Source organism: Streptomyces sp. NBC_00236, from assembly GCF_036195045.1.
Classification (GTDB): Bacteria; Actinomycetota; Actinomycetes; order Streptomycetales; family Streptomycetaceae; genus Streptomyces.
Genome location: NZ_CP108100.1, coordinates 1,028,104 through 1,085,377, shown reverse-complemented (window position 1 = coordinate 1,085,377; position 57,274 = coordinate 1,028,104). Strand labels below are relative to the sequence as shown.

At 71.8% G+C, this 57,274-nt stretch carries 47 protein-coding genes, 2 pseudogenes and 1 riboswitch (2 of these 50 running past the window's edge); of the genes and pseudogenes, 37 read left to right on the top strand and 12 right to left on the bottom strand.

Translation table 11 applies throughout. The features are described 5' to 3' along the window. Both OG446_RS04715 and OG446_RS04710 read right to left on the bottom strand, forming a co-directional pair. A protein-coding gene (locus OG446_RS04715; RefSeq protein WP_328892845.1) for a uracil-xanthine permease family protein crosses the window boundary here: on the bottom strand, positions 1-670 show its start. It extends 725 nt beyond the left edge of the window; the window shows 670 of its 1,395 coding nt (coding positions 1-670); its start codon is at positions 668-670; the stop codon falls past the left edge of the window. 127 nt (positions 671-797) lie between these two features. Then, positions 798-2,030, bottom strand: coding sequence for an MFS transporter (locus tag OG446_RS04710; RefSeq protein WP_328892844.1), 1,233 nt, complete (start codon positions 2,028-2,030; stop codon positions 798-800). Between the two features lie 150 nt (positions 2,031-2,180). On the opposite strand from OG446_RS04710, the gene OG446_RS04705 reads away from it, so the two are divergent. Beyond that, positions 2,181-3,359 carry an ROK family transcriptional regulator gene (locus tag OG446_RS04705; protein WP_328892843.1) on the top strand — a complete coding sequence of 393 codons (1,179 nt, stop codon included), beginning with the start codon at positions 2,181-2,183 and terminating at the stop codon, positions 3,357-3,359. A 447-nt stretch (positions 3,360-3,806) separates the two neighbouring features. Here OG446_RS04705 and OG446_RS04700 read toward each other — a convergent pair whose 3' ends face one another. Next, positions 3,807-6,149, bottom strand: a complete 2,343-nt coding sequence (locus OG446_RS04700; RefSeq protein ID WP_328892842.1) for a chitinase C-terminal domain-containing protein — start codon at positions 6,147-6,149, stop codon at positions 3,807-3,809. Positions 6,150-6,412: 263 nt separating this feature from the next. Further along, a riboswitch (FMN riboswitch) is annotated at positions 6,413-6,543 on the top strand. A gap of 157 nt (positions 6,544-6,700) precedes the next feature. On the opposite strand from OG446_RS04700, the gene ribD reads away from it, so the two are divergent. The 10 genes from ribD (at position 6,701) to OG446_RS04650 (ending at position 15,218) form a co-directional block, all read left to right on the top strand. Next, positions 6,701-7,801, top strand: coding sequence for a bifunctional diaminohydroxyphosphoribosylaminopyrimidine deaminase/5-amino-6-(5-phosphoribosylamino)uracil reductase RibD (ribD, locus tag OG446_RS04695; protein WP_328892841.1), 1,101 nt, complete (start codon positions 6,701-6,703; stop codon positions 7,799-7,801). Then, complete coding sequence (locus tag OG446_RS04690; RefSeq protein WP_328892840.1) at positions 7,802-8,419, top strand: riboflavin synthase; 618 nt, start codon at positions 7,802-7,804, stop codon at positions 8,417-8,419. Next, positions 8,416-9,060: a nicotinamide mononucleotide transporter family protein gene (locus OG446_RS04685; protein WP_328892839.1), complete on the top strand. Its 645-nt coding sequence runs from the start codon at positions 8,416-8,418 to the stop codon at positions 9,058-9,060. Before OG446_RS04690 ends, OG446_RS04685 begins: the two co-directional genes overlap by 4 nt. Beyond that, the gene (locus OG446_RS04680; protein WP_328892838.1) at positions 9,057-10,355 is read left to right on the top strand and encodes a bifunctional 3,4-dihydroxy-2-butanone-4-phosphate synthase/GTP cyclohydrolase II; all 1,299 of its coding nucleotides are present in this window, start codon (positions 9,057-9,059) and stop codon (positions 10,353-10,355) included. The genes OG446_RS04685 and OG446_RS04680 overlap by 4 nt, the downstream gene beginning before the upstream one ends. A 37-nt stretch (positions 10,356-10,392) precedes the next feature. Continuing rightward, positions 10,393-10,878 carry a 6,7-dimethyl-8-ribityllumazine synthase gene (gene ribH, locus OG446_RS04675; protein WP_328892837.1) on the top strand — a complete coding sequence of 162 codons (486 nt, stop codon included), beginning with the start codon at positions 10,393-10,395 and terminating at the stop codon, positions 10,876-10,878. A gap of 35 nt (positions 10,879-10,913) precedes the next feature. After that, positions 10,914-11,186: a phosphoribosyl-ATP diphosphatase gene (locus OG446_RS04670; RefSeq protein ID WP_018524273.1), complete on the top strand. Its 273-nt coding sequence runs from the start codon at positions 10,914-10,916 to the stop codon at positions 11,184-11,186. Between the two features lie 59 nt (positions 11,187-11,245). Then, complete coding sequence (gene hisG / locus OG446_RS04665; RefSeq protein ID WP_148016351.1) at positions 11,246-12,094, top strand: ATP phosphoribosyltransferase; 849 nt, start codon at positions 11,246-11,248, stop codon at positions 12,092-12,094. Positions 12,095-12,116: 22 nt separating this feature from the next. Continuing rightward, complete coding sequence (locus OG446_RS04660; RefSeq protein ID WP_328892836.1) at positions 12,117-12,569, top strand: PH domain-containing protein; 453 nt, start codon at positions 12,117-12,119, stop codon at positions 12,567-12,569. 184 nt (positions 12,570-12,753) lie between these two features. After that, positions 12,754-14,124, top strand: coding sequence for a hemolysin family protein (locus OG446_RS04655; RefSeq protein WP_328892835.1), 1,371 nt, complete (start codon positions 12,754-12,756; stop codon positions 14,122-14,124). Beyond that, positions 14,121-15,218 (top strand): hemolysin family protein, encoded by a 1,098-nt coding sequence (locus OG446_RS04650; protein WP_328892834.1) that lies wholly within the window; start codon positions 14,121-14,123, stop codon positions 15,216-15,218. Before OG446_RS04655 ends, OG446_RS04650 begins: the two co-directional genes overlap by 4 nt. A 165-nt stretch (positions 15,219-15,383) precedes the next feature. Here the strand turns inward: OG446_RS04650 and OG446_RS04645 are convergent, their stop codons facing one another. Both OG446_RS04645 and OG446_RS04640 read right to left on the bottom strand, forming a co-directional pair. Then, positions 15,384-17,300 carry an AAA family ATPase gene (locus tag OG446_RS04645; RefSeq protein ID WP_328892833.1) on the bottom strand — a complete coding sequence of 639 codons (1,917 nt, stop codon included), beginning with the start codon at positions 17,298-17,300 and terminating at the stop codon, positions 15,384-15,386. Between the two features lie 428 nt (positions 17,301-17,728). Beyond that, positions 17,729-18,289: pseudogene (locus OG446_RS04640) on the bottom strand (uridine kinase family protein); the annotation flags it as partial. Positions 18,290-18,470: 181 nt separating this feature from the next. On the opposite strand from OG446_RS04640, the gene OG446_RS04635 reads away from it, so the two are divergent. Next, positions 18,471-19,838, top strand: coding sequence for a peptidase C39 family protein (locus OG446_RS04635; protein WP_328892832.1), 1,368 nt, complete (start codon positions 18,471-18,473; stop codon positions 19,836-19,838). A 238-nt stretch (positions 19,839-20,076) separates the two neighbouring features. Here the strand turns inward: OG446_RS04635 and OG446_RS04630 are convergent, their stop codons facing one another. Further along, positions 20,077-23,397 (bottom strand): CHAT domain-containing protein, encoded by a 3,321-nt coding sequence (locus OG446_RS04630; protein ID WP_328892831.1) that lies wholly within the window; start codon positions 23,395-23,397, stop codon positions 20,077-20,079. A 289-nt stretch (positions 23,398-23,686) separates the two neighbouring features. Here OG446_RS04630 and OG446_RS04625 point away from each other — a divergent pair, with 289 nt between their 5' ends. From OG446_RS04625 to OG446_RS04550, 16 genes and pseudogenes are all read left to right on the top strand, one after another. After that, positions 23,687-24,313, top strand: a complete 627-nt coding sequence (locus OG446_RS04625) for a hypothetical protein (protein ID WP_328892830.1) — start codon at positions 23,687-23,689, stop codon at positions 24,311-24,313. 51 nt (positions 24,314-24,364) lie between these two features. After that, entirely contained in the window at positions 24,365-27,733 is a 3,369-nt protein-coding gene (locus OG446_RS04620; RefSeq protein WP_328892829.1) for a CHAT domain-containing protein, read from the top strand. Then, complete coding sequence (locus OG446_RS04615; RefSeq protein ID WP_328892828.1) at positions 27,730-28,410, top strand: hypothetical protein; 681 nt, start codon at positions 27,730-27,732, stop codon at positions 28,408-28,410. The genes OG446_RS04620 and OG446_RS04615 overlap by 4 nt, the downstream gene beginning before the upstream one ends. Beyond that, the gene (locus OG446_RS04610; RefSeq protein WP_328892827.1) at positions 28,410-29,093 is read left to right on the top strand and encodes an RES family NAD+ phosphorylase; all 684 of its coding nucleotides are present in this window, start codon (positions 28,410-28,412) and stop codon (positions 29,091-29,093) included. Before OG446_RS04615 ends, OG446_RS04610 begins: the two co-directional genes overlap by 1 nt. A gap of 62 nt (positions 29,094-29,155) precedes the next feature. Further along, positions 29,156-30,277 carry a hypothetical protein gene (locus tag OG446_RS04605; RefSeq protein WP_328892826.1) on the top strand — a complete coding sequence of 374 codons (1,122 nt, stop codon included), beginning with the start codon at positions 29,156-29,158 and terminating at the stop codon, positions 30,275-30,277. 172 nt (positions 30,278-30,449) lie between these two features. Continuing rightward, the gene (locus OG446_RS04600; RefSeq protein ID WP_328892825.1) at positions 30,450-30,680 is read left to right on the top strand and encodes a hypothetical protein; all 231 of its coding nucleotides are present in this window, start codon (positions 30,450-30,452) and stop codon (positions 30,678-30,680) included. After that, complete coding sequence (locus OG446_RS04595; RefSeq protein WP_328892824.1) at positions 30,673-31,443, top strand: vWA domain-containing protein; 771 nt, start codon at positions 30,673-30,675, stop codon at positions 31,441-31,443. The genes OG446_RS04600 and OG446_RS04595 overlap by 8 nt, the downstream gene beginning before the upstream one ends. After that, entirely contained in the window at positions 31,440-32,243 is an 804-nt protein-coding gene (locus OG446_RS04590) for a protein phosphatase 2C domain-containing protein (RefSeq protein WP_328892823.1), read from the top strand. Before OG446_RS04595 ends, OG446_RS04590 begins: the two co-directional genes overlap by 4 nt. Positions 32,244-32,245: 2 nt before the next feature. Continuing rightward, the gene (locus OG446_RS04585; protein ID WP_328898190.1) at positions 32,246-33,373 is read left to right on the top strand and encodes a hypothetical protein; all 1,128 of its coding nucleotides are present in this window, start codon (positions 32,246-32,248) and stop codon (positions 33,371-33,373) included. Further along, the gene (locus tag OG446_RS04580; protein WP_328892822.1) at positions 33,361-34,008 is read left to right on the top strand and encodes a 4Fe-4S single cluster domain-containing protein; all 648 of its coding nucleotides are present in this window, start codon (positions 33,361-33,363) and stop codon (positions 34,006-34,008) included. Before OG446_RS04585 ends, OG446_RS04580 begins: the two co-directional genes overlap by 13 nt. Then, positions 34,005-35,444 (top strand): hypothetical protein, encoded by a 1,440-nt coding sequence (locus OG446_RS04575; RefSeq protein ID WP_328892821.1) that lies wholly within the window; start codon positions 34,005-34,007, stop codon positions 35,442-35,444. The genes OG446_RS04580 and OG446_RS04575 overlap by 4 nt, the downstream gene beginning before the upstream one ends. Next, a complete protein-coding gene (locus OG446_RS04570) occupies positions 35,441-37,573 on the top strand; it encodes an AAA family ATPase (RefSeq protein WP_328892820.1) in 2,133 nt (710 codons plus the stop codon). The genes OG446_RS04575 and OG446_RS04570 overlap by 4 nt, the downstream gene beginning before the upstream one ends. Next, positions 37,570-39,537: an Hsp70 family protein gene (locus OG446_RS04565; RefSeq protein WP_328892819.1), complete on the top strand. Its 1,968-nt coding sequence runs from the start codon at positions 37,570-37,572 to the stop codon at positions 39,535-39,537. Before OG446_RS04570 ends, OG446_RS04565 begins: the two co-directional genes overlap by 4 nt. Next, entirely contained in the window at positions 39,537-40,727 is a 1,191-nt protein-coding gene (locus tag OG446_RS04560) for a TRAFAC clade GTPase domain-containing protein (RefSeq protein WP_328892818.1), read from the top strand. The genes OG446_RS04565 and OG446_RS04560 overlap by 1 nt, the downstream gene beginning before the upstream one ends. Continuing rightward, positions 40,724-43,042 carry a GTPase-associated protein 1-related protein gene (locus OG446_RS04555; protein WP_328892817.1) on the top strand — a complete coding sequence of 773 codons (2,319 nt, stop codon included), beginning with the start codon at positions 40,724-40,726 and terminating at the stop codon, positions 43,040-43,042. The genes OG446_RS04560 and OG446_RS04555 overlap by 4 nt, the downstream gene beginning before the upstream one ends. A 72-nt stretch (positions 43,043-43,114) precedes the next feature. Next, positions 43,115-44,118: pseudogene (locus OG446_RS04550) on the top strand (IS5 family transposase). A gap of 19 nt (positions 44,119-44,137) precedes the next feature. Here OG446_RS04550 and OG446_RS04545 read toward each other — a convergent pair. Continuing rightward, complete coding sequence (locus tag OG446_RS04545) at positions 44,138-44,677, bottom strand: hypothetical protein (RefSeq protein WP_328892816.1); 540 nt, start codon at positions 44,675-44,677, stop codon at positions 44,138-44,140. Positions 44,678-45,042: 365 nt separating this feature from the next. On the opposite strand from OG446_RS04545, the gene OG446_RS04540 reads away from it, so the two are divergent. Continuing rightward, positions 45,043-46,593, top strand: coding sequence for a TRAFAC clade GTPase domain-containing protein (locus tag OG446_RS04540; protein ID WP_328892815.1), 1,551 nt, complete (start codon positions 45,043-45,045; stop codon positions 46,591-46,593). Between the two features lie 144 nt (positions 46,594-46,737). Here the strand turns inward: OG446_RS04540 and OG446_RS04535 are convergent, their stop codons facing one another. Next, on the bottom strand, positions 46,738-47,433 hold the full coding sequence (locus OG446_RS04535) for a permease prefix domain 1-containing protein (protein ID WP_328892814.1): 696 nt from the start codon (positions 47,431-47,433) through the stop codon (positions 46,738-46,740). Further along, complete coding sequence (locus tag OG446_RS04530) at positions 47,430-47,771, bottom strand: PadR family transcriptional regulator (protein ID WP_328892813.1); 342 nt, start codon at positions 47,769-47,771, stop codon at positions 47,430-47,432. The genes OG446_RS04535 and OG446_RS04530 overlap by 4 nt, the downstream gene beginning before the upstream one ends. An 82-nt stretch (positions 47,772-47,853) precedes the next feature. Between OG446_RS04530 and OG446_RS04525 the strand changes: the two genes are divergently transcribed. The 3 genes from OG446_RS04525 to OG446_RS04515 all read left to right on the top strand — a co-directional run bounded on the left by OG446_RS04525 (position 47,854) and on the right by OG446_RS04515 (position 48,977). After that, on the top strand, positions 47,854-48,330 hold the full coding sequence (locus OG446_RS04525) for a hypothetical protein (RefSeq protein WP_328892812.1): 477 nt from the start codon (positions 47,854-47,856) through the stop codon (positions 48,328-48,330). Beyond that, the gene (locus OG446_RS04520; protein ID WP_328892811.1) at positions 48,330-48,608 is read left to right on the top strand and encodes a DUF3817 domain-containing protein; all 279 of its coding nucleotides are present in this window, start codon (positions 48,330-48,332) and stop codon (positions 48,606-48,608) included. Before OG446_RS04525 ends, OG446_RS04520 begins: the two co-directional genes overlap by 1 nt. 216 nt (positions 48,609-48,824) lie before the next feature. Next, entirely contained in the window at positions 48,825-48,977 is a 153-nt protein-coding gene (locus tag OG446_RS04515; RefSeq protein ID WP_328892810.1) for an SCO1431 family membrane protein, read from the top strand. 76 nt (positions 48,978-49,053) lie between these two features. Here the strand turns inward: OG446_RS04515 and OG446_RS04510 are convergent, their stop codons facing one another. After that, entirely contained in the window at positions 49,054-50,328 is a 1,275-nt protein-coding gene (locus tag OG446_RS04510) for a glycoside hydrolase family 18 protein (protein ID WP_328892809.1), read from the bottom strand. A 381-nt stretch (positions 50,329-50,709) separates the two neighbouring features. Here OG446_RS04510 and OG446_RS04505 point away from each other — a divergent pair, with 381 nt between their 5' ends. Beyond that, entirely contained in the window at positions 50,710-51,882 is a 1,173-nt protein-coding gene (locus tag OG446_RS04505) for an acyl-CoA dehydrogenase family protein (RefSeq protein WP_219571225.1), read from the top strand. Between the two features lie 482 nt (positions 51,883-52,364). Here the strand turns inward: OG446_RS04505 and OG446_RS04500 are convergent, their stop codons facing one another. Next, positions 52,365-52,766: a hypothetical protein gene (locus OG446_RS04500; RefSeq protein ID WP_328892808.1), complete on the bottom strand. Its 402-nt coding sequence runs from the start codon at positions 52,764-52,766 to the stop codon at positions 52,365-52,367. A 202-nt stretch (positions 52,767-52,968) separates the two neighbouring features. Here OG446_RS04500 and OG446_RS04495 point away from each other — a divergent pair, with 202 nt between their 5' ends. From OG446_RS04495 to fxsA, 4 genes are all read left to right on the top strand, one after another. After that, positions 52,969-53,409 carry an Lrp/AsnC family transcriptional regulator gene (locus OG446_RS04495; protein ID WP_328892807.1) on the top strand — a complete coding sequence of 147 codons (441 nt, stop codon included), beginning with the start codon at positions 52,969-52,971 and terminating at the stop codon, positions 53,407-53,409. Positions 53,410-53,490: 81 nt separating this feature from the next. Next, positions 53,491-55,131 carry an amidohydrolase gene (locus tag OG446_RS04490; protein WP_328892806.1) on the top strand — a complete coding sequence of 547 codons (1,641 nt, stop codon included), beginning with the start codon at positions 53,491-53,493 and terminating at the stop codon, positions 55,129-55,131. Between the two features lie 527 nt (positions 55,132-55,658). Beyond that, entirely contained in the window at positions 55,659-56,426 is a 768-nt protein-coding gene (locus OG446_RS04485; RefSeq protein WP_328892805.1) for a polyprenol monophosphomannose synthase, read from the top strand. 69 nt (positions 56,427-56,495) lie between these two features. After that, positions 56,496-57,071, top strand: coding sequence for an FxsA family membrane protein (gene fxsA, locus OG446_RS04480; RefSeq protein WP_328892804.1), 576 nt, complete (start codon positions 56,496-56,498; stop codon positions 57,069-57,071). 200 nt (positions 57,072-57,271) lie between these two features. Here the strand turns inward: fxsA and OG446_RS04475 are convergent, their stop codons facing one another. After that, positions 57,272-57,274, bottom strand: partial view of an RNA polymerase-binding protein RbpA gene (locus tag OG446_RS04475; protein ID WP_003959706.1) — the 3' end only. The gene runs 372 nt beyond the window's last position; only the last 3 of its 375 coding nucleotides appear in the window; its start codon lies beyond the right edge, outside the window; its stop codon occupies positions 57,272-57,274.

Below are 57,274 nucleotides of genomic sequence, written 5' to 3'. Positions count from 1 at the left end.
CCTCCGCACCGCCGGCCGGCGAGTGGATCTTCCCGAAGACCCGGTCCAGGACCCAGGACAGCACATAGCCGAAGACGAGACCGAGGAAGATCGCGATACGCGAGAAGAACCCGCGCAGACAGACCACGGCCAGTCCGGTGAACAGCATGACCAGCAGCGCGGTCCACTGATCCTGCGGCCAGTACGTCGACGCGGTCACCGGCGCCAGGTTGAACCCGATCAGCATGACGACCGCGCCCGTCACCACGGGAGGCATGGCCGCGTGGATGATCCGCGCGCCGAACCGCTGCACCGCGAGACCGGCGAGGAAGAGCACCGCGCCGACCACGAGCACGGCGCCGGTGACGACGGCACTGCTGCCGCCACTGGCCCGGATCGTCGCGGCGACACCGACGAAGGAGAGCGAACAGCCCAGATAGCTGGGCACCTGCCCGCGCGTTGCCAGCAGGAAGATGGCCGTCGCGACACCCGACATCATGATCGCCAGGTTCGGGTCCAGCCCCATGAGCACCGGCGCGACGAACGACGCGCCGAACATCGCGACCACGTGCTGGGCGCCGAGCCCGAAGGTCCGGGGCCAGCTGAGCCGCTCGTCGGGGCGGACGACCGCGCCCGGTGCGGGCGTCTTCCCGTCGCCGTGCAAGGTCCAGCGCACGCCGAGGCCGCCCATGGTTGCTCCCTGTGTGTAGATGCGGAGTCCGGTGCCTCGTCGGGCACGGCGCCACCGCGGAACAGATCAGCGCCATGTTAGTGCCGCGACGGCGCTCTCTCTCAGCCGGGGACCGGCCCGCCGCACGTCAGGGGCGCGACTCGGCCGCCGCCCGGCTCGCGGCGCCGGCGTCCGAGGACGCCACGGTCTTGCGGTCGCCGGCCCGCAGCACCCCGGCGCCGAGCACCAGCCCGAACGCCAGCACCGACACCACACCGAACGAGACGACCAGCGAGGTGGCCTCGGCCAGGGAGCCGATGGCCGACGGGGCGATGAGCCCCGAGGTGTACGTGATCGTGGCGACGCCGGCGATCGCCTGGCTCGGGTTCGGACCGCTGCGCCCTGCCGCCGCGAAGGCGAGCGGCACGACCACGGCGATGCCGAGCCCCATCAGCCCGAAGCCGGACATCGCCAGGACCGCGTTCGGGGCGGTGACCACCATGATCCCGCCGGCCGTCGCGAGAACGCCGCCGGTCCGCACGGTCCGCACCGCACCGAAGCGGTCGACGATCCGGTCGCCGGCGATCCGGGCGATGGCCATGGTCAGGGCGAACGCGGTCGTCGACGCGGCCGCGAGCCCGGCCGAACTGTCCAGCACGTCACGCAGGTAGACCGCCGACCAGTCCAGGCTGGCGCCCTCGGCGAACACCGCGCAGAAGCCGACCGCGCCGATGATCAGCGCCGACTTCGGCGGCAGGGCGAAGCGCGGCGGCGGCTCCTCGTCCGGTTCGCTGCGCAGGTCCAGCACCCGCTGACACGCGACGAGGCCCAGGACGGTGAGGACGAGCGCGACGAGTGTGTGGTGCAGCCGTGCGTCGGCCCCCAGATGGGCGGCCACCGTGCCCGCCGCCGAACCGATGAGGGCGCCGACGCTCCACATCCCGTGCAGCCCGGACATGATCGACTTGTCGAGTCGGTTCTCCACCTCGACACCGAGCGCGTTCATCGCCACGTCCGACATTCCGGCGGACGCCCCGTACACGAAGAGCGCCGCGCACAGCGTCAGCAGGTTCGGGGCCAGGGCGGGCAGGATCAGGGCCAGGGTCCACAGCGCCAGCAGCCCGCGCAGCGCGGTCCTGGCGCCGAACCGGTGGCTGACCGTACCGGCGAGCGGCATCGCGAGCGAGGCGCCGATCGCGGGGAAGGCGAGGGCGATGCCGAGCTGCCCGGCACTGACCCCGGCGTGGTCCTGGATCCAGGGCACGCGGGTGGCGAAGCTGCCGGTCACCGCGCCGTGCACGGTGAAGACCGCGGCGATGGCGTACCTGGCCCGCCGCACCTCCTGTGTGCCGAAGCCCGTAGCCGTCGAATCCGTAGTCATACCGCTCTGCCCTCCCCGGGGAATGTCCGCGTGGTTCGAGACGCTCCCCGGCGTCCTTCTCCACGATGCGGGCAGTAAACTATCAGGAACCCTGCCTGATAAATAGACCGCCCGGTCCCGCCCGCGGCATTGATCTGGAAGGATCCCGGCATGCCCGCATCACCGAGCACCGCCCGGGCCATCAACGACCGGCTCGCCCTGCGCCTCCTCCAGCAGGACGGCCCGCTGACGGCCACCCAGTTGAAGACTCTGACCGGGCTGTCCCGGCCCACCGTCGCCGACCTGGTCGAACGGTTGCAGGGCGCGGGACTCATCAAGGTGGTCGGCGAGACCGGGGCCGAGCGCCGTGGCCCCAACGCCCGGCTCTACGGCATCGTCGCCGACCGCGCCCATCTCGCAGGCCTCGACGTACGCACGGACAGCGTCGCCGTCGTCGTCGCCGACCTGCTGGGTGCGACCCTCGCCGAAGCGACCCTGCCCATCGGCAGCGACACCGCCGTCGCCGACGCCGTCGAACAGGCCGTCGCCCTCCTGGAACGCACGGCGCGCGCAGCCGGAACGGCGCCCCTGCACAGCGTCGGCATCGGCGCCCCGGGGCTCATCGACCCGGTCACCGGGGAATTGCGGGACACCACGGGGTTGCCCGCCTGGCACCGCAGACTGGTGCGGGCGCTCCAGCAGCGTCTGCCGGCGACCGTTCTCGTCGAGAACGAGACCAATCTCGCCGCCGTCGCCGAACACCGGGTCGGAGCGGCCCGGGACCGCGACACGTTCGTCCTGCTCTGGCTGGGCCACGGTGTGGGCGCGGCCGTCATGCTGGACGGGAAGCTGCGCCGAGGCGCCTCGGGCGGTGCGGGCGAGATCGGCTTCCTGCCGGTACCCGGCACGATAGGGACCCCGTCCGCGGTCAACTGCGACGGAGGCTTCCACTCCCTGGTGGGCTCGGCGCCGCTCGTCGAACTGGCCACGGCCCACGGCATCACCGCACCGGGGGGAGGCCAGGAGCCCGGCGGAGCGGTCGCCGTGCGCGCGGCCCTGGCGGGGGAGGGCGACAGCGAGACCTTCCTGGACACCCTCGCCGACCGGCTTGCCCTCGGGGTCGCCGCCGTCGCCTCGGTCCTCGACCCGGGCTGCGTCCTGCTCTCGGGCGAGGTCGGCCATGCGGGCGGCGACGCGCTGGCCGCCCGGGTCGAGGAACGGCTGGCCAAGCTGTCCCCGCTGCGCACCGAGGTCAGGGCCGGCCTGCTGGGCGGCACCGCGGTCCTGCGGGGCGCGGTGCTTTGCGCCCGTGAGGCGGCGCAGGACGCGTTGTTCACCCCGGTGGGGTGAGGGCTTTTGTCCTCAATCGCCGGACGGGCTTGAGTTGTGCGGCTTGCCCCGCCCCGGTGCGCCGTTGCCCGGCACGTGGGGTCCGGTGCCCCTCCGGGGCGTCTCCTCAAACGACGAACGTTTCCAGTCCCACGCAGCGGACCCCGGTATTTGTTCGTCGTCCTGCGGGGACTCCCCTGCACGGCCCCGGACCGGCCGTCCTGCGTCTGCGGCAGTCGTATCGTCGGTGTGCAGACGCACGGCGGCCGGGTGGGGGCGTGCAGGGGAGTCCCCGCAGAAAATGGCGTACGACCCGGGTACTTGTCCGTTGTCGGGTGCACACGCCATTTTTGAGGAGTCTCCCCGGAGGGACCCCACCCCCACCCACCGGACAGGGGCGCACCCCGCGGCGGGGCCGCACACAAGCCTGTCCGGCGATTGAGGACGGAACCCCCGCCCCGGAAGACGTCAGCAGGCGCCGAGGTCCTGCCACACCCCCCACTCGCCGGTGGATCCGGGCGTCTCACCCTTCGTCCACCACTTGGCCTTCCACTGGTGCGAACCGTGGCTCACCGTCGCCCCCGCGCCGTACTCGGCCGAAGCGCTCCAGGCCGCCGCGGCGCACGCGCCCCCGGTCGGGTCCGGGCTCGGCCCGGTCGTGCCGGTCGGGTCCGGCGACGGCGTGCTGCCGCCCGGCTCGACGACGGTCGTACCGCGCGCCAGATCGGCGGCGAGTGCGTAGGACTTCCCGCCGAAGGTCACCGTCCAGTTCGACGGCGTGGACGTCGGCAGGTAGTAGACGAAGTCCACCTGCACCGACGCGCCGGGCGCCAGCGTCTGCCAGGAGGGCAGCTTCAGCGAGACGCGGTTGTAGTCGCCCTTCAGCCCGCCGATGTTGTTCGCGGCGGTGTGGTCGCTGCGCACGATCGTGGTGCCGAACCCGGACTGGTCCTTGGCGTTGGCGGGTGCCGACGTCGCGTAGTCGAACTGGAACTCCGTACCGCCGGGCAGCGTCGCCTTCGTGTTGTTGGTGATCTTCAGCTTGGGGCTGATCGGGTAGTTGGAGTCGCCCAGCGGGAACTGGTCGAAGGACACGTCGATGTCCAGAGCCTGCGTGGGCAGGTCGATGGTGGAGCGCTTCGCCCCGTACGGCGCCGCCGACTTGAAGGTGTCGTACATCGTCGAGGTGAGGGTGGAGCCGGGCTCGTACTGGCCCTTCGCGGCGTTCCAGTCGAAGTCGCCCGCGAGTTCCCAGATCATCGTGCCGCCGATGCCCTTGTCGGCCACGTAGTCCGCCTTGGCCTTCACCGACTGCTCGTCCTCGGTGGAGAGGAAGACCTTCTTCTCGGCGTTCCACAGCCACGGCGCGACGAGCGTCGAGTCGTAGTTGCGGGCGTAGGTGCCGGTCAGTTTCGTGTCCGCGGGGAATCCGTAGTCCGTGACGTAGTCGCCGACGACGCCCTTCTCCAGGTTCTTCGCGTGCCACATCGGGTTGGAGCCGGCCGGTGCCTCCTTGCCCGCGGTGTCCTGGTCGTGCCAGAGGTTGTCGATGCCGACGGCACCGTCCCCGCACTTGGTCAGCCCCGCGCCGGCCGGGCAGTCGGTGGAGGCCGCCCTGCCCCACAGACCGTTGGTGCCGCCCTGCACGTTCTTGAAGCCGCGGGTGTAGTACGGCAGCCCGATGTTGATGCGCCCGGACGGCATCGAACCGCGGAAGTAGTGGTAGGCCCAGTCGGTGTTGAGGTAGCCGGTCCCGCCGTACTGCGAGGTGGAGTAGACGCTCGCCTGGGCGAGTTCGGCGTCCTTGCCGTCGTCGAACAGGGCGGCGTTCGGGCCGACGTACTCGTTCCAGGCGCCGTGCAGGTCGTACGACATGATGTTGACGTAGTCCAGGTACTTCTGGACCTGGAAGGTCTCCATGCCGCGCAGCAGATAGCCGGACGAGGGGGCGGCGACGCTGAGCAGGTAGTGCTTGCCGTCGGCGGCGGACGCGCGGTCGAGCTTCTCGCGCAGCGTCTTCATCAGCGCGGCGTAGCCCTTGACGAGACCGGCCCGGCGGGCGTTGGACAGGGTCCAGTCCAGCGGGTTGCCGGCGTCCTTCATCGTGGTCGGGTACTCGTAGTCGATGTCGACGCCGTTGAAGCCGTACTTCTTGATGAAGTCGACCGTCGAGTCGGCGAAGGTGTTGATCCCGGTCTGGTTGACCGAGCCGTCGGCGTTGGTCGCCATCGAGTAGAAGCCGCCGGAATCGACCCGCTTGCCGCTGTCGTCGAAGTAGCCGCCGGTCTCGGCCCAGCCGCCCACCGACACCATCGTCTTCACGTTCGGGTACTGCTTCTTGAACTTGTTGAGCAGGTTGAAATGGCCCTTGTAGGGGAGGTTCGGGTCCATTTCGGCACCGGTGACTCCCGGCCACGTCATACCGGTCGAGGCGTTGGCGGGCCCGTCGCCGCCGACCGAGATCTTGTGGGCGCCGTCGACGTGGGCGAACGCGTAGTTGAGGTGGGTGACCTTGTCCCACGGGATGTCGGAGGCGAGGTAGGCGGGCTTGCCGTCCTTACCGGTCCGCCAATTGGTGAAGTAGCCGATGACCCGCCGCGGGTGGTCGGCGCCCATCTTCTCGCGACCCTCGGAGTCGTATACGGAGCAGTACGGGACGGCCACGCCCGGAGTCTCGTAGAGCCCGTCGGGGCGGCAGGACTCCTGGTCGGCGGCTTGTGAGGGGGTTGCGGCGAGCGAGCCGATCAGCAGGGCGGCGACACTGGCGCCGGCTGCGAGCAAGGTGGCTCTCGCGCGAGTGGGGGACAGCACGTTCGGTTCCTCCTGGGGAGGTCGGCAGAACACAACTGACAAGGGGGTGGGTCGTGTTGGTTCCCGGGTGTGCGCACACCCGGAACCGCTCCTCGGAGGTGACGCAGAGATTAAGAGGACTAGACCAGTGCGTCAATAGGTCTGGACCAATAGGGTGCGAGTGTCCGAAAAGAGCCCTTGTCACGCCCTGTCTGTGAGCCACTCCACAGCGTTCGCCCGTATGGGTCACGGCCACTCGTGGCACACTGATCGTGTACCAGCAGCAGCGCACTCCGGGGTCGGTGCAATTCCGAACCGGCGGTTATAGTCCGCGACCCGTCCGCATCCAGCGGCCGGTTGACCAGGTGGGATTCCTGGACCGACGGTTAAAGTCCGGATGGGAGGCAGTGCGCGGCGGGCCGTTTCGCGGGTACGCCGCCGTCGGCGGATGGGTTTCGGGCAACCGATCCATCCGTTTTTCGGGCATTCGGCGTCCTCCTGTGCGACGTACCGCTTCATCTGTCGTCATCGACAGGCCCCGGAGTCCGTGCCCGAAGAGGCAGGAGGACCCGGTGGACACCGCAGCCGACACCACCGCCATGCGCCGAGCCGTCACGCTCGCCGCCCGCGGCCTCGGCTCCACCAGCCCCAATCCGGTCGTCGGATGCGTCGTCCTCGACGCGACGGGACACCCCGTCGGTGAGGGCTTCCACCAGCGCGCCGGCGGGCCGCACGCCGAGGTCCACGCCCTGCGCGCGGCCGGCGAGAAGGCCCGCGGCGGCACCGCCTACGTCACCCTCGAACCCTGTAACCACACCGGCCGCACCGGCCCCTGTGCCCAGGCGCTCGTCGAGGCCGGGATCGCCCGTGTCGTGTACGCGGTCGGCGACCCGAACCCGCAGGCCACCGGTGGTGCGGACACCCTGCGCGCCGCCGGGATCAGGGCCGAGCAGGGCCTGCTCGCCGAGGAGGCCGAAGCGGTCAACGCCGCCTGGCTGACCTCGGTGCGCCTGGGCCGCCCGCACGTCACCTGGAAGTACGCGGCGACCCTGGACGGCCGGATCGCGGCCGCCGACGCGACCAGCCGCTGGATCACCTCCGCGGAGTCCCGCGCCGACGTCCATCGCCTGCGCGCCGAGGCGGACGCGGTCGTGGTCGGGTCCGGCACCGCCCGCACCGACGACCCCCAGCTCGGGGTGCGGGGCATCGACGGTGCCGTCCAGCCCCTGCGGGTGGTCGTCGACACCGCCGCCACCGCCGTACGTCCCGGTGCCCGGGTCCTCGATCCCACCGCACCCACCGTGATCGCGGTAGCCGACGACGCCGACGCGCGCCATCTCCCCGCCGAGTCCGTCCTGCGGCTGCCCCGCGCGGCGGACGGCCCCGGGCTGGACCTTCCCGCACTGCTCGCCGCCCTTCACGGGCGCGGCGTCCGCTCCGTACTCCTCGAAGGCGGCCCGACCCTGGCCGGGGCCTTCGTCGCGGCGGGACTGGTCGACAGGGTCGTCGGCTATCTCGCCCCCGTGCTCCTCGGCGCCGGCCCCGCGGCCCTCGCCGACGCCGGAATCTCCACCATCGCCGAGGCGTTGCGCCTCGATGTGACCGAGACCGAACACATCGGCCCCGATCTGCGCATCACCGCCGTCCCCGGCCCCGCCCGGAAGGAAATCTGAGTGTTCACCGGAATTGTCGAAGAACTGGGTGAGGTCACCGCCGTCGAGAAGCTCGACGACGCCTCCCGATTCCGCCTGCGCGGTCCCGTCGTCACGGAGGGCGCCAAGCACGGTGACTCGATCGCCGTCAACGGTGTCTGCCTGACCGTCGTGGACCTCGGCGAGCACGAGTTCACCGCCGATGTGATGGCCGAGACGCTGAACCGCTCCAGCCTCGGCGCACTGGCCACGGGCTCCCGGGTCAACCTGGAGCGCCCCATGGCGCTCGGCGGCCGGCTCGGCGGGCACATCGTCCAGGGCCACGTCGACGGGACGGGCCGCATCGTCGAGCGCAGGGTCTCCGAGAACTGGGAGATCGTGAAGATCTCCCTCCCCGCCGACCTCACCCGGTACGTGGTGGAGAAGGGGTCGATCACCGTCGACGGTGTCAGCCTGACCGTCGTGGACGCCGGACCCGACTACTTCACCATCAGCCTCATCCCCACCACGCTCGCCCTGACCACGCTCGGCATCAAGGAGCCCGGCGACCCGGTCAACCTCGAGGTGGACGTCATCGCGAAGTACGTCGAGCGGCTGCTCGGCAACTCCGCGCAGGAGCCCGGGGGGACGGCGAAGTGAGCGCCCTGCACTGGCTGAACTCGGAGGCGTTCACCGTCTTCGACCAGCACATCATCTGGTCGGACATGATCGGCAACACGATCGGTCTGATCGCCCTGACCCTGGGCTGGCTCCGCTCGATCTGGACCTGGCCCGCCCAGCTCCTGTCCGGCGTCGTGCTGGTCGCCGCCAACGTCTCCGTCCACCAGGCCGGCAGCGTCGGCAAGCAGGTCATCGTCATCGCCGTCGCGGTGTGGGGCTGGCAGCAGTGGACCCGGGGCCGGCAGCAGGCCCAGGACGGCTCCATCGCCGTACGGTTCGCCACCTGGCGCGAGCGCGGCTACCTGCTCGGCGGCGCCGCCCTCGGCACCCTCGCGGTCGGCGGCCTGTTCACCGCGTTCCCCTCGCTCTCGTGGAGCCCGTGGGCGGACGCGTACATATTCGCCGGCACGCTCGTGGCGATGCTCGCCCAGGCGCGCGGCATGGTCGAGTTCTGGTTCGCCTGGCTCCTCGTCGACCTGGTCGGCGTCCCGCTCAACTTCCACAGCGGGCTCGCCTTCTCCGGTCTCATCTACGTCGTCTACGGGGCCCTCGTCCTGTGGGGCATGCGCGACTGGTGGCTGCGTACGCGGACACCCGCTCTGGAAGGAGCCACGGCATGACTGCCCAGCCCACCTGGTTGCACCGGGAACACGACGCACCCGTCGAGGACCTCTCCCTCGACCCCGTCGCGCAGGCCATCCGTGACATCGCCGCCGGCCGGCCCGTCGTGGTCGTCGACGACGAGGACCGGGAGAACGAGGGCGACCTCGTCATCGCGGCCGAGAAGGCCACGCCCGAGATCGTCGCCTTCATGATGAGCGAGTGCCGCGGACTCATCTGCGCGCCCATGGAGAACGACGAACTGGAACGGCTCGAACTGCCGCAGATGGTCGCGCACAACACCGAGTCGATGAAGACCGCCTTCACCGTCTCCGTGGACGCCTCGGCCGCACACGGCGTGAGCACCGGCATCTCCGCCGCCGACCGGGCCGCCACCCTCCGGCTGCTCGCCGGCGGCACGGCAGAACCGGGCGACTTCGTGCGCCCCGGCCACATCTTCCCGCTGCGCGCCCGCTCCGGCGGGGTCCTCGTGCGCAACGGCCACACCGAGGCCGCCGTCGACCTCGCCCGGCTGGCCGGCCTGCGGCCCGCCGGGGCCATCGTCGAGATCGCCGGGGAGGACGGCGTCATGCTGCGCCTGCCCCAGCTGGTCCCGTTCGCCCGCAAGCACGGACTGACGATCATCTCCATCGAGGACCTGATCGCCTACCGGCGGACCTCCGAGCCCACCGTCCGCCGCGAGGCCGAGGTGCGGCTGCCGACCGACTTCGGCGCGTTCACCGCGTACGGCTACCGCTCCACCGTGGACGGCGTCGAGCACGTGGCCCTGGTCCACGGCGACATCGGGACCGGCGAGGACGTCCTCGTCCGGGTCCACTCCGAGTGCCTGACCGGCGACATCTTCCGGTCCCAGCGCTGCGACTGCGGTCCCCAGCTGCAGGCATCGATGCGGCGCATCACGGAGGAGGGCCGCGGCATCGTCGTCTATCTGCGCGGCCACGAGGGCCGCGGCATCGGACTGCTGTCCAAGCTGCGCGCGTACGAACTCCAGGAGCGCGGCGTCGACACCCTCGACGCCAATCTGGAGCTCGGCCTGCCCGCCGACGCCCGGGACTACGCGGCCGGCGCCCAGATCCTCAAGGACCTCGGCGTCCACAGCCTGCGCCTCATGACGAACAACCCGGAGAAGACCGCCGCCGTCCTGCGGCACGGCCTGACCGTCACCGGCCGGGAGCCGATGCCCGTCCAGGCGGGCGAGCACAACCTGCGCTACCTGCGCACCAAGCGCGACCGCATGGGTCACGACCTGCCCTGGCTCGACGCCGCCACCGCGTCGACCTGCGGCAACCAGTAGCACACCAGCACATATCCGAGAGCGAAGTAGGAGAGACATGAGCGGCAAGGGCGCACCCGAACTGTCCGTACGCAACTGCGGTGACCTGCGCGTCGCCGTCGTCGCGGCGCAGTGGCACGAGAAGGTCATGGACGGACTCGTCGACGGTGCACTGCGCGCGCTGCACGAGCTGGGCATCGACGAACCGACCCTGCTGCGGGTCCCCGGCAGCTTCGAGCTCCCGGTCGTCGCGAAGGTGCTGGCCGGCCGCGGTTACGACGCGATCGTCGCCCTCGGCGTGATCATCCGCGGCGGCACCCCGCACTTCGAATACGTGTCCCACGGTGTCACCCTCGGCCTCACCCAGGTCGCCGTGGACACCGGCGTCCCCGTCGGCTTCGGTGTCCTCACGTGCGACACGGAGGAGCAGGCACTCGACCGGGCCGGCCTGGAAGGGTCCAACGAGGACAAGGGGCACGAAGCGGTCACCGCCGCCGTGGCCACCGCCACCACACTGCGCTCGGTCAGCGAACCCTGGCGCTGAGTGCGGGTCCGGGACCCCGTATTCTTAAGGACATCATGGCGAACAAAACCTTCGAAGAGCTCTTCGCCGAGCTGCAGCTCAAGGCCGCCAACGGCGACCCCTCCACCTCCCGTACCGCCGAACTGGTGGACAAGGGCGTGCATGCCATCGGCAAGAAGGTCGTCGAGGAGGCCGCCGAAGTCTGGATGGCCGCCGAGCACGAGAGCAAGGACGCGGCCGCCGAGGAGATCTCGCAACTGCTGTACCACGTCCAGGTGATGATGGTCGCGCGCGGAATCTCCCTCGACGACGTCTACGCCCACCTCTGAGCACGACCTCCGCATCCGCCCGACGTTCCCGACCTCTTTCGCAAAGGAAACCCGACCTCATGCTGCGCATCGCCGTCCCCAACAAGGGTGCTATCTCCGGGCCTGCGATGGCGATGCTCCATGAGGCGGGCTACAAGCAGCGCAAGGAGTCCAAGGAACTCGTCCTCGTCGACCCCGAGAACCAGGTCGAGTTCTTCTACCTGCGCCCGCGCGACATCGCGATCTACGTCAGCTCGGGCCGCCTCGACATCGGCATCACGGGCCGCGACCTGCTGCTGGACTCCGGCGCCGATGCCGAGGAGATCCTCCAGCTCGGCTTCGCCCGCTCCACCTTCCGCTACGCCACCAAGCCCGGCACCGCCGCCGGGCCCCAGGACTTCGACGGCATGACGATCGCCACCTCCTACGAGGGCATCGTCGCCAAGCACCTGGCCGACACCGGGGTCAACGCCTCCGTCGTCCACCTCGACGGCGCCGTCGAGACCGCCATCGAACTCGGCGTCGCCCAGATCATCGCCGACGTCGTCGAGACCGGCACCAGCATGCGCAACGCCGGACTCGAAGTCATCGGCGAGCCGATCATGAAGTCGGAAGCGGTCGTCATCCGCCGCACCGGCGCCGACGCCGACGATCCCAAGGTCCAGCAGTTCCTGCGCCGTCTCCAGGGCGTCCTGGTGGCCCGCAGCTACGTGATGATGGACTACGACTGCCGCGTCGAGCACCTGGAGCGCGCCGTGGCCCTCACCCCGGGCCTGGAGTCGCCGACCATCTCCCCGCTGCACCACGAGGGCTGGGTCGCCGTCCGGTCGATGGTCGCCTCCAAGGAGGCCCAGCGGATCATGGACGACCTGTACGACCTCGGTGCCCGCGCCATCCTCACCACGGCCATCCACGCCTGCCGCCTCTGACGGCGGGACACGGAAGAAGACCATGCCAGCCCCCGCACTCCCCGCCCTGCCGGTCACCTTCCGGCCCACCCGGACCAGGGTCGTCCTGCTGAGCGTCGGGGCGGCGATGTTCGCCGTCATCACCGCCGTCGCCTTCACCCTGGAACAGCTCAGCGGGGGAGAGCGGGTCAGCTTCGTCTTCACCGCGCTGCTCTTCTTCGGCGTCCTGGCGCTGCTCAGCCGCCCCAGGATCGTGGCGGACGACAGCGGCGTGACCGTGGTCAATCTCACCCGTACCCGGCGGCTGTCCTGGGCGGAGATCGTCCGCGTCAACCTGCGCGCCGGCGACCCGTGGGTCTTCCTCGACCTCAGCGACGGGACCAGCATGCCCGCTCTCGGCATCCAGCCCGGAATCGCCAAGGAGCAGGCCATCCGCGACGCCCGAACGCTCCGCGCCCTCGCCGAGAACCACGGCACCGGCACGGACAACCGCTGAGCCCCCTGCCCCGTACGGCCTCTCGTTGATTACTCTGGAGGGCGGCGGCGCCCTGTGCGCCCCGCCCCGCACCAGAGGCCCCCGAGGCCCGCGGGGCTTTCCTGCGACCCAAGGAGTGACTCCCTCCAGCAATGGACGGATCGTCCGGTAGTACCTGCGCCGCCCCCTCAGCGGAGGCGGCGGTATGACCACCCCCCTGCTGCTTCTCGGTGCGGCATTCCTTCTCATCCTCGCCAACGGATTCTTCGTGGCAGCCGAATTCGGGCTCGTCACCGTGGAACGGGCGGACGCCGAGCGCGCCGCCACCGAAGGCGACCGGCGGTCCCAGACCGTCGTCGACGCCCTGCGCGAACTCTCCTTCCAGCTCTCCGGCACCCAGCTCGGCATCACGATCACCTCACTGGTGGTCGGCATGCTCGCCGAGCCGGCGCTCGCCCAGCTGCTGCACGGCCCCCTCGCTCTCACCGGTCTGCCCGACGGTGCCGTTCCCGGCATCAGCGTGGTCATCGGCATGCTGGTCGCGGCCGCCGTGCAGATGGTCATCGGCGAACTCGTCCCGAAGAACTGGGCGGTCTCCAGGCCGCTCCAGGTCGCGCGGTTCGTCGCCGGGCCCCAGCTGGGGTTCACTCGGGTCTTCCGCCCGGTGATCGGCCTGCTGAACACCGTCGCCAACCGGCTGGTACGGCTCTTCGGGGTCGAACCGACCGAGGAGCTGGCATCCGCCCGTACGCCCGGGGAGCTGGTCTCCCTCGCGCGGCACTCGGCGGAGGCCGGCACCCTCGAACAGGACACCGCGGACCTCTTCGTACGGACCCTGTCGCTCGCCGGACTCACCGCCCAGCACGTGATGACCCCGCGCGTGAAGGTCAGTGCCCTCCAGTCCTCCGCGACCGCGCAGGACGTCCTCAACCTCACCCGCGCCACCGGGCTGTCCCGCTTTCCCGTCTACCGGGAGCGCATCGACGAGGTCGTCGGCATGATCCACCTCAAGGACGCGCTGGCCGTCCCCGCCCGTGACCGCCTGCGCACCCCGGCCGGCCGGATCGCCGTGCCGCCGCTGCTGGTGCCCGAGACCCTGCCCGTCGAGCAGCTCCTCCAGCGGCTGCGCAACGAGCAGCCGATCGCTGTCGTGGTCGACGAGTACGGCGGTACCGCCGGAGTCGTCACGCTGGAGGACATCATCGAGGAGCTCGTCGGCGAGGTGCGCGACGAGCACGACGCCGAAGGCGCCGACCGCCCCGAGCTGGCCGCCGCCGCCCCCGAGGACGGGCGGCCCGCGTGGGACGCCGAAGGCAGCTGCCGGGTGCTGACCCTGCGCCGCATAGGCCTCGACGTACCCGACGGCCCCTACGAGACCGTCGCCGGACTGGTCGCCGACCTGCTGGGCCGGATCCCCGCCCCCGGCGACCGGACCGAGCTGCCCGGCTGGCGGATCGCCGTCCGTCAGGTGGGCCACTACCGGGCCGAGAAGGTCCGTTTCGTGCGCCTGGCCGAATCACCCGCACCGGCCGTCGCGCCGCGGGCGTCCCGCCGGGTCCTGGAGGCAGCGCGATGAGCCTCGTCCAGTTGCTCCTCGCCGGACTTCTCGTCCTGGCGAACGGCTTCTTCGTGGGGGCGGAGTTCGCCCTCGTCTCGGTGCGCCGCAGCCAGATCGAACCCCTTGCGGCAGCCGGGTCGAGCCGGGCCCGCCAGGTGCTGTACGGCCTGGAGAACCTGCCGCAGATGATGGCGGCCGCCCAGTTCGGCATCACCGTCTGCTCGCTGACCCTCGGCGCCGTCGCGGAACCGACGGTCGCCCGTCTGCTGGAGCCGGTCTTCCACGCGGCACACCTGCCCGAGGGCATGATCCACCCGCTCGGCTTCGTGCTGGCGCTGGTCCTCGTCGTCTTCCTCCACCTCGTCATCGGCGAGATGGTTCCGAAGAACCTGGCGATGGCGGCCCCGGAGAAGACCTCGCTGTGGCTCAGCCCCGGCCTCGTCGGCTTCGCCCGGCTCTGCCGGCCGGTCACCTCGGCACTGGGCGCCTGCGCCCGGCTGGTACTCCGGCTCTTCGGTGTCGAGCCGAAGGACGAGGTGGAGGCCGTCTTCACCAGCGAGCAGCTCAACCGGCTCGTCGAGGACTCCGGGCAGGCCGGACTCCTGGAGCCGGAGGCCCAGGAACGGCTGGAGGACGCCCTGGAGCTCGGCAGCAGGCCCGTCACCGACGTGCTCCTTCGCAGGGCGACCCTGGTGACGGTGGACCCTTCCGTCACCCCGCGCCGGATCGAGGAGCTCACCGTACGGACCGGCTACTCGCGCTTCCCCGTCTGCGCGGAGGGCGGCGGCCCCTTCATGGGCTACCTGCACGTCAAGGACGTCCTGGACCTGGAGGACGACGAGCGGGCCGTCCCGCAGCACGTGTGGCGCCCGATGGCGACCGTGCGGGCCGAACTGCCGCTGGACGACGCCCTGACCGTGATGCGCCGCGCGGCGACGCATCTGGCCCAGGTCGCCGACGCGTCGGGCCGGGTACTCGGCCTGGTCGCCATGGAGGACGTACTGGAAATGCTGGTCGGAGAGGTACGGGACCCGGCCCACCGGGTCTCCGAGCCGCGCCGCACCGGGGAGCGGCAGACCGGCTCGGACGAACTGTCCGCCCTGGTCGGCTAAGGGCTGTCCCGCCAGGAATTGCGGGACAGCCCTTGGGGCCTTCCCGGCAGAGCTTGCCGGGAAGGGCGCCGGGCCTGTTGTCGCACGTCCGCCCTTCGGGCTCCGACGGCAGTGTGACGGCAGGCCCCGGCGCCTCTCCACCGGACCGGGCCGGCAGGAACCGCCTCACACCTCGGGCGGCTCCTGCCGGCCCCGGCCCACCGGCCCCCGTCCGGACAGCACCTCGCCGTAGGCCTGCATCAGGTCCGGCAGCCGCAGCGTTGCCAGATCGTCCCGCGTCGGCAGCGTGGCGTACCCCGAGAGCCGCAGATCGCGGTAGGCGCAGCTCTTCTCGTACAGCGTGCGCAGGAAGCGGCCGTTGCCGAGTTCGTCGAGCCAGCCCTGGTCGACGACGTGGCCGCTGATGGACCGCAGCTCCTCCAGCGACTCCTCGTCCCAGGCGTCCCCGTTCTCGGCCGCCAGCACCTCACCGATGGAGGTGAGCTCCAGCGGCCGGTAGCTGGGGAAGTCCACCCGTGTGGTGAAGCGCGAGGAGAGCCCGGGGTTGGTGGACAACAGCCGGTCCATGCCCTCCGGGTAGCCGGCCAGGATGACGACGAGATGGTCCCGGTTGTCCTCCGCGCGCTTGAGAAGGACCTGCAGCGCCTCGTCGCCGTACGCGTCGCCCTTGCTGTAACCGGTGTTGGAGAGGCTGTACGCCTCGTCGACGAAGAGCACGCCGCCCAGTGCCGAGTCGATCAGCTCATTGGCCTTCACCGCCGTCTGGCCCAGGAACTCGCCCACCAGGTCCGCCCGCTGGGCCTCGACCAGATGGTCCCCGCCGAGCAGGCCCAGGGCGTAGAAGACCCGACCGAGGATCCGCGCCACCGTGGTCTTGCCGGTCCCGGACGGACCCGAGAAGACGAAATGCCGCTTCGGCGGCTGTACGGGCAGCCCCTGGCCCGCCCGCAGCCTTGCCATGTTCAGCTGTGCCGACAACGCCTTGACCTGCCGCTTCACCGGTTCCAGGCCGACCATACGCTCCAGCTCCGCCAGCGCCTCGGCGAGCAGCACGGGGTCGCTCGGCCCGGCTGGGAACGACTGCGGCGCGGGCTGACCGGGGACCGCGGTCTTCTGCCGGGCCCCGCCCGGTGGCGGTGAAACGTCGATGCCCGGCAGGTCCTGCGGCTCGATGCCCGGCCGCAGCTCCCTGCCGTCCACCAGATCGGTGCCCAGCAGCGAATCGCCGTCCGGCTGCGCCTCCGTGAACGTGCCGTCGGCGCCCAGGCCGGTCAGCGAGACGGCGGCCAGGCCGGAGGCCTCCTCGGAGCCGTCCAGCCCGTCGTAGTCCGCGATCGCGGCCAGCCGCGCCGAGGTGTCCATGAACGCCGGGTCGATCCGGTGGACCGCCCGGTATAGGGGCAGCGCGGCTGCGCTGCGGCCTGTGCCCTCGTGCGCGCGGGCCAGCCAGTAGCGCAACTCCTTGCGCTGGGGCTGTTCGCTGCGGCAGCGCATCAGCGCGGTGGACAGCAGGGGTTCGGCCTGCCCGTACATCTCCAGCCGCACCCGCGCCATCCCGCCGAAGAGCCCTGCTTCGATGCCCAGCAGCGGATCGTCGATCAGGTGCTCCGTATGGCGTACGAGCTGCTCCCAGTCCTTGACGAGGTAGGAACGGCAGGCGTGCAGGAAGCGGACCTGCGGATCGGCGTCCACCGGCGGCAGGCCCGCCAGCGCCCGGTCGAGATCCGGCACATGGCGGCCGTCCAGCCAGTGCGAGGCGTGCGCGAGCAGCAGGTCGCGCGGGCTCTCCAGCACCGGTTGCACCCACCATCCCAGCCAGTACCAGGAATTGAGCGTGCGTCGGTAGCGCCCGCGCTGATCGCCGAAGCGGTCGCGATGGCGGTACATGTGCAGCAGGGCCGACGTCGTGTCGACCCGCAGCGCATGGAGGCCGAGCCAGGCGTCCGCCATGGTGGGATCGAGGCGCACCGCAGCCCTGAACTCCTCCTCGGCCTGCGGATAGGCGCCCATCGTGTAGGCGTCCACGCCGCGCAGCCACGCGAGGTCGGCCGGGGCCTGTGCGCCCTGCGTGCCGATGTCCATCAGGTCCCCCACAAACCGTGCCCCCAGGATGTCCCGCCGCACGACAGCCCGCCGGGGCGCGCCGAATCACTGTGCCATGGACGGGAATTGACCGCACCGAGAGGCATCGTACCTGCGCAGGGAGTGTGCGACTAAGGGCGCCGCAGGCCGAAGACCGGCCGTGACCCACGGTGAGCGGAACGGGGTGGGGCGGGGCCGGAAGTCGGTAAGGGGCACAGAACGAAGCCCCCGATCACGGGGGAACAACCGGGGGCTTCGCGTCTGCGGGGGCTCCGAAAAGCCGCACATTGAGAACGTAAGACCTGTACCGCCCCCGGGTCAAGCAGAGTTGAGGCACTTCCGGTCCGATTTCCGACTGCTCAGTATGGCGGTGCGAGGTGATCACGGTGGGTGACGGAATGGTTCATTCCTGCTGCCGGAGGGACTCACTCCAGCCACTCGTACCCCACAGGCAACTGGCGTACCAGGACATCGGCCCAGGGGCGTGAGGGATCGGCCGAGAAATGAGCCGCTTCTGCCGCCGTCCAGCCGTCCCAGAAGGTGCTCAGGGCCGGCCCGTCCCGTCGCCGGCCCCGCTCCCAGGACTCCGCGGCCGGCAGGTCCATCCACAACAGATGGGCGAGGGCGGGGCGCAGGACCCGCCGGCCCGCGCCGACGCCCTCGATCAGCACCAGGGGGGCGGGGTGCAGGGTGCGCGGCGGTCCGAAGTCGCGGGCCGTCCAGTCGTACGGCGCGTAGCGGGCGGCCTCGCCGCGCGACAGCGGGCCGGTCACCTGATCCCGCAGCCTGCCGGTCCAGTCGAACAGTTCTTCGTGCGTGGCCAGATCGTCCAGATGCAGCACGGGGGCGTCGTCGAGCGCCGCCGCGAGCCGGGCGGCGAAGGTGCTCTTGCCGGATCCCGCGTGGCCGTCGACGGCGATCAGCCGGACCGGCCCGCAGGACGGTGCCAAGGTGCGCAGCCGTGCGGCGAGGCGCGAGAGGTCGTTCATGGCGCCAGCCTACGAGCCGGTGGCCGGTGCGGAGCAGTCGCAGGTCACGCCAGTGGTCCACACCAATATTGGTTCTTCGGCACGAGCCGAATCGCTGGCCGAACCGGGGGACGACCGGCAATAGTTGGCGCACTGTCGTGCACCCGCAGCGCCATTCCGCTTACGACCGGGGGTCTCGCCCATGCCCAGTCCGACCTCACGCAGAACCGTGCTCACCGCCGCGATCGCGGCCGCGGCCGGCGCCGGAGCGGCGTCGTCCGCCGCTTCCGCGTCGGCGGCGGCTCCTTCCCGTACCCGGCCCGACGCACCTTCGGCGGCCTCATCCGTGGACAACCGTTTCTGGACGACGTACACCGACTGGCGCTGCGGCTCCGGTGCCGGAACCCGTGCCGTCGCGGGCCGCCGCGCGGGCCTGGTCATCGGGCACCCGCTCGGGCGTACCGACTACACCGACCCGCACACCGGCACCACCGCGGCGTGGGAGTACGCCACCTGGACATCGCCGGTCCACCGCTCCACCGTCCCGGCCACCGAGGTGATCGCGTCCTGGAACGCCGACACGCCCGCCGGCACCTGGATCCAGATCGAACTGCGCGGCGGCTACTCGGACGGCACGGAGACCCCCTGGTACGTCATGGGCCGCTGGGCCGCGGGCGACGGTGACATCCGCCGCACCTCCGTCGACGACCAGACCGACGGAAAGAGCTCGATCTGGACCGACACCTTCTCGGTGGACGACGCGACCGGTGGCCTGCGCCTGCTGTCGTACCGGCTGCGGCTGACCCTCTACCGCAGGCCGGGTACCCCTCTCACACCCACGGTGTGGCGCATCGGCGCGATGGCGTCGGACATCCCCGACCGCTTCACCGTGCCGGCCTCCGTCCCCGGCCTCGCCCGGGAACTGCCGGTGCCGCGCTACTCGCAGAACGTGCACGTGGGGCAGTACCCCGAGTACGACAACGGGGGCGAGGCGTGGTGCAGCCCCACCTCCTCGCAGATGATCATCGAGTACTGGGGGCGCAAGCCCTCTGCGGAGGACCTCGCCTGGGTCAAGCCGGAACTGGAGGACCCGCAGGTCTGCCACGCGGCGCGCTTCACCTACGACAACCAGTACGAGGGCTGCGGGAACTGGCCGTTCAACGCCGCCTACGCGGCGACGTACGAGGACATGAACGCCGTGGTGACCCGGCTCGGCTCGCTGGAGGACCTGGAGACCCTGGTCCGGGCCGGAATCCCGGCCATAACGTCGCAGTCGTTCCTCAAGACGGAGCTGACCGGTGCGGGCTACGGCACCTCCGGCCACCTGATGACGGTGATCGGCTTCACCGAGGACGGCGACGTGATCGCCAACGACCCGGCGTCGCCGAGCAACGAGGCCGTGCGCCGTGTCTATCTGCGGCGCGAGTGGGAGCAAATCTGGCTCCGCACCAAGCGCTACGACGCGAACGGGAAGGTCAGAAGCGGTACGGGTGGGGTCTGCTACCTCTACTGGCCCGCCAGGCCCACAGCGGGTCAGCGCCGCGCGCTGCGGTCGCTGGGCCTGGCGTGAGCGCTTAGGGGCCGACGGTCACCTCGACCACTTGGCGGCATCGTTCGTGGCCGGCCTGTGCGAGGGGGCCGTACCGGTCCACCGTGACCTTGGTCGAGCGATGCCCGGGCCGGCGGGCACCCAAGGCGTGTTTCGGAAGTCCCGGCCTGCCAGGCGTCGCCGAGCAGGCGGGACTTCCGAAACACGCCCTGGTGAACGGGCACACCGTTCCCCAGGTGTCCGCGGTCAAGAGAAAGTGTCAGCGGCACCTGTGCCCCGTGGCGGTGGACGGTCCCGGATGGCCCTGGTGGATGAATGCGGCCCAGGCCGCCGGGCGGTGCAGGTCCGGGCCGCCGGCCAGTTCGTCGACCAGGTCGGCGCTGAGCGACCCCGGATTCTCGCGGCCCGGGTCGAGCATCCACATCTGCGCGGCCCGAAGCGCGTCGACGGGGCTCAGATCCCCGATCGCCACGTAGTGGTGGAACACGGCCATCATGAGCGCCGCGGCCGAGTCCTGGGTGGCCCAACGGGATCCCACCACGTCCCGCGCACCGCTCGCCACGAAGGCCGTCGTGAGGGTGAGCGCCTCGTCGTGGTCGCGCTTGGTGAGGTCCGTCTCGCAGGCGCTGAGCACGACCAACGGCCCGTCGGCGGAGGAGTGCTGTTCACCCGTCGGACGGTCGAGCAGCCGCGCGACGGTCAGCAGTCCGTCGTCCCGGTGCCCATCCGCCCCGGGCGCCAGGTGCAGCGCGGACGCGGTCGGGCTGGTGCCGGCCGAACCGTGGCACGCCACATGGAGCAGGGACGGGCCGGCGGCCAGGGCGTCGAGGAGATCCTCGGGAGATCCGGCCGCCGCCGGCTCTACGGGCGGTTCGTAGAACTCCCCGTACAGACGCGCCTCGGGATACAGGGCCTGCTGAAGCCCCGCCACCTCCAACTCCACATACGGCAGGGTCATGGTGGGGTCGGCCACCAGGACGGGAGAGGCGGCAGGGTCACGCCGGGTGCGCCGGACCGTGTTCAGGAACTGACGGCCGGAGGCCGCGTAGCTGATGACCATGATCTGGCAGGCGTAATCGTGCGGTGCCGCCGCCGGAAGCCGGGCCGCGTGCCAGGGAACGATCCCGAGGCGGCCGCAGGGCACCAGTACGATCCTGGGCGGCCCGGGGCGGCCCCTGCGCCGGTCCTCGGCGGCGGTGAGCCGCTGCGCGATGCCACTCATGACAGGGGCGATCACCGCCTCCATCGCCCAGTCGCAGAGCTGGGACAACGCCTCCTCCCACGCCTGCGCGGCTCCGGGGACGCCGGGCTGCGACTGGTACGAGGCTGCCGCGTCGAGGTACCGCTCCAGAGGGCCGCTCCCGTCACCGGACAGGAGGGGCAACGGCCCCGCTCCCGTACCGACGTCAGGTCCTACGACGACAGCGAGCCCCGGCGCATCGCCGTCGCCGGGGAGCAGGTAGACGAGCGCGTCGGCGTCGGCCTCGGCCACCCCGGCCTTGAGCTCGTCGACCGTGGGTGTGCGGAAGAGGACCCCGCCCGGCTCCCGGTGGCCCAGGGCCTCCAGGGCGTGGCGCCGCAGTGAACTGGGCAGTTCGCTGGAGAGCGGGTCGGGCACCGCGGCGTTGCCGGCTCCGGAGCCGGCACTTCGGGCTCCGGCCTCCGCCGCGCGCCATTCCTCCGCGAGGTCGTGATGGCCGCGGCGCTCCAGCAGGTCGGGCACGGCCCGTGAGGTGGCCGCCGCCTGGAGGACCAGGGACCGGCCCAGTTCCAGCGCGGCCACCGCCTCCTCGACGCGGCCCTGCGAGGCCGCCCATCTGGCGGCGTCCACCCCGCGGTCGGCGCCGGAGCGGGCCGCCAGAAGGCCGTGGTCCGGGCCCGATTGGAGTGCCACGTCGGCGGCGAGCGCCTGGAGCGATTCCAGGGCCGCCTCCGTGGCGGCGTCCCGGTCGGCCCGGTCCCCGGTACGGCTCAGGCGGAGACGGTAGTTCACCGCGAGCTGCCACAGGGCGGGGGCGGCGATCTGCGGCAACCGGCCCTGCCGGACATCACCGCGGACCTGTTCCAGTCCGGTGATGGCGGCGTCCAGATCGGCGGGGTCCTGGGTGGTGGAGTACCGGAGACCCGCCGTGAGGGCGACCAGATAGCGGGTGCTCGCCGAGGTGCCCGGGTCCGGCTGCACGGGGTCGGGCATCAGGTCCGGGGTCTGGCCGAGCGTCGCCCGCGAGGCCTGGAACGCCGCGCGGACCGCCGCGAGCAGTGTCCCGGGAACCCCGGTGTCCGCCGCGACCCCGGCCGCGAGGGCCGCCTCCTGCTGTGCCAGACCGCGCAGGGAAGTCTCCGTGTCGCCGGTGCGCTGGCCGAGCGAGCTGAGCGCGCTGCCGTGGGCCAGCTGCACGAGCTGGTGGGAGGGATGGCCGGGGGGCGTGGAACGTTCGAGTGCGTCGAATTCGCCCATCAGCCGCAGGTACTCCTCCTCGTTCTCCGTCTCCTCCTCCGCCAGCAGTCTGTTGAGCAGGTCGGCGGCGCGGACCGCGACGGTCAGCTGGGCGGCTCCGGGATCGTCGGCCGCCCACTGCGTGAAGTGCTCGACGATCGACTCCCTGTGCCGATGGGCCTCGTCGCTGTCCGTCCGGCTGCCTCCGAGCGGCCCCGCCAACTGGAGCACCACGTGCATCATGTTCTGGATCTCGGGTCGCCGGTCATGCCCTGCCGACAAGCTGTCGTGAAGTCCGCGGAGGCGCTGGAGAAGCTGGTCGAGGGTCTCGGGGTCACCGGTGTGCAGGGCCTCCTGTACGCCGAGCAGAGAGGTCAGCCACGCGCTCGCGACGGCGGTGCCGGGTTCGTCCTCCGGCCCGGGGTCGGGGCTCTGCTCCGGGCCCGGCGGGGCGGGGGAGTCGGGTACGGACGTCAGCAGGCCGGCCAGAGACCGCAGCTGATCACCGAACGGCAGGTCGGGAGGCAGCATGGCCAGCAGCGCCCCGGGGTCGGAGCGGCCGCTCTCCGACAGGTGGGACAGAACGTCCTGTATCTGCCCCAACCCGTCCCGGAGTTCCGCAGGCACCGGCATCCGCTGGATCTCGGCGGCCAGTCCCGAGATCCGCGCCGCCTCGGCGAAGGCCTGGCCCGGCGCCGCCGCCACGGCACGGTCGAGGACGGGCCAGATGTCCTGGGGCCCTCCGGTCGGCTGGCCCCCGGTGGGCGCCGCCGCGAGCATCAGGAACATCGCCGCCCACTGCCTGTCCTCCTCCGTCATCCGCTCCCCGGCGGCCGTCGTACGGTCCCGCACCTCGTCCAGCAGACGCCGGACCCGTTCCGGGTCGTCCGGTGAGCCCTGCCCGGTGGCGTGCCGCATGGCGAGGAGGCCTCCCAGGACGAGTGTGACCTTGCCGAGCATCTGCCGGTCGTGGTCCAGGAGGTCCCGCAGCCGGGAGAGCTCGGCCACCGGACCCTCGAACTCCTCCGCGGACACCGGGCGCCCGTCCTCTCCTCGCCCGATCAGCCTGGCCCCGCGCTCGGCCGCCTCGGTGGCCCAGGTCCGAAGCGCCCGGGTTCCTCCGCTCTCCGCGTCTCCCGCCATGTCTCCACGCCCCGTCCTTCACGGTGAAACTTCGCGTCGTACCGCGGCCCATGATGACCGCAGAGCGGCCTCCACAGCGCCCGGTGGTCGGCAACGCCTGTTCGTATGACCGGAATTCAGCGCCCACCGTCCCTCTTGCCGCCCCTCTTCCCGCAGTTCCCGGCCCCGATGGTCGGAGACAGGGCGAACAGAGGGCGATCTCCGGGTCCGCCCTTCACCCGGTGCGCCCTCCCCTGCTTCGCTGGGTGCCGGGGCAACGGGGGATTCGGGGAACGGGGAGGGCCGCAGCGTGGACATCGGTGTGCTGAGCGCTCTGCTGGCGGCTGTCGTGGGCATCGTCGGCACGCTGATGTCCGCGCTGTTGACCCAGCGGGCGGCCGATCGCAGCCGACAGCGCGAGCTGGCGCGCGCCGGAGAGGTGTGGGACCGGCGCGCCGAGGCCCAAGGCCTGTGGTCCTGCTACGTGGCGCTCAACACCTCCGGCCGGCACTATCTGGCCGCCCTCACCGACCAGTTGTGCGCCCTGGGCCGTGAAGCCGAGCTGCCCTCCGCACGACAGCGGCTCACAGCCGCGCGCGACCAGCATCGGGAGGTGTACGCGGAGGCGCAGATGCGACTGCCGGACCGGGTGCTCGACCACGCCGGCGCCGTCAGTCATGGTCTGGGAGCGGTCTACGGCATGGTCCGACGCCTGGACGATGGCCTGCAGCGCCCTGGTGACTCAGCGCAAGCGGCACACGCGGAGATCGAGGCCCTGTGGGTCCGACTGCGGGAGATGCGAAGGGAGATGCGGGCCGATCTGGGTGTCTCCCGGTCGGACTCCGGTCGCTGTCGGGGAGATGCGGGGGAAGTCGAGGCAAGGCCCGGGACTGATCGGCATAGTGGAAGTCATCCAGAAACTGTCGAGGGCTGCTGAGGCCGGCGAGAGCTTTGAGGGCTGCTCGCGGTCAGGGGAGGTGGGTTCACGGTGAGCCGGGAGGAAGGCGGTGGCGTCGAGGGCCTGCGGGCCTGGGTGTCGGACGCGGTCGAGCGGGTGAAGCGACAGCTCCCGGGCAACGGGGACGGCCTGCCGTCATTACGGGCCCAGGACGCCTCGGTCGCCGAACTCGAACAGCTCGCCCGGCTGCTGGACCACGACGAGGCTCTGCGGGGCTCGGTGAGCGTGTGGCAGGCGGGTGCGCTGACCCTGCGGGAGGCGGCAGGGGGCGGCACGGACGCGGACCGGGAACGGGCCGAACGGCTACTGCGGGAGGCCCGGGACCGTACGACACCGCTCGGAGCCGCCGTGACCGAGGAGGACCGGCGATGGGCGGCGCTCTTCCTGATGATCCAGATCTCTCCGATGCGGTCGCAGCAAGGGGTCACCGGAGGTGTGCTCGACCTCTCCGGCGTTCTCGACTGGATCCAGCGGGTGGGCCCCGCCGGGATGGAGTCCACGGCGGCCGAAATGAGCACGTTGTTGAACGAAGCGGCCCAGCTTCCACTGCCGCCGGAGCTGCTCGGCTCACTGCGCCAGGCACAGGGACTCTTCGCGGCTCCTTCCGCGCAGGGGCTGTCCGACCTGATGACGGGGATGGTGCCGCCCGGCTCACCGCTCGCGGATCAGTTTCGCCAGATGATGGAGCGGATGGTCGGGGCGATGACGCCTCCCGCCCCCGCCGCATCCTCGGAGTACGTGTGGGAGCGGGCCCCGAAACCGGAGCCCGAGCCCACGTCGCAGTCGCAGTCGCAGCCGCAGCCGCAGCCGCAGCCACAACCCACGCTCACGCCCGACGGTCTCCGGAACATGGTCACGGCTCTGGACGCCGTCAACGCGACTACCGAAGGGCTTGAAGGTCTCCTGGCGAGTGCCGACCCCCAGGCGTTCAACGCGCATCTCGGCAGGTTGCGTTCGGCTCAGGACCTGCCGCTCCCGGAGGGCCTGAATCCGATTGCGGCCATGGAGAGCATCAGGGCGCTGCTGCTCACCCTCAGTCCGACCGTCGGCGGCACCCACCAGGACATCGCGGCCGGCCGGGTCCATATGGACACGGTCATCCGACACCTGGAAAGCATCAGTGGATCGCTGCCCCCGGGTGTGGGCGACCCGGCCGTCGTGGGTCGCACGACGGACATCTGCGTCCGGGCGATGGCGGCCAGGGAGAGGGAGGACATTCCCGCGCTCCGCGAGCTCCGGGCCGAGGCCGAAGCGCTGGGCGAGGCCGCCCCCGAAGGTAGCCCGCTCCGGTTCGCGGTCGACGGGGCACTCGGCGCGGTACTCGGCTCGCTGGGCCTCCTGACCCAGGACAAGGCGATGCTGGCGCAGTCGGTACGTCACGTCGAGCGGGCGATGACCGGAGCCAAGGACAGCGGCCTGCCGTTCGCCGACGAGCCGGCCCGGGTCCGGACGCAGGACTTCGGCCTGCTCCACGATGCCCTCACCGGAGAGACGAACCCCGTCCCCGCCCACGTTCCCCCGCCGCCGGACGCCTCGATGGAGGACCTCTACTCCTCGGCGCTCTCCCTGGGCATGCGCTTCGACCGCGACCGTGACCCGGCCGTGCTCGACACCCGGATCGAGGAACTCGAACGGCTTCGGGCCGGCGTACGGGAGGGCAAGGCGCCGCGCGTCGCCGCCGACGCGCTGTGGCATCTTGCCGAGTCGTACCACCTGCGCAACATCCTCGCCAAAAACGGGCCGGACCAGGCGGACCTCGGCTGTCTGGAAGCCGCCCAGGAGGCGCTGTCGGCACTCGCTTCCGACGTCCTCCTCCAGGCAGGCGCCGAGCACGGGTTGCTGGCCGCCCGTACGGGGGCGAGCCGCGGCGTGCAGGCTGCGAGGATGGCGGCCTCGTACGGCAGGCTGCACGAGGCCGTGGCGGCCCTGGAGCTGGGCCGGGCGCTTGTTCTCCAGGGGGCCTCCGCCGCGTCGGCCGTGCCCGAGCGTCTGGAGGCCGCCGGGCGCCAGGATCTCGCGGCGGCCTGGCGGGAGGCGGCCGGCGCCGGCGACGGCACGGACGGGGCGGGAGAGGTTCCGAGGCTCCTGCCGAGCACGTTGCGCCGTCAGGCCCTCGACACTCTCGGCTACCGCCGGGAGGGCGGCCTGGCGGGTACGCCCACGGCGGCCGAACTGGCGGACGGGCTTGCCGAAGCGGGTGCGGACGTCCTCCTCTATCTGGTGGCCGGCGACGAACGGATGCCGGGCCTGGTGATCGCGGTGGGACCGGAGTCCGGGCTCGGCGGGGGCGCCCTGCCACAGCTCGCCGACGTCGAGGGCGGTCCGCTCGCGCGGTACGTCGACGCGGCGGCGGCACGGGACCTCCATCCGAACGACGCCTCCCTCTCCCACGCCTGGGAAGAGGCCCTGGAGGAGTTGTGCGACTGGGCCTTCCAGGCGCTCGGTCCGGTCCTCGGCGGCATCGAGAAGCGCCTGTCGGCGGCCGACGACGCGTGGGAGGATCGGCCCCTGCGCGTAGTCCTGGTCCCGTGCGGCCGCCTCGGCATCGTCCCGTGGCACGCCGCGCGCCTGCCGGCGGAGGCGGCCCACGACCGCCTCTGCCAGGTGGCGGTCGTCAGCTGTGCGGCCTCGGGCAGTCAGTTTCTGCGGGCGGTGCGACGCGCGCCCCGGGACCCGGCCGCCACCCCCGTCCTTGTGGCCGACCCGACCATGAGCCTGGACTACGCCGATACGGAGGTCACCGCGCTGCGGGATGCCTTCTATCCGCATGCCCGGCTGTGCGGCGCGCTCTACGATATGGAGGACGGCGAGCTGCCGCTCGGCACGCCCGACGCCGTCCTCGGGTTCCTCTCCGACGGCGCCTCCTTGCTCCACGTGGTCTCGCACGGTTCGGCCGGCATCCGCCCCACGGTCTCGGCCCTGGACCTGGTGGCCGACCAGAACGGCACTCCGGCCCACCTGACCGTGACGCGTCTACTCGACCGCGAGGAGCAACAGAACACCGCAGACGGGCCGTTGGTCGTCCTGAGCGCCTGCCAGACCGATCTGAGCAAGCGTGACCACGACGAGGCACTGACCCTCACCACCGCGTTCATCGCCGCCGGTGCGCGGGACGTCGTGGGCTCGCGGTGGCTGGCCAAGGACAGTGGCTCGGCGCTGCTGATGGCGGTGTTCCACCACTACCTGGCTGTCGACGGGCTGAGCCCCGTGGACGCGCTGAGAGCCGCGCAGATGTGGATGCTCGATCCGCACCGTGAGAACCCGGGCTCGCTCCAAGGTGAGCTGCTCCGGGAGTCGGAAGAACGACAAGGGCTCGAACGGACCGCGCTCTGGGCCGCCTTCATCCACCAGGGGCACCCGGGCCCGAGCACGACAGACACAGGAGAAGGGACACCATGAACGAGGAGGGCCGCGGACCGTCCGCGGAGTCGCTGCTCGCCCTGATCGGCGAGCACCGGGAGTCGATTCGCGCGGCGCTGGACGATGAACAGCACGCGTTGCTGCTCACGCGGCTCAGCGCCCTCGCCGCCGCGCCACCGGAGAAGGACATGGCGGTCCGCAGGGCGCTCCAGGGGGTCAGACTGGCACTGCGCCCGCTGCCGTTCGACCATCCGGTACGGGCCGCACTGGACGGCGTACGGCTGGTTGCCGCGCCTCCCGGGCCGGCCACGGTGTCGGAGGCGCTGGCGCTGATCGATCTGCTGACGGCCGCGGCCCCGGTTCCCGAGCCCGTGGACCGTGCGGCCGCCGACCCGTTGCTCCGGGAGCCCGCCCTCTCGACCGCCGAGGCAACGGCCCGTTGCGGCGGCGCGCCGCCACCCGAACTGATCAGACTGCCGGACCCACCGCACGACGACCGCTACCCGGAGTTCCAGTTCCCCGACTGCGACGGCAACCCGCACGAGGTGGTGCTCAAGGTGAACCGGCTGCTCCTGGCGGACATCGATCCCCGGGGTGCCGCGTCGTGGTGGCTCAATGACAACACCTGGCTCGGTGGGGCACCCGCATCGCTCCTGGGGCGGCTGTCCGACCACGAACTCGTCTGTGCGGCCACCGCACTCGTGGAGGGGGAGTGATGAGGAATTCCCTGCCGGTGTTCACGTTCTTCCCCATGATCGAGGACGAACTGGACCCCAACCTCGAGGTGATCCCGGCCGGCACGGAGCTGTGGCGGGTGCACAAGTCCAAGTACAGGCCGACCCAGTTCAACCCGACGCTCGCGGACCTCCATTTCAGGGGTGGCCGCTTCGAGGGCACGGTGCTGGACCCGTACCGCAGTCTGTACGTGGCCGACAGCGCCCTGACGGCCGTCGCGGAGAGTGTGCTGCGCTCGGTGCCCTGGACCGGCAAGAGGCGGAAAGTCCTCTACGCCGCCGTCGCCGGACGGTCACTGAGCGTGCTGCGTACCACCCGCGAGTTGACCCTGGTTTCGCTGATCGAGGAGAAGGACCTGGCCGCCGTCCATCGGACTGCCAGCCTCTTGGACGACGAGAGCAGCTACCCCACGGCACGGCGTTGGACGAGCGAGATCCGTGCTCAGGCGCCGGGCGCCATGGGGATGGTCTGGCAGTCCCGCCGGAACCGGCCCAGGCACTCCATGCTGCTCTTCCACGATCGTTTCGAGGACTGCGCCTGCGAAGCACTGGAGGTGTTGCCGGAACGGGGGATCGCGGACCTCGGCTGCCCCGAGGGCGTCGACGAGGTGAACCGGCTCCTCGAGCCGCTCAAGGCGGAGGTGTCGAAGCCCCTCTCGTGGTGACACCCGGCCGGCGCCCCTGAACCGGCTTGTCCGCGTGTGAACTGTGGTGCCATCGTGGGCGCATGGCATTACCACTCTCTGATGACGCCGTACTTCTGGCCGAGTTGAAGGAAGTCAGGCGCGCCGGACTGGTCCGGTTGCGGGGGCGCGCACTGCCCGCGCTCGAGGCGGCGGCCGAGGCGGCGGCGTCCGCCACCGCCCGGATGCCGGGCGCGGCCGTCGAGGCGTTGCTGCGAAGCGCCGTGGCAGGCCTGGACGCGGGGACGCTGCGTATCGCTGCCGAGTACACCCTGGGACTGGCGCAGGGGACCCGGGACTGGCCGGCGTCCTCCCGCCGGGCCAGGGCGGCCTCGGTCTACGGCGTGAGCGTCGAGCGGTTCCGCAAGGACCAGGAGGTGATGGTCCTCGGTCAGGTCGCCGAGCACATTGTGCGGCTGACCGTGGACGCGGCGGGAGCGGATCTCGGCGTTGCCGCCGGGGACGGGAGCACCACCGGCGGGGTGGGCACCCATCGGGTCGTGGACGTCCGGGCCGCGGGCCGGCCCGTCCGGCTCACCCTGCACATGCACCCGGTGGACCTGCTCCGTGACGTGGACGTGGTCGTCTGCCCCTCCAACGTGTACTTCGCGCTGCCCGAGGCGTACAAGTCCTCCGTCGCCGCGTCACTGCGTCGTGCCGCGGCCGTGCACGGCGTCACCGGAGAGGTGCTGGCGGACCCGCTCCCGGCGGAGCTGCGCGAGTGGGCCGCGCGGCACGGCACTTCGGGGCGGGCGGTGCGAGCGGGCACGGTGGCGGCCACCGGGGCAGGAGCACTTGCCGCTCAGGGCATCCGGCGGGTCTACCACGCGGCCATCGCCGTACCCCGGGCCGGGACCAACGACTACGACGTGCTGCCGGCCGACGTCACCCGGGCGGTGTCCCGGGCGCTGGCAGTGCTCGCCGAGGAACACGAGCGCCACGTGCCGGCGCTGCGTTCGGTGTGCTTCCCGCTGCTCGGCTCGGGCCGTGGCGGACTCTCGTACGAAGTCAGCCTGGGCGCCGTATGGGCGGCTGTGGACGCGGAGTTGGCGCGCGGGGCGAGCTGGGACGTCCACTTCGTGGTGCGCACGCCCGAGGCGGCGGGGCTGGTGGAACGTATCCCGGCCGGAATTCGCCCGGAGCACGCCCGGAGGGCGACCGGCTGATCCGGTGCAATGGAAGGGCGCACCAGGGCGCACCAGGGCGCGCGACAGTGCACGGGGCGGCACATGGGATGCCGGGAAGCGGAAAACGGCGGCAGGGAATCGGGGGGATCTTCGTGTGGGTAATCTCTGCCCGTGCAGCCGAAGTTGATGTCGCAGCACTTAGCGTGGGCCCATGAGTGGCGCGATGGAACAGTGGGGTCACGGGGCGCCGGGCCGGGTCATCACCTGGCCGGCTCCCGACGCGTACGTTCTGGTCGAAGGGGTGCTGCTGCGCATGCTCCCGGACTCTCCCGGGATGGCGCCGGGTACGGAGGTCGTCGTGCGCTACGACCCCGAGCGGCAACGGCGCCTCGCCCACGCGGCGGGCCGGACGGACGAGGGCGGGGCGGTCGGAGATGAGTGAGTACGGCTTCGGGCTTGCGCAGGGGTACGACGAGCGGCAGCCCGTCGTCCTGCTGCTCGACACCTCGGCCTCCATGGGGCGCCCGGTCGGGAACCCCCGGATCGACGAGCTCGGTGAGGCGCTGGTCCGCTGGTTCGATGGAGTGCGGGCGGAACCGAGGCTGCGCGCGCGGGTGGAGGTGTGCCTGATCACCTTCGACTCGCGGGTCAGGGTCTTCGACCCGGACCGGGACCGGCTGGTGCCTGTGGAGGACGCCGCCCCGGACCGGCTCTTCGTACCGGTGGACCGGATGCGCCCGCCCCGGCTGGAGGCATCCGGACTCACCCGGATGACGGACGCCGTCGAGACGGCGCTCGACTTCGCGCGCTCGCGCCATCGGGCCTTGCAGGAACAACAGGTGCAGGTGCGCAGGCCGTTCCTCTGGGTGCTGACGGACGGCGCGCCGAGCGACGCGAACGGGGAGGCGATGGACCCCGCCGCTCTGGCCGGTACAGCGGAGATGGTGCGACGCGGCGAGGAGCGGGGCGAGTGTGTGCTCCAGGCGATCGGCGTGAGTGGCGCGGATCTGGAGCTGCTGCGGGTCCTGACGCCCAAGGGAGCGCTGATGCTGGAGGGCCTGGACTTCGGGCGGATCCTCGACCTGCTGTTCGAGAGCTCGGACGTGGTCGGGGCGAGTCAGGCCGCCGACGAGATCCACGGGAGGGTGGCCGACCGCGTGGAGCGGCAGCGGCGCATGCGACTCCTTGAGGAGAAGGTCCAATGATCGTGGCGGGGGCGGCCGTCCAGGGGACCGCGCACCTGGCCCATGCCCAGGGTTGCCAGGACGCCTTCAAGGTGGTCGACCTGGGCGCGGCGGCCGTGCTCGCCGTCGCGGACGGCGCCGGCGGACGACAGCGCAGCGCGCTCGGCGCGCACATCGCGGTGGACGCCGCGTGCCGGATCCTGGCCCAGGACGTACCGGATGCGGCGGACGCCCCGGAGGCGTGGACGGGGTGGATCGCCACGGCGGGCGCCCGGGTGGTCGAGGGGTACCGGAGGGCGGTGGAGGGGGTGCTGTCGGCGGTGGCCGGCCCGTCGGAGCCGGTCGACGCGGGCGCGCTGGCCGCCACACTGGCCGCGGCCGTGGTACGGCCGCCCTGGGTGGCGTTCCTCGCGGTCGGCGACTGCTTCGGCACGGTGCTCACCCACGAGCCCGCCGGACCGGACGAGCGGTGTCATCTCGTCCTGCCACCGCCCCCTCCCGGCGCGACGGAGACCGTCTTCCTCTCCTCGCCCGGCGCCGGTCTGCGATTACGGTCGTTCGCGCTGTGGGAGCCGCGGCTCAGCGGGGTCGTGCTCGCCACTGACGGCTGCGCCGCCCTGACCCTCGATCACCCCTCCGTACATGAACTTCCTCCCCATGCGGGCCCGTTGCCCGCCGAGCAATTCTTCTGCGGTCTCGCCGCGACGCTCCGTGCCAACGGCGGGGACGCCGCAGACCTGCGGGCCCTGCTCTCCGGCCCCGGGGCCGCACGGACCGGCGACGACCTGACCGTGGTCTGTGCCCTGACGGAGGGCAGTTGACGATGGCCCTCACGGTGGTGTCCGGCAGTGGGCACACATGGCGCCTCACCGAGCAGATCGGCGCGGGTTCGGAGGGAATCGTCTACGCCGTGGACGACGCGCGCCCTCTGGTGGCCAAGCTGGTCCCCGCCCCGCGCGACCCGGCGGCCTACCGGCGCCGTATCGAGCGGCTGGTACGGCAGCGCCGCGAGCCGCGAGCCGTCCGGCTGCTGTCCGCGACGCCCGCGCGGGTCGCCTGGCCGCTGGCGGGGGTCCGGGCCGGCGGCCCGGGCGCCGAGGGCGTGGACGGCTATGTGATGACCGACATGCGTCACGCCCACCAGCCGTTCGCGCACCTGCTGACCCCGCAGGTCCGCCAGAGGCTCCTCTCCCATGCGACCTGGGCCACCGGGCTCGCGGCCGCCCTGTCGCTCGCCCGTCTCCTTGCCGACCTGCATGCCGAGGGCTATGTGGTGGGCGATCTGAAACCGGACAACCTCTGGGTCGACGCGTACGGCAGGGTCGGCATCGCGGACGCGGACTCCTGGCAGTTCACCGACGGCGGTGAGGTGTTCCCCGGGCGGATGGGCAGCCCGGGCCACACGGCGCCCGAACGGATCGGGGCCCCGGCCGGCACCGCGCCGGACCGGGCGTCCGACGAGTTCGTCCTCGCCGTCCTCGTCCACCAGTTGCTGATGTGCGGGCTCCACCCGTTCGCCGGGCATCCCGCCTCCGGCGGCGACTACCTCTCGTACGACGACAACGTCCTGCACCGCCGCTGCCGCCTCCTCGACCGGGCTTCGGTGGTCCTGCCCCGCTCCGCACCACCCGTCGACCTGCTCCCGCGCCGGCTCACCGCCCTCTTCCGGGCGGCGTTCGGTGGAGTACGGCCCACTGCGTCGGCCTGGGCGCAGGCGCTGGCGGAGGAGGTGGACCCGGCCCGTCTGAGGACCTGCCGGCGCGGGCCGCTGCACGTGCACACCGCCGAGCGGCCCTGGTGCCCCTGGTGCGACCTGGCCGAAAGCGGCGCGGACGGCTATCCGGCACCGGCCGCGCGGCCGTTACGGGACGACTCGACGCCGGACCCAGGGGTCACGAAGGGCCCGCAGGCCACAACCGATGTGAAGGGGAGGGTCGGATGGCAGAGGTGACGCTCTCGGTGGCGCGCACGCTCGACCGCTGCACGGTCCTCGGGCCCGGGGTCCGAGCGGTTATCTGGGTGCAGGGCTGCCCGCTGCGCTGCCGGGGCTGCGTGGCGGCGGAGACGCTGCCCTTCGACGGTGGCACCACGCACGATGTGACCGAACTGGCCGACTGGCTCTGCGAGTTGTCCGAAATCGAGGGCGTGACCCTCTCCGGTGGCGAGCCCTTCGGCCAGGCGGAGGCGCTGGCCGAACTGCTCGACCACGTACGGTCGCGGCGGCCGGGGTTCACGGCGATGGCGTACTCAGGATTCCGGTACGAGGCCCTGCTTCGCGGCGGCCCGGAACGGCTCGGGCTGCTGCGGCGCCTCGACCTGCTCGTCGACGGGCCGTACGTGGCCTCCGCGCAGCACGGTCTGCGGTGGCGTGGCTCGTCCAACCAGCGCCTCGTCGCCCTGACCGAGCGCTACGCACAGGTGGGCACCGAGCCCGACACCAGCGCGGGTGTCGAACTGACCGTGGAGGCCGACGGCTCGCTGTCCTGGGCCGGGGTGCCACCGACTCCCGGTTTCCGGGAAGGGCTCGAGGAACGACTCGCGGCTCGGGGGTTCGTCCTGCGCGCCGAGGCTGGGAGGGAAGCATGAGCGGATCACCGAAGTACAGCACCGTCACGGTAGCGCCGGCGTACGCGCGGCTAGAGGCGCAACGCCGCCGGGCCCGGGAGGCGCAGCGCCGGCGCCAACGGGCACAGCGTGACAAGGAGCGGGCCGAACAAGCCGCCCGGCGGGCTGCGGAGACGGTGGCTCGTCGGGAGCGGGCCAGGGCCGAGGCCGAGCGCCGGGAGGCCGGGTTGGCGAACCGCCGGGCCGCGCGCGACCAGGCACACGCGCACGAGGTGCGCCAGGAGCAGGCCGCGGCCGACGCGCGTCGACTGGCCGAGGTACGCGAACTCCTTGACCGGATTCGTGCGGAGGAGTCCGAGGTGCGGGCCCTGCGGCGGCGGCTGGAAGAGCTCCAGGCCGGCGTCGGCCGCGCGGAGGACGTGGGCGGGGCGATCGAGGAGTTGCGCGGCCGGGTCGTCGTACTCGGCCGGGACGGGGAGCCGCCCGGCCGGGACGCCGACCAGGAGACCGTCATGGCGGGTCTCGAGTCGCGGCTGGCCGGGATCGGGGCGGACGCCAGGGCGCAGGACCCGCAGGGGCACCGGAACTGCGTCGACCTGCTCGGCGAGCTGCGCGCCGCGGCCAGGCCCGGCACGGAGACCCGGTTCCGGGCGTTGCTCGGCACCGTGGAGCACGCGCTCGCCCGGCATGCCGCGACGGCGGGGGAACGGGTCGCCGAGGAGCGCCGCCGCGCGGAGCGGGCGCTCGAGGCCGAGCGGGAGGCGCAGGAGCGCGCGGCCGTCCAGGAGGCAGCCCGCCAGGCGGAGTCGGAGGCGGAGCGGGAACGCCTGGCGGCGACGCTCACCGAAGCGGAGGACCGGCTGCGCGTCGTACGGGGCGCCGTGGAAGAGGCGGCGGACGAGGCCCGGGAGCTCGCCGACCGCGAACTCGCCGATCGGATCGAGGCGGCGCTGGCCGCCGTCACGGACCGACTCGCGGCGGGCGCGCCGCCCGAGGCGCTGGCAGCGGTCGCGGCGCTGGAGGACATGCTCGTCGGAGCCGAAGCCCGTCTGGACGAACTGCAGTTGGCCTACATCCGTCGGATGGACCTCGCGCAGGCGCTGCAGGACGCCATGCTCGGCGAGGGCTTCGCCTTCACCGGCGGAGACGACCAGGACGGGCGCCTGCTGCTCAGCTTCGAACGTCCGAGCGGGGCCACGTACCGGACCACGATCACGACCGACGGCGGCGGCACCCCCCTCCTCGTGTACCAGGTCGACGGCGAGCCCGATGTGACACTCCGGCCGGAGCCGGACGGCGCTGTGTGCGACCGCACCGAGGACCTGCTGGACCGGGTGCACGAGGCGATCGTCGTCCGGGACGGCTTCGTCCCCGGTGAACTCACCTGGCAGGGCAAGCCGCCCGGGCGACAGGCCAGGCAGGTGCCCGGCGCGGGGGAGTGGAGGTGGACCCGGTGAGCACGGTCGGCTGGGTCAAGCGCGAGAACGGCGTCGGCGGCGCGGCAGGCTCCCCGAACGCGTCCCGTGGAAACGGATCCACCCGGGACGGGGAGCCGGTCACCGCGGACGGCATGATGCCCTTGTGGGCGGTGTCCCTGGGCTGGGAGTTGCGGCGCGGGCGCCAAGTGGTCCTGAACGGGCAGATCAGAGACCGCTGGTGGTTCGCGGACCGCCCGGCTTCCTTCCGCCACGTGGTCGCCGGACTGCTTGAGGACCGTGGCGCGGAGGTGGTCGGCTGGTGGGACCCGGTGGACGGGCTCACCTTTCCGCTGCCGGGTCACGCGGAGCGCTTCGACCAGCTGCGCGAGGGGCGTCCCGCGGAGGGGGCGGGGAGTCGGGGCAGGGCCGGAGAAGCGGCGCCGGAAGGTTCCGGGATCCGGCCGCCACGGGGCCACCGGGACGGAGAAGGGCCCAGCGAGGACGGACCGCGGAGGGGCGGGGCACGCGACGACGCGGCACCCGACGACGGCTCGGACACGGCGGCTCGTGGCCGACGCGGTGGTGAGCGGGACCGCGGCCGGGAGCGCCTGTTGGCGCCTCGCCGGTCGGGGCCGCCGCGTGCCTTCGAGGACGTCGTCGCCACCGTGCAACGCCTGGCGGCCTCGCCCGACGCGGCCACCGCCTTCGTCTTCGAGGACGTCGACCACCAGCTCCCGCCCGGGCAGCCCGAATCGCACCTGGGCTATCTGCGGCTGCGGGCCGCGATGACGGGCGCCGTGACTCCGCGCTCCGCCACGGGCCCGGCTCCGCACGCGCGCAACGCGGTGCTGTGCGCGGTCGGTGACGTCGGGCGGCTGCCCGGCTGGTTCCACCTGGAGGACCCGAGGATCGCCGCGCTGCACATCGGCCCGCCCGACCCGAGCGAGCGGCGGCTGTGGCTCACCTGGCTGCTGCAGGATTTCAAGGGGGCGCAGGACTCCTCCCGTGCCGACCTGGAAGCCCTCGTGGGAGCCACCGACGGCATGGCGGCCTGGGACATCGAGTCCCTTGCCAGGACCTCGTGGCTGCGCAACGCGCCCGTGCGGAAGCCGGACAAGCTGCTGGAGCTGCACCGGCTCAACGTGAGCGTCGACCCGTGGACCCAGCTCGACCGGGAGACCGTCGCCGGCGCCGCCGAAGTCCTCGGTACCCGGGTGGTCGGCCAGCCCACGGCCGTGCGCGCCGTCGCGTCGGCGCTCCAGTCCGCATTCGTAGGAGTCGATTTCGGCAGCTCGGGCGTCGCTCGACCTCGGGGCTCCTTCTTCTTCGTGGGGCCGACCGGCGTCGGCAAGACCGAACTGGCCAAGGCCGTAGCCGAGTTGATGTTCGGCGACCAGAGCGCGTACGCCCGCTTCGACATGAGCGAGTACCAGCAGGAGCACGCCGCCGAGCGGCTGGCCGGGGCGCCGCCCGGCTACATCGGACACGAGCAGGGCGGTGAACTGACACGCCGGGTCCAGGAACGGCCGTTCAGCGTGCTGCTCTTCGACGAGATCGAGAAGGCCCATCCCAAGGTTCTGGACAAGTTCCTGCAGATCCTGGAGGACGGCAGACTCACCGACGGGCGTGGTCAGACCGCCTACTTCTCCCAGTGCCTGATCATCTTCACCTCCAACACGGGGGCGGAGCAGGTACGGAGCCTGCTGGAGGAGCGTGAGGAGCTCTCGTACCCCCAGCTGGAGGCACACTTCACCCGGGCGGTTGAGGAGAAGTTCCGGCAGATCGGCAGACCGGAGATCTACGGCCGGCTCAAGCCCGGAGTGGTCGTCTTCGACATGCTGCGCCATGAGCACGTAGTCCGGATCGCCGACCGGCTGCTGCGACAGCTCGCCGAGTCCGTCCGCGAACGTCACCGCGTGGAGCTGGTTCCTGACCAGGACAGCCTGCATCCGTGGATCACGGAGCGGATGGCGGACCCCGAGCATCAGGCGTACGGAGGGCGGCAGATCCGCAATGAGCTGGAGCTGGTGCGGTCGGCCGTCGTCGGGCACCTGCTGGCGCACCGACCGGAGCCCGGCACCCGGATCCGGGTCGGCGTCGGGGCCGACGGCGCCGTGCGGGTCTCCCCCGACGACGTGGCGCCGCTCATGAGCGGAGGGAACGGATGAGCGTGATCGCCATCGATCTGGGGCACCGTTTCGGGCGCGTCGCTCGGGTCGGCCCCGACGGCGGGCCGGCCGTGACCACGACCGAACTCGCCGTGGACGGCGTCCTCGACCCGGTCACGGCGCTGCCCCGGCTGATCGGGCCCGACCCGGCTGCGGAGGGCGTCCCGGCGGCGGAGCCGGACCGGAGGGCCGTGCTCGGGCTGACCGTGCCGGACGGCCGGGAGGACGAGCTGCGATATGTGGTGGAGCGCGCGGGGCTCGACGTCGCCCGCGTCGTACCGGAGCCGGTGGCCGTGGCCCTGCACTACCGGGCGATCGCGGAGGGCGTGGACCACACGGTCCTGGTCTGCGACCAGGGGGCGACGACGTTGGGCCTGAGCGTTCTGGCGATCGCCCCCGACCTCACCGTGCACCTGGTCCGCACCCTCAGTCTCCGGCTCGGCGGGGACGACTGGGACGCGGCGCTCGCTACCGAACTCGCCGGACGCCTCCCCGACGGGGTCGATCCGATGAGTGCGGCGGAGACCCTCCGCAGGGCGCTGGGCGGCTCGGACCGGGTCACCGAGTTCTTCGAGGACGCCACCGGCGTCCGTCACGAAGTGGCCCTGGAAAGGGGCGACTTCGAGCGGGCAGTGGCTCCCCTCCGAGAGCAGCTGCTCGCCGCAGTGGCCGAGCAGCTCACCACCGCAGAACCTGCCGTGGACACGGTGCTGCTGGCGGGAGGCATGTGCGTCGCCCCGGACCGGCGGGCCGAGATCGAGGCACTGCCCGCCGCGCAGGGGCTGACGGTCCGCTGCTTCCAGCCTGAACTGGCCGTCGTCCTCGGCCTGTTCACGCTTCTGGACTTCGGCGCCCTGCGTGTCGTCGCGGGGTCGGCCGCGCGGCCGGGGCGGGCGGAACCCGGATTCGCGGGCTTGGGCACCGGCTACCCCCGCGTTGCCGTGGACACCCTGCTGGACCCCGAACCCGCCGGCGCTGCGGCGGCCGACCCGGAGCCCCGCGCCGGGAGCCCCCGGGCGGACGACCCCGAGCCCGCCGCACGGCAGGACACCTCGTCGACCGGTACGTACGCCGGACGGGCCCGGCAGACCACGGCGGCGGGGAGCCAGGGCGATGCGTTCGAGGACCCGGAGAGCGAGGCGGACGCGAAACCGTCCGCCGACCCGCCGACCGCGGCTCCCGCCGAACCGCCGCACCCCGAGGCCACGTACTCCGCCCCCTTGTCCGCCGAGCCTCCCCGCACGCCGCCCTCGTACACCGACGCCCCCTCCACCCCGCCTCCGGAGTTCTCCGCAACACCTCCCACCGGCTCCCCCCTCGACCCGCAGGCCGCCTTCGCCGTCCCCGTCGACCAGCTTCAGGCTCTCCGGCGCGGCGACCATCTGCTCGTCCTGTGGGCGTGGCCCGCCGGCGCCCTGAGCGCGCGGGTCCGCTGGCGCCGGGAGGGGAACGCGGCCGGGACAGGTCCCGAACGCGGCGACGACGTGTGCCGGCGCCGGGTGTACGAGCACGACGGCGGCTTCGACCTGGCGGTCGGCCGGGGCGCCGTCACCGTCACGGTGGAGGCCCTGGTCGCGGACCTCGGCGACGGCTGCGAGGGAGCCTCGTCGCTGCTCGTCCCGGCCGCACCGACGGTCGTCGCGTACGAGCCCAGTGTGCGCCGCCGGTTCACGGGTCGGGCTGCGTCGGTCACCTTCACCTCGGAGACCGGCTGCGACCTGCCCGACGTCCGTATCGTCCACAGCCTCGGCCGGTTCCGTCCCACCAGCATCGCCGAGGGCACCGTCCTCCACGAGGTGCCCGCGCAGCGCCTGGCTGCCGGCACCCCGCTGACCGTGGAGTTCCCGCTGCCCGCCACCCGCGGCCCGTCCTGGCTGGCCTGCTTCCCGGCGGACGCGGACGCGGGCACCGACTCCGGCATCGACCTCCGCCCGACGGCACTGCACAGACTGCGAGTCACCTGATGGCCAAACGCCTCACCTGCCCCTACTGCTACGAGCATTTCGCCCCGCGAGAGATTCGCTTCCGTTGCAACTGCCGTCTGAGCCGGACGGGCAAACAGTGCGAACGCCGCCGCGACCAGGCCCTCGACCAGCGCAAGGGCCCGCGCCGCAGCCACGACCTCGGCCCGGACTTCGCCGCCGACGGGCGCAGGCCCACGTCGGTCTGCCCGGACTGCGACGGCGAGACCACCTACCGGATCTGCCCGGTGTGCCACTCCGATCTGCCCGTCCAGTTCGGCATGGTGGACAACCGGCTGATCGCCTTGGTCGGCCCCAAGGCGTCCGGCAAGACCGTCTACATGACGGTGCTGCTCCATGAGATGCGCAATCGGGTTGGCGAGGCGTTCGGAGCCGCTCTCATGGGCTCGGACGACGAGACGATGCGGCGCTTCGGCAGTGACTACGAAGACCGTCTCTACGGCGACAACCAGATGTTCCCCGGCACCCAGACCGCCTCCACCACGCTCAACCGGGTGGATCCACTCGTCTTCCGCTTCGGCCTGCGCCGGCGCACCCTGCTCGGCGAGCGCCCGCAGCACACCGTCCTCTCGTTCTTCGACACGGCCGGTGAGGACTTCAGCTCCCGGGAGAACGTAGAGCTGAACACGCGCTACCTGGCCGGCGCCGACGGCATCGTGCTGCTGCTCGACCCGCTCCAGATGCCGGGCGCCCGCGACAACGCGTTGCCCGGTACCCCGCTGCCGGGTACCGAGGGCCTCGACGCCCCGATCAACGTGCTCTCCCGGGTCACCAACCTTCTGCTGGCCCCCCGCTCCGGACGGTCGGCACAGAAGATCGACACCCCGGTCTCCGTCGTCTTCTCCAAGATGGACGCCTTCTGGCACCTGCTCGACCCCGGCAGTCCGCTGCGCGACTACGCGCCGCCACGCGGCCACTTCGACGTGAGCGACAGCCTCAGCGTCCACGAGGAGGTGCGCCGGCTCCTGAAGGACTGGGACGGCGTGGCCATCGACCACCTCCTCGACAACCACTTCAGCCGCTACCGGTACTTCGGTGTCTCCGCTCTCGGCCGCAACCCCACCCCCGACGCCCGCGTCGCCCCCACCGGCATCCAGCCGTACCGGGTGGCCGACCCGCTGCTGTGGCTGCTGAGCGAGTTCGGTTCGGTGCCGAAGGCGGGCCGGGGATGACGCGATTCGAGCAGCTCTACTACACGTCCTGCGAGCACGGGCTCACCGGGTACTCCGGATTCCAGTTCAACGCCGTCAGCGCGGGCGTCACCAAGGAGACCCGCCAGGCCGTGGAGGCGCTGGCCGGGTACGAGCCGCCCCGCTCCCTGGTGGAGTCGGACACGCCGGAGTCACTGGAGCGCTGCCCGGTCAACCTCTGCTACAAGCCCTACGACCGGGCGGGGCGCCGCGCCACGGCCGTGTGCGTGCGGTACGTGGGCCGTGACTCCGCCCGTCGCTTCGGCAACTACTTCGCCCACGCTCTGCACAGTGAGGACTTCACGGTCGCAGGGGACGGGGTGCTCCCGATCGAATTGTGGAACTCGTCCGCGTGGGCCGGCGAGGTATCGCCCAGCACCGAGATCCCGATGCTCGGGACGCCTCCGCCGGGGCCGATCGACGCCCGGGCCGTGAGCGCGTTCCTGCGCGCACATCCCCACGCGGACCGGCTGCCGGGGCTGCTGGCCGCCGTGTTCGGTGCGCTCACCGAGCACGGTTCGGTGGTGGTGGTCGACCGGTCGACCGACCAGATCGCGCACTGGTTCGCCGCGGTCTCCTATCTGCTGCCGCCTCCGCTCGCCCGAGGCCTCTCCTTCGCCACCTACGTCTTCCGTCCGGCCCGCAGCCGCCTGCACCTGATCGGGACGGTGCCCGAGGCGCAGCTCGCCTTCGGACCGGACGACGAAGCGGCGTACACCGTGTTCGACTTCGCGCGGGGCGTCTTCCCCGAGGTCCCGATCGGCGCCCTGGTCCGTCTTCTCACCAGGATCGGTGTCGGCTCCGTACGGCCCGTCTGGTCCTGGACGGCGGACTACGCCCGGGGCGGGGAGGAGTCGGCGGACGACTGGCACGCCCCGGTTGCCGCGGCGGCGGCCTCGGGAAGCATCACGCTCGCCCCGGCCGACGCCCACGCGGTGATCGACTGGCTGGCCGGGGCCGAGCATCTGGGGCCACGGAGGGCGGCCGTCGCCGCGGACATTCATCGCGAGCACCGGGACCTGGACGACGGCCGACTGGCCGCGCTGAGCGCCGCCGCGCAGGCCGGTGGCGACATCGCGGTGCACCAGGAGATCGAAGGGAAGCTCCACGCGTCGCGCATGCGGGCGTATGCGACCGGAGCCAAGGGTGCCGTCGCGCCTGTGCCGATCGTGGACCCGGTGTCACGCGAGCGGGCCACCGTCCTCTGGGAGCGGATGCTGGGGGCCGAGGCGCGAACCCCGCGCGAACGGACGCGGCTGCTGCTCTGGGCCTTCGGCGCAGGCCTCCCGGTGTCGCCGGAGGTCATGGCGGGCGAGACGCTCACCCTGGCCCGAGCGCTGCTCGGCTCCCCCGCCGACGCCCCGCGGCTTCGCTCGGAGGTGGCCGAACTCCTCCGTTCCCTCCCGGTGATGAGGGCATCTCTGGCCACGGCGGTGGAGGAGGTGCTGGAGCGGCGCGCGGGCCAGGAGCAGCTGTTCTCGCAGTTCCCCGCCGACCTGCTCATGGAGGACGACCTGGAAGGCCGCCCGCTGCTCCAGGAGTACCGCCTGCGGGCGCGGGCCGAGCGTACGCCTTCGGAAACGGTCCCGATCATGTTCAGGATCCTGCGGATCCGCGGTTGCGCGTCCCCCGACGAGGAACTGCTGCGCGGCCTGTGGCGGCAGCCCTCACGCCGCTGGACCCACACCGAAGCGATCCGTATCGCCGAGGAACTGCCCCCCTCGGGTCCGATGGGCGAAGTCGTCGGTGAGTGGTTCGACCGCGCCCTGCGGCAACCCGTGGAGGACGAGGACGCGCTCGAGTCCTGTCTCCACCTCTGCCGGCGGTTCATCCACCCGGGCCGCTTCGCCTGGCTGCCGCAGGGCGCCGGGGAGTACGTACGGACCACGCTGGAGCTGGACGACGTACTCCAGGACGCCCGCGAGGCGGCGGAACTCGCCGGCGCCTTCGCGATCCATGAGACCGGTCCGTGGGCGGCCCCGCGGGCACTCAAGCGCTTCCGTCTGGTCCCCGCCATGCTGCGCCTGCCCGCCGACATCGGCCGACTCCGCGACAGACTGCCGGAGTTGAACGACCGCGAACGGGAGCGATATCTGTCGATCCTGCACCGGAGGGTGACGCGTGCCGAGCGGATTGACGAGGTCACGCTCAGCCATGTCGCCGCCGTCGTCACCCTGCGCAGGGGATCAGGGCTCTCCCAGTCCCAGGAGGAGAGCGTCGCCGCGATCCGCGCCCGTCCCGTGGGGCACTGGCCCGTCGCGGACCTGGAACGCCTGCAGCGGGCGGTCAGGCCCTAGGGCGCGTATCGAGTCGTGATCAATTCTTGGGTTCGACCCCGCTTAGAGGTTCTGAACCGGTAGATCATCCGCGTGACGCGAGTGCAACTGACCGACGAAGAGTGGGAAGTCATCGGGCCCCACCTGCCGATCGGCGAGTACGGCCCGTATCCGGAGCGGCTGCGGCAGCAATTCGAGGGTGTGATCTGGCGGTTCAAGACCGGCGGGCAGTGGCGGGAGATGCCACAGGAGTTCGGCGCCTGGTCGACCGTCTCCAACCGCTTCCGGCAGTGGCGTGACGCCGGTGTGTTCGAGTCCCTGCTGGAGGGCCTGATCGTGGAGGCTGCGAAGCGGGGCGAAGTGGACCTGTCGCTGGTCAGCATCGACTCCACCACCGCGCGTGCCCACCATGATGCCGCCGGGATGCACCTTGGCGAGGACGTGCTCACCTCCCTGGAGAAGGCAGCTGCCGAGGAGGAGAAGGCCAGCTCAAAAGGGGCGGCCTCGAAGAACAAAGCGGACACGACGTTGAAGCCGATCCTGAACGGGAGGAGCGACGACGCGTCCGGCGGCGCCGAAAGCTCCGGCTGAAAGTCGCCCACCTCGGGCGCTCACGGGGCGGGCAGACCAGCAAGATCCACCTCGCCGCCGACCGCAAGTGCCGCCCGCTGGCGTTCGTCCTGACTGCCGGACAGGCAGCCGACAGCCCGCAGTTCATCCCTGTCCTGAGGAAGGTCCGGATCTGCGGGCCCGTTGGCCGCCCCCGCACTCGGCCCGACGCTGTCGCGGGCGACAAGGCGTATTCGTCCCGCGGCAACCGAGCCCACCTGCGCAGACGCGGCATCAAGGCCGTCATCCCGGAGAAGGTCGACCAGGCCGCCAACCGCAAGAGGAAGGGGTCCGGCGGTGGCCGGCCCATCAGCCACGACGGCGACCTGTACAAGGAACGGAACACCGTCGAGCGGCTGATCAACAAGCTGAAAGCCTGGCGCGGCATCGCCACCCGCTACGACAAGACGCCCGAGAGCTACCTCGCCGGACTCCACCTCCGTGCCTCGGTGATCTGGATCAAAGACCTCACCAGCGCCGCCCTTTGATCACGACTCGTTCGGCACCCTAGCGCCGTCGCCCGCGTCTGCCCTGGTCCCTGCTGGGTCGTCTGCCCGTGGCCTTACCCTTGCGCGTGCCGGGAGCCTGCACCGGGCGCCCCTGCCAGTCGATGCTGTCATCCTCCGACAGGGTCGCCGCATACGAGAGCGCATGCCGGATCAACAGCGACAGCCGGGCCTTGGACTCCGCCGAGTGCAGCTCCCTCTGCCAGGGGCAGACCGAGTACCAACCCTGACCCGGGTCCGTCAGAAGCGGGCATGGTTCCGCGAGTTCCAGGGGCTCGGGCGGTGCTTCGGGAAGGCGCACCAGCAACATGCGCATGCCCCACGCAACGACTGCGGCGATGCCCTTGCCTGCGAGCACCGGCACCCCGAACGTCGCCAGGACAGGCCACTGGGGAGCAAGGTCCTCAAGTCTCTCGACCAGATCGGGGTGAGTATGCAGCTCCCACCCCTCGTAGGCGTCGGCACCACGCTCTTGCGGAACCCCCTGCTGCCGCAGCAGGTCAAGCAGGGCCCTGTTTTGAGGCAGCTCCGGCAGCGTCATGCCGCAACACGCTACGTGCCATTCAGCGGTAGAGACAGGGGTGGCGCTCCTCTCCAGCGAGCTCGCCGGACCCGCACGATTCGGTGGCTTTGGTGTGGCCCGATGGTGTTGGGGCCGCTCAGGCACTCTCTCCGCCAACAGGGCGAATCCGCAGATTGATCGCGACTCGATACGCGCCCTACGGGGCCGAACTCGCCAACCGCTACGCCGAGGGGGCCGAGGCACGTCGGCCCGCACCGCGAAGCCGGCCGACCTGGCTACCGTTCCTGGACCGCCGCGCGACGCGAACATCTCAGGACGCCTCCGACCCGCCCGCCCCGCGGGAACCCGGCGACCCCCGGGAAGGGAAGGGGTGGTGACCCGCCATGGCTGAGATCGTCGCGTTCGTTCTCGTCCCCGCCCTCTACCTCGTCGCACTCGGCGCGTTCCTGCCCTTCGTACCGGTCATCGCCGCCCTGCGGGGTCTCGCCCTCGTGATGCAGGTACTCGCCGGCTACGGACGCACGCTGTTCGGCGTGGTGTACCGACGCACCCCCGAGTTCCAGACACTGCCGCCCTACCGGCCGCAGGACGAGCAGGTGAAGGCGTACCGCAACTACTTCTTCGGACCTGCCTTCCGTGACCTGCGCCAGCTCCTCACGCTGGCGCGGCGCTCGTACGCCACCACGGTCGGCGATTCCTTCCGTGCCGTGACCTCACGGCAGTTCGTCGCTCCGACGCGTCACCGCGCCCTGACCATGCCGTACGGTGTGGCGCTGTACCTGGGGCTGTGCGTGGGCACGGTGCCGGCCCTGGCACTGATCTGCCTGCTGCTGGGCCTGCACGCACTGGTCCTGGCCCTGTTGACGGCCGGCGCCCGGTTCGTCGCGGGAGCCCTGCGGACCGTCGACCGGGCGGTGCTGTGGATGAAGCGACTGCGCACCGGAATGCTCTGCCCCCACTGCTTCGAGCGCGTGCCCTACCCGGCGTACGACTGTCCCAGCGCCACGTGCCGTCGCCGGCACACGGACATCCGCCCGGGGACGTACGGCGTCTTCCGGCGCCGCTGCGAGTGCGGCGGGCACATGCCGACGCTGCTGATGCTGATGGGCCGGAACGGGCGGCTCCAGGCACACTGTGTCTACCCGCGTTGCGGGAAGCCGATGAACACCGACGCGGGCCATATGCCCGAGGTGGTGATCCCGCTGATAGGCGGGCAGGCGGCGGGCAAGACCCAGCTGATGGCAGCGATGCTCCTGTCCCTGGAACACGCGGCGGCGAACGGCGGTCCGGCGATCACCCTCGCCGACGAGGAGTCGGACGCCAACTACCAGGTGCTCCGCGAGGTTCTGCAGATGCGGGGGCACACCCGTGCCACGCAGAGGACCCTGCCCCGAGCCCACTCCTTCGTCCTCGGCAGGGGTCTTTCCCAGCGTCTGGTCCATCTCTTCGACACGGCGGGTGAGCGGTTCGTCGACCGCGACGACACGGACGCGCTGCGGTACGCGCGGGCGGCGCGCACCTTCGTCTTCGTCCTGGACCCGATGGCGGTGAAGGCGTTCTGGACCCGTGTGGAACCCGCTCCCGGCCCCCTGATGGACCGTACCCTCGGCTCCACGGTCGACCCCGAGGAGGTCTTCGCCCGCTCGGTTCAGGCGGTGGCCGCGATGGGCGCCCCGCTGGGACGTTCCCGCCTGGCGGTCGCCGTCAGCAAGATGGACCTGCTCACCGAACACGGCCTGCTGCCGGCCCGCCTCGAGGACAGCGCCGCCACCCGGACCTGGCTCCGCGACGTACTCGGCCTGCACAGCCTCGTACGGGCGATGGATCTCCACTTCGGGGAGGTGCGCTTCTTCCACACGGCCGCCGTGACCAAGGAGGAGGCCGGTGTGGACGCCAGCGTCACCGAGTTCGTCGCGTGGTGCCTGCGGGGCTGACCCGCCGGACCGTCGGCGAGGAGGACCGGCCGGCGCCTTCCGGTACCGGCAGGTCGGCACCAGCGCGGTCGCCCTCGATTTGTCTCGCGCCGTCCGGGCCTGTGACCTGCCGGGGGCCGGGGAACCGGGCGAACGCCGTGCCGGTCACCCGGACCGTTCGTGCTCGACCGCGCGTTCCATGACCGGCAGACGCGCGCAGGCACGGCAGGCGCGGACCGAGCCGGCCATCCAGCCGTGCGAGGCGGCGGCGAGTGCGCCGGCGAGCGCTGTCAGCGACCAGTTCGTGGCCAGGGCGGAGGCGGTGGCGAGGGCGAGCGCGGCGACGGCCATGGACACGCTGGCGGTCGTGCCCGCCCATCCCACCATGCGCGGCAGCCGGTCCGGGGTGGGCAGCCTGCGGGCCAGGGTGCCGGTGGCGGCGAGTGCCACTGCCACGAGCAGGGTCGCGACGAGCGCGACACCCGCCAGGTGCGCCGCCATCAGCTGAGCGGTCCGCGGCACCTGCTGGTCCTGGTCGGCGTGGTGGACGAGGTACCAGCAGGCCACGAGGAAGGGTGCCGTCATGGCGATGCGCCGGGCCGTGTGCCGGGCCTGGGCGATGGTCAGTTCCCGCTGGCAGCTTTCTACGAGGCCGAGCGCGCTCCCGAATTCGCGCACTGCCTCGGCGGCGGCGCGACCGTAGGGCAGTCCCCGCTGGGCGTACTCCGCCACGGAGTCCGTGAGGCCGTCGCGTACCTCCTCGACGAGCCTCGCCCTGGCCCGGGCGGGGCCGTGCAGGGCCGATTCCAGCGAGGTGACGTACTCCTCGACCGGGTCGGTCGTCCGTCCCGCGGAGCTCATGTGGCGAATCCGGGCGGTGCCGCCGGATTCAGGACCGAACCGATCGCCGTCGTGAACTCGATCCACGCCGTCCGCTCGCCGGCCAGGGTGCGCTGCCCCGCGTCGGTGAGTTCGTAGCAGCGCCTGCGCCGCTCCCCGACGGACTGCCAGCTGCTGCGGAGGAGCCCTACTCGCTCGAGGCGGTTCAGGGCCGGGTAGATCGTGCCCGTGCGCAGTTCGAGCGCTCCCGCGCTGCGCTCCTGTACCGCCGTGATGATCGCGTATCCGTGCAGGGGGCCTTGTTCGAGAACGGCGAGAAGCAGCCCGTCCAGATGGCCCCGTACCGCGTCCTGTCTCATGAGTAGGCAGCCTACACAACGGCATAGTTGGCATGCTATCTATTGGCAGCCAACATATTTGCTGCCAAGGGGAGAGCTCGCAGTGACCAAGGTGCTGTTGTCCGTGCATGTCCTGGTGGCGATCCTGGCGATCGGCCCGATCGCCGTGGCCGCCTCGATGTTTCCGCGCTACGCACGGCAGTTGACGGCCGAGGGGGAGGACCGGGCCGGCCGGGCCGCCGGGGTCGCCGCGGTCCTGCACCGCATCTGCCGCGGCTACGCGCTCTTCGGGATCGCCGTCCCTGTGTTCGGGTTCGCCACCGCTGCCCGGCTCGGTGTCCTCACCGATGTATGGCTCGTCATCTCGATCGCCCTGACCGCGGTCGCCGCAGCCGTCCTGGCGATGGCCGTCCTGCCCGGCCAGCGGCGCGTCATGGCGGCGGCCGACGGGTCGGCCGCCGCGGACGCGCCGCCTCCTCCGGCAAGCCGGCTGGCCATGCTCACCGGCGTCTTCAACCTGCTGTGGACGGTCGTCGTGATCCTCATGATCGTCCGCCCCGGCTCCACGACGGGTGCGTGATGAGCGTGCGTTCCCTGCGGGTCGCGGCCGCCGTCGAGGCCGTCTCCCTCGTCGTCCTGCTGGCCAATGTGCTCACCGTGCACGCCGAGCCGGTCAGCTCGCTCTGCGGACCGCTCCACGGCACGGCCTACCTCGTCGCCATCGCGCTGACCTGGGTCGCTCCGGGCGCGGCTTCGTCGGGTGCCAGGTGGACGGCCCTGATTCCGGGAGTCGGTGCGATGTTCGCCCTGCGACGCCTTCGCGGCACGGTCCATGAGGCTGTCCGCACGCCTGGATAGCGGTGTGGTGTCGGGCACAGGCGGCACCTGCCATTGTGCTTTCCCACCCGTCCGGCGGCCGCCCGGTACCGGGCCCCGGCGGCTGTCGGCATCCCCCGGCGCGGTCCGGGCGGCCCCGGGGCCGTGACGCAGATCTCTACCCCGGTGGACCGTCGGGCTGGCACTGTGGTCGGGTCCTCGGGGGACAACGACTGCCGGCCGACCGAACGAGATGCCATGACCGCGACTTCCGCCGCAACCACCACCCTTGCCCGCCGCCGCGCACGGACCGGCGGGCCCGACGACGGCTCCAAGCTGCTGGAGAACGTCCTGGGCTGGACGCTTGTCGTCGTCGTCGCGATGTTCGTCACGCAGCTCGGACTCATGTGACCCGCGTCCGGCCCCGGACGTGACGGGGGCGGGGAGCCTGCCCGGCTCCCCGCCCCTCATGCCTGCCGCGACGACGTCAGTCGATCGCCTTGATCAGCTCGCCGTCGGTGGTGTCACCGCTGAGCTCCCAGAAGAAGGTGCCGCCGAGGCCCTGCTGGTTCTTGTACGCCATCTTGGTGCCGATGGTGGCCGGGGTGTCGTAGCTCCACCAGTTGGTGCCGCAGTGCGCGTACGCCGTGCCGGCGATCGTGCCGGTGGCGGGGCAGCTGTTCTTCAGGACCTTGTAGTCCTCGATGCCCGCCTCGTACGTACCCGGTGCCGCGCCGGTGGCCGTGCCGCCCGGTGCCGCCTGGGTGACGCCGGTCCAGCCGCGGCCGTAGAACCCGATGCCGAGCAGCATCTTGGAGGCCGGGACGCCCCGCGCCTTCAGCTTGTCGATGGCCGCCTCGCTGTTGAAGCCCTCCTTCGGGATGCCCGTGTAGGACGACAGCGGGGAGTGCGGGGCCGTCGGCCCCTTCGCGTCCCAGGCGCCGAAGAAGTCGTACGTCATCGGGTTGTACCAGTCGACGTACTTCGACGCGCCGCCGTAGTCGACCGCGTCGAGCTTGCCGCCCTCGGAGCCGTCAGCGCTGATCGCCGAGGTGACCAGACTGTCCGCGCCGAACTCGGTGCGCAGGGCCGACAGGAGGTTGCCGTACGCGTCACGGCCGCTGGTGTCGCAGGTCAGGCCGCAGGCGTTGGGGTACTCCCAGTCGATGTCGATGCCGTCGAAGACGTCGGCCCAGCGCGGATCCTCCACCAGGCCGTGGCAGGACTCGGCGAACGCGGCCGGGTTCTTGGCCGCCTCGCCGAACCCGCCGGACCAGGTCCAGCCGCCGAACGACCAGATGATCTTGAGCTCCGGGTGCAGCTTCTTCAGCTTGCGCAGCTGGTTGAAGTTGCCGCGCAGTTCCTGGTCCCAGGTGTCCGCGACCCCGTCGACCGACTGGTCGGCCGTATAGGCCTTCTCGTAGTCGGCGTACGAGTCGCCGATCGTGCACTTCCCGCCCTGGACGTTGCCGAAGGCGTAGTTGATGTGGGTGAGCTTGTCGGCCGAGCCCGAGGTCTCGATGTTCTTGACGTGGTAATTGCGCTGGTAGACACCCCAGTTGGTGAAGTATCCGACCACCTTGCTGCCGGCCGCTGTGGGGGCGGCCGGTGCTGCTGCCGGTACGGCGGCCTGCTGGGCGGCCGGGGCCGCTCCGGCGGACCCGGTGCCCGCGACGCCGAGCAGGGCGGCGCCCAGGGCGGCGGTACACGCGGCGGCTGCGAGGGCCCGGAGGCGGGCCCTCGGGCGGTGAAGTCCGGTCATGGTTGCTCCTCGTGGGGGAGGGGACGTGCCAGTGGACGGCCGGCCTTCCCGCGTATGTGAATTTGGCATGAACGCGGAAAGTCGGTTCGCCGAAACCGTAGATGGACTAGACCAGTTGGGTCAATGGTTCGGACCAATTTCCGTGATCGTCCCGGCTGCCCCACCGCTCTTCGGGCGCGTTCTGTCAACCGGTGACGGATGCCGTCCGATCGGGCATACTCAACCCGCCACAGCCGCCTGCCTGCGCCTCTCGTAATCCGGGAGGGCAACATCGGCTGGGCAGCAGTGTTTTCCGGGCATCGTCCGGAGATCCCCCGGCGGCGCCGCTCACACCCCGCGCGTGCGACCGCCGCAACGCCCGACAGGGAGGAGAGCGCCGTCATGTCCGACCGTGCCCTGCAATCGGTGGAACGCCGTCTGCCCACCGAGGAGTCCAGGCAACTCGTCGCGCTCGTCCGCGACATCGCCCAGCGGGAGATCGTGCCGCGGGCCGCCGAGGAGGAGGACGCGGGCCGTTTCCCGCGCGAGATCTTCACCCTGCTCTCCGAGTCCGGCCTGCTCGGCCTGCCCTACGACTCCGCCCACGGCGGCGGGGACCAGCCGTACGAGGTCTACCTCCAGGTCCTCGAGGAGCTCGCCGCCGCCCGGCTCACCGTCGGACTCGGCGTCAGCGTCCACTCCCTCGCCTGCCACGCGGTCGCCGGCTACGGCACCAAGGACCAGCAGGCCGACCACCTCCCGGCGATGCTCTCGGGAGGTCTGCTGGGCGCCTACTGCCTTTCCGAGCCCGCCTCGGGCTCCGACGCCGCCTCGTTGCGCACCAAGGCCGTACGGGACGGTGAGGACTGGGTCATCACCGGAACCAAGGCCTGGATCACCCACGGCGGCATCGCCGACTTCTACACGGTCCTGGCCCGCACCGGCGTCGACGGCCCCCGCGGCATCACCGCCTTCCTGGTCCCCGGCGACGCCGCGGGCCTGAGCGCGGCCGTGCCCGAGAAGAAGATGGGGATGAAGGGCTCGCCCACCGCCCAGCTGCACTTCGACGGTGTGCGGGTCCCCGACGCGCGCCGGATCGGTGACGAGGGGCAGGGCTTCGCGATCGCCCTGTCCGCGCTCGACTCCGGCCGGCTGGGCATCGCCGCCTGTGCCATCGGCGTGGCGCAGGCAGCCATGAACGAGGCCGTCGCCTACGCCACCGGGCGCCGGCAGTTCGGCCGTCCCATCGCCGACTTCCAGGGTCTGCGTTTCATGCTCGCCGACATGGCCACCCAGATCGAGGCGGGCCGCGCGCTCTACCTGGAGGCGGCCCGGCTGCGCGACGCGGGAAGCCCCTTCTCGCGGCAGGCGGCCATGGCCAAGCTCTTCTGCACGGACGCCGCGATGCGGGTCACCATCGACGCCGTCCAGGTGCTCGGCGGATACGGCTACACGCTGGACTTCCCCGTCGAGCGGCTGATGCGCGAGGCGAAGGTGCTGCAGATCGTCGAGGGCACCAACCAGATCCAGCGGATGGTCATCGCTCGCCACCTCGCGGGTCCCGAGACGCGCTGACCCGCGGCGGACGGTCCGCCCACACCGGCGTCGTCATGATCCGGTTCCACTCCTGGTCGTGGCGGCCCGGCAGTGTCCTGCCGGTGCTCTCCCAGTGCCGGAGCAGCGCCCGGTAGAGGGGCGGATCGGTCGAGTGGGGCCCGGATCGCGGTGCCGGACGGGGCGTCGGTGACGGAGCCGCCGGGGCAGGGGGCTGCGGAACCGATTCTTCGGAGGCCGGAGCGGTGAGACGGCGACGACCGGGGCCGGCCGTGGAATGCAGCAGGGTCATGCCGGGCCAACGGTACGGAGCCGGGCCGGGTCACTGCCCGGCCGATCCGAGCGCCTGTTCGCCAGGTCCTCTTGGCGTGTCGCCCCGGTCCGGAGCGGCTGCGGACCACCCGCATCGCCGCGCTCCGGCCGGGGCGTGGTGCGGGCGGTCCGTCCCGGCGCTCCCGGGCCCGTCCGGCGGATGAGGCGGACGGCCCGGGAGCGCGGCAGTCTCAGGCGGCGTCGCGGCGAGGCTGGTGGGGCACCCGGAGCGGGTGCGAACCGGCGCCCCCGGCGTGCGAGAACGGCTGCATCCTCCAGTCGAGCCCCTGGGGGAGCGTCAGCAGCAGGGCCGTCTCCTGCTCCTGGGCCTCCGCGGTCTCGTCGGCGGGCCGGGCCGCGGAGGCGGCGCGGCCGGTTCCGGCGCACACCGTCAGGACGAACGGGTTCCACGGAGTGGGGCACAGTGCGTGCTCCGGCAGCACGTCCTCGTCCGCCAGGAGTGCGATGGGCTGCGCACAGTCCGGGCAGACGACCCGGTACATCTCGAACGTGTCGTACGCGTCGGGAGCGGTGTCCTCGAAAGGATCAACGGGCTCCGGTTCGGTACGTCCGGTGAGCTTCAGGCTCTGCATGGGAAATTCCCCCCTCGGGTGGGCCGACAAGGCGCCGCGGCCTCGACCACAGCAAGCACTTCCCGTCACGCATCCGCCGTAACCGTGAGGGGCCCGGCTACCGGCGCGTAAACCTGTGGCATTCGTCACATGCCGCTCGCAGGTGCCCTTCACCGCCCTCCACGGCTGTGCCTGGAGGGCCAGTGGCCATAGATTGATCCATATGGAGGAGCTGGACCGTCAAATCGTGGAGTTGCTCGTCAAGGACGGGCGGATGAGCTACACCGACCTGGGCAAGGCCACCGGCCTTTCCACCTCGGCCGTTCATCAGCGCGTCCGCAGGCTGGAGCAGCGCGGGGTGATCCGGGGCTATGCCGCGGTCGTCGACCCCGAGGCCGTCGGGCTGCCCCTGACCGCGTTCATCTCGGTGAAGCCCTTCGACCCGAGTGCGCCGGACGACATCGCGGACCGGCTCGCCGGTGTCCCGGAACTGGAGGCCTGCCACAGCGTCGCGGGCGACGAGAACTACATCCTCAAGGTGCGGGTCGCCACCCCGCTGGAGCTGGAGCACCTGCTCACCCGGATCCGGTCGCTCGCCGGTGTCTCCACCCGCACCACCGTTGTCCTCTCCACGCCCTACGAGGCGCGCCCGCCGCAGATCTGACGCCCCCGCCGCCGTCGGCCCCGGGTGGCCGGAGGGGGGCCGCGCACCGCGCGGGCCCCGGCAGGCGGGAGACTGGTCCTCATGACCGAGAGCACCGCCCCCCAGAGCGAACACCGCACCGTGCTGCTGCGCGGTGGAGACGTCCACAGCCCCGCCGACCCCTTCGCGACCGCCATGGTGGTCGAACGGGGCCATGTCGCCTGGGTGGGTTCCGAAGGAGCCGCCGACGCGTTCGCGAGCGGCGTCGACGAGGTGATCGACCTCGACGGGGCCCTGGTCACTCCCGCGTTCACCGACGCGCACGTCCACACCACATCGACCGGTCTGGCCCTCACCGGCCTCGACCTCTCCGGTGCGGGCACCCTCGGCGAGGCCCTTGCCCTCGTGCGGTCGTACGTGGCGGCGCACCCGTCCGACCGGGTCGTCCTGGGGCACGGCTGGGATGCCACGCGCTGGCCCGAGCAGCGCCCGCCCACGCGCGGCGAGCTGGACGAGGCGGCGGGCGGGCGGGCGGTCTATCTGCCCCGGATCGACGTGCATTCGGCGGTCGTCACGACCGCGCTGCTCGATCTCGTCCCCCAGGCCGCCTCCCTGGCCGGCTACCGGCCCGACGCGCCGCTGACGGGCGCCGCCCACCACGCGGTGCGCGCGGCCGCCCACGGCGCCGTCTCGTCGCGGCAGCGGGCCGACGCCCAGCGTGCCGCGCTGGCCCACGCGGCGTCCCTCGGCATCGGAACGGTCCACGAGTGCGGCGGCCCGGACATCTCCGACGAGGAGGACTTCACCTCGCTGCTGAAGCTGGCGGCCGGGGAACCGGGGCCGCGGGTCTTCGGCTACTGGGCCGAACAGGTCGGCGACGGGAAGGACGCCCGGCGCATCCGGGAGCTCGGGGCGGTGGGCGCCGCGGGGGACCTCTTCGTCGACGGGTCGCTCGGCTCCCACACCGCCTGCCTCCATGAGCCGTACGCCGACGCGCCGGTCACGGGCGCCGCCCATCTGGATGCCGCGCAGATCGCCGCCCATGTCGCCGCCTGCACCGAGGCCGGGCTCCAGGCAGGCTTCCACGCCATCGGCGACGCGGCGCACACCGCCGTCGTCGACGGCATCAGGGCGGCGGCCGAGAAGGTGGGCCTCGGTCGGGTCCGGGCCGCCAGGCACCGCATCGAGCACGCCGAGATGCTCACCCCCGAGACCGTCGCCGCTTTTGCCGAGCTGGGCCTCACCGCCTCGGTCCAGCCCGCCTTCGATGCCGCCTGGGGCGGCGAGGAGGGCATGTACGCCCGCAGGCTGGGTGCCGGGCGGGCGAGGACCCTCAACCCGTACGCGGCCCTCCTGCGGGCCGGTGTGCCCCTCGCGTTCGGCTCCGACAGCCCGGTGACCCCGCTGGACCCGTGGGGGACGGTGCGGGCGGCCGCGTTCCACCGGACGCCCGAGCACCGGATCTCGGTACGGGCCGGTTTCACCGCCCACACCCGGGGCGGCTGGCGGGCGGTCGGGCGGGACGACGCGGGCACCCTGGTGCCCGGCGCGCCGGCCGACTACGCGGTCTGGCGCACCGAGGAACTGGTGGTCCAGGCCCCGGACGACCGGGTGGCGCGCTGGTCGACGGATCCCAGGTCGGGAACGCCCGGGCTGCCCGACCTCAGCCCCGGTGGCGAGCTCCCGGTCTGCCTGCGCACCGTCGTCTTCGGACAAACTGTCTACGTACGACCGAACGAGTGACGTGCGGACATTTCGTACCGCCGGTCGAAGGTGCCCTCGTTCTGCCACGACCTGGGGATCTTCGGGACTGACCAGGCAAGTTCGGTAAACGATGCAGGTCAGGCAACTATTGACAGAATGCGCCCACTGGCCGGTAGGTTCGGCCAGGTCCACCACAGGACGTCCGACCGGTTAAACCTCCACGCAGTCGTCGAACGCCGCTGGGTCATGGGGTGGTGTGCCGCACCGGCGCACCACCACTGACAGCCAGGTTCAGCGCCCGCGCCTCGGGGGCGAGGGAAGGTTTCAGCCGGGCGGAGGGTGCGACCCGGGTGGGGCCCGGACGTTCAGTAGACAACGGCTCTAGGTCGACCCGCAGCCGGCGGGTCCCAGGTCGGCCCGAAGGGCGCCGGGCCCCGATCCGCAGTTCTGTCCGCACTTCCGTGCTTCTGTCCGCCGCCGTTCCCCACGCCACCCGACCGGGTCGGTCTGTGCACGTGCCGCGCTCGATATGGTGTGCATCTGCGTACGGACTTAAGGGGCAGTAAGTGAACGACGGCGGTCAGAGGCGATACGGCCCGCTCGGCAGAGCATTGGTGATCATTCCGACCTACAACGAGGCCGAGAACATCAAGCCGATCGTCAGCCGGGTGCGCGCCGCCGTGCCGGAGGCTGACATCCTGGTCGCCGACGACAACAGTCCGGACGGCACCGGCAAGCTCGCCGATGAGATCGCCGCGACCGACGACCAGGTCCACGTGCTGCACCGCAAGGGCAAGGAGGGGCTCGGCGCCGCCTACCTCGCCGGTTTCCGCTGGGGCATGGACCACGACTACGGCGTTCTCGTCGAGATGGACGCCGACGGCTCCCACCAGCCCGAGGAACTGCCGCGCCTGCTCACCGCGCTCAAGGGCGCGGACCTGGTACTCGGCTCCCGGTGGGTCCCCGGCGGCCGGGTCGTCAACTGGCCCAAGTCCCGCGAGATGATCTCCCGCGGTGGCAGCACGTACTCCCGGCTGATGCTCGGGCTGCAGACGCGCGACGTCACCGGCGGCTACCGGGCGTTCCGTACCGAGACGCTGCAGGGCATCGGACTGGACGAGGTCGCCTCGCAGGGCTACTGCTTCCAGGTCGACCTGGCCCGCCGCGCGATCGAGGCCGGCTTCCACGTCGTCGAGGTCCCGATCACCTTCGTGGACCGGGAGGTCGGTGACTCCAAGATGAGCCGCGACATCCTGGTCGAGGCGCTCTGGCGCGTGACCGCCTGGGGTGTCACCACGCGTACGAACCGGGCCCTCGGCCGCAAGAACCCCTGACCCCGGATCCGGGCGGCCTCCGTCACCCCGCTTACCCCGTCCGGACGCCGGCCCAGGCACACTGGTGACATGACGACCGGCACACCGCCCCCGACCGCCCGCAAGCGCTCGCGCGCCCGGACCTTCGTACCTCTCGCCATCGCCGCCTGGGCGGTGCTGGAGATCTGGCTGCTCACCGTGGTGGCGGACGTGGCGGGCGGGTTCACCGTGCTGCTGCTCCTGGCCGCGGGGGTCGTCCTCGGGGCCGTGGTGATGAAGCGGGCCGGCCGCCGAGCCTTCCGCAACCTCACCGAGACGCTCCAGCAGATGCCGGGACAGCCGGGGGCCGGCGGTTCGTCACCCGCCCCCGCGAGCACCCGGGGCAACGGCTTCCTGATGCTGGCCGGGCTCCTGATCATGATTCCGGGGATGATCTCGGACGTGGCCGGCCTGCTGCTTCTGGTGCCGCCGGTCCGGTCGGCGCTCAGCAGGTACGCGGAGCGCTCACTGGAACGGCGGATGAGGGCGGCCGGTCCCGGCAGCCTCTCGGACGCCTTCCAGCAGGCCCGTATGCACCGCCCGGACGGAAAGGTCGTCCAGGGCGAGGTGATCCGGGAGGACCCCTCCCGTCCCGACGACACCCCGCGCCCGCCGCTGACGCCGTAACGGCGCCCACGGCCGTTGGGCCGTGGGTGTCAAGCCCGTCCGGCGATCGAGGACATCTCTGACGGCGAGCGAACGGGCCCGAGCCAGGTCCGCCGGGCTGCCCCGGTACGGCCGGACGCCCAAGGCCCACGCAAAGAGCCGCGGGCCGCGACACACAAGGTGTCGCGGCCCGCGGCTCTGTCTCGATGCGTGCTACGCGGTCA

What these genes read in the sequence shown, in the direction of transcription:
- OG446_RS04615 (WP_328892828.1), top strand. Translation starts at nt 27,730, where the DNA reads ATGAACGAGGAGGGCCGCGGACCGTCCGCGGAGTCGCTGCTCGCCCTG.
- OG446_RS04555 (WP_328892817.1), top strand. Translation starts at nt 40,724, where the DNA reads ATGACGCGATTCGAGCAGCTCTACTACACGTCCTGCGAGCACGGGCTC.
- hisG (WP_148016351.1), top strand. Translation starts at nt 11,246, where the DNA reads ATGCTGCGCATCGCCGTCCCCAACAAGGGTGCTATCTCCGGGCCTGCG.
- OG446_RS04600 (WP_328892825.1), top strand. Translation starts at nt 30,450, where the DNA reads ATGAGTGGCGCGATGGAACAGTGGGGTCACGGGGCGCCGGGCCGGGTC.
- OG446_RS04545 (WP_328892816.1), bottom strand. Translation starts at nt 44,677, where the DNA reads ATGACGCTGCCGGAGCTGCCTCAAAACAGGGCCCTGCTTGACCTGCTG.
- OG446_RS04605 (WP_328892826.1), top strand. Translation starts at nt 29,156, where the DNA reads ATGGCATTACCACTCTCTGATGACGCCGTACTTCTGGCCGAGTTGAAG.
- OG446_RS04495 (WP_328892807.1), top strand. Translation starts at nt 52,969, where the DNA reads ATGGAGGAGCTGGACCGTCAAATCGTGGAGTTGCTCGTCAAGGACGGG.
- OG446_RS04510 (WP_328892809.1), bottom strand. Translation starts at nt 50,328, where the DNA reads ATGACCGGACTTCACCGCCCGAGGGCCCGCCTCCGGGCCCTCGCAGCC.
- ribH (WP_328892837.1), top strand. Translation starts at nt 10,393, where the DNA reads ATGAGCGGCAAGGGCGCACCCGAACTGTCCGTACGCAACTGCGGTGAC.
- OG446_RS04580 (WP_328892822.1), top strand. Translation starts at nt 33,361, where the DNA reads ATGGCAGAGGTGACGCTCTCGGTGGCGCGCACGCTCGACCGCTGCACG.
- OG446_RS04585 (WP_328898190.1), top strand. Translation starts at nt 32,246, where the DNA reads ATGGCCCTCACGGTGGTGTCCGGCAGTGGGCACACATGGCGCCTCACC.
- OG446_RS04520 (WP_328892811.1), top strand. Translation starts at nt 48,330, where the DNA reads ATGAGCGTGCGTTCCCTGCGGGTCGCGGCCGCCGTCGAGGCCGTCTCC.
- OG446_RS04565 (WP_328892819.1), top strand. Translation starts at nt 37,570, where the DNA reads ATGAGCGTGATCGCCATCGATCTGGGGCACCGTTTCGGGCGCGTCGCT.
- OG446_RS04655 (WP_328892835.1), top strand. Translation starts at nt 12,754, where the DNA reads ATGACCACCCCCCTGCTGCTTCTCGGTGCGGCATTCCTTCTCATCCTC.
- OG446_RS04645 (WP_328892833.1), bottom strand. Translation starts at nt 17,300, where the DNA reads ATGGACATCGGCACGCAGGGCGCACAGGCCCCGGCCGACCTCGCGTGG.
- OG446_RS04650 (WP_328892834.1), top strand. Translation starts at nt 14,121, where the DNA reads ATGAGCCTCGTCCAGTTGCTCCTCGCCGGACTTCTCGTCCTGGCGAAC.
- OG446_RS04660 (WP_328892836.1), top strand. Translation starts at nt 12,117, where the DNA reads ATGCCAGCCCCCGCACTCCCCGCCCTGCCGGTCACCTTCCGGCCCACC.
- OG446_RS04575 (WP_328892821.1), top strand. Translation starts at nt 34,005, where the DNA reads ATGAGCGGATCACCGAAGTACAGCACCGTCACGGTAGCGCCGGCGTAC.
- OG446_RS04710 (WP_328892844.1), bottom strand. Translation starts at nt 2,030, where the DNA reads ATGACTACGGATTCGACGGCTACGGGCTTCGGCACACAGGAGGTGCGG.
- OG446_RS04530 (WP_328892813.1), bottom strand. Translation starts at nt 47,771, where the DNA reads ATGAGACAGGACGCGGTACGGGGCCATCTGGACGGGCTGCTTCTCGCC.
- OG446_RS04500 (WP_328892808.1), bottom strand. Translation starts at nt 52,766, where the DNA reads ATGCAGAGCCTGAAGCTCACCGGACGTACCGAACCGGAGCCCGTTGAT.
- OG446_RS04635 (WP_328892832.1), top strand. Translation starts at nt 18,471, where the DNA reads ATGCCCAGTCCGACCTCACGCAGAACCGTGCTCACCGCCGCGATCGCG.
- OG446_RS04490 (WP_328892806.1), top strand. Translation starts at nt 53,491, where the DNA reads ATGACCGAGAGCACCGCCCCCCAGAGCGAACACCGCACCGTGCTGCTG.
- OG446_RS04670 (WP_018524273.1), top strand. Translation starts at nt 10,914, where the DNA reads ATGGCGAACAAAACCTTCGAAGAGCTCTTCGCCGAGCTGCAGCTCAAG.
- OG446_RS04595 (WP_328892824.1), top strand. Translation starts at nt 30,673, where the DNA reads ATGAGTGAGTACGGCTTCGGGCTTGCGCAGGGGTACGACGAGCGGCAG.
- OG446_RS04505 (WP_219571225.1), top strand. Translation starts at nt 50,710, where the DNA reads ATGTCCGACCGTGCCCTGCAATCGGTGGAACGCCGTCTGCCCACCGAG.
- OG446_RS04535 (WP_328892814.1), bottom strand. Translation starts at nt 47,433, where the DNA reads ATGAGCTCCGCGGGACGGACGACCGACCCGGTCGAGGAGTACGTCACC.
- OG446_RS04540 (WP_328892815.1), top strand. Translation starts at nt 45,043, where the DNA reads ATGGCTGAGATCGTCGCGTTCGTTCTCGTCCCCGCCCTCTACCTCGTC.
- OG446_RS04680 (WP_328892838.1), top strand. Translation starts at nt 9,057, where the DNA reads ATGACTGCCCAGCCCACCTGGTTGCACCGGGAACACGACGCACCCGTC.
- fxsA (WP_328892804.1), top strand. Translation starts at nt 56,496, where the DNA reads ATGACGACCGGCACACCGCCCCCGACCGCCCGCAAGCGCTCGCGCGCC.
- OG446_RS04560 (WP_328892818.1), top strand. Translation starts at nt 39,537, where the DNA reads ATGGCCAAACGCCTCACCTGCCCCTACTGCTACGAGCATTTCGCCCCG.
- OG446_RS04630 (WP_328892831.1), bottom strand. Translation starts at nt 23,397, where the DNA reads ATGGCGGGAGACGCGGAGAGCGGAGGAACCCGGGCGCTTCGGACCTGG.
- OG446_RS04705 (WP_328892843.1), top strand. Translation starts at nt 2,181, where the DNA reads ATGCCCGCATCACCGAGCACCGCCCGGGCCATCAACGACCGGCTCGCC.
- OG446_RS04590 (WP_328892823.1), top strand. Translation starts at nt 31,440, where the DNA reads ATGATCGTGGCGGGGGCGGCCGTCCAGGGGACCGCGCACCTGGCCCAT.
- OG446_RS04515 (WP_328892810.1), top strand. Translation starts at nt 48,825, where the DNA reads ATGACCGCGACTTCCGCCGCAACCACCACCCTTGCCCGCCGCCGCGCA.
- OG446_RS04610 (WP_328892827.1), top strand. Translation starts at nt 28,410, where the DNA reads ATGAGGAATTCCCTGCCGGTGTTCACGTTCTTCCCCATGATCGAGGAC.